Origin of the sequence: Bacillus sp. JHAA (assembly GCF_036961585.1) — a bacterium.
GTDB lineage: Bacteria > Bacillota > Bacilli > Bacillales > Bacillaceae > Bacillus > Bacillus velezensis.
This window is the reverse complement of the sequence record NZ_JBAMDE010000001.1, coordinates 402,038-459,708: the sequence shown is the minus strand read 5'-3', so window position 1 is coordinate 459,708 and position 57,671 is coordinate 402,038. Positions and strand designations below refer to the sequence as shown.

Genomic DNA, 57,671 nt, shown 5'->3' with positions numbered 1-57,671 from the left:
GAAAGTCGAAGTTTCTGTTTTGTACGGCGGCAGCGAGGACAAAGGCCGTCTGACTCCGTTAATGATTTCAACCGCTCACCAGCTGATGCGCTACCGAGACATTTTTGATGTCATGATAATAGATGAAGTAGATGCGTTTCCTTTTTCAGCCGATGAGACATTAAGATTCGCTGTTGATAAAGCGAGGAAGAAAAACAGCGCCCTTGTTTATGTAACGGCAACTCCTTCAGACACATTAAAAAAGAAGGCTGAAGCCGGTTTGCTGAAAAGCGTCCGCATACCGGCCAGATATCATCGGAAACCCCTCCCGGAGCCGCGTTTTTTGTGGTGCGGCAATTGGAAGAAGAAGCTTCAGAAAGGAAAACTGCCGCGCTCTGTAACCGATTGGGTCCGCCAAAAACTTCAATCACAGCTGCCGGTTTTCTTATTCGTTCCGTCTGTACATGTATTGAAAAAGACAACGGATTATTTTCAGAAATTAAATGTAAGGGCAGAAGGCGTTCATGCGGAAGACACATTCAGAAAGGATAAAGTGAAACGGTTCAGAGACGGCCGGCTTGACCTGCTGGTAACGACTACGATTTTAGAAAGAGGGGTTACCGTGCCCAAAGTTCAGACATGTGTCCTCGGCGCAGAAGCACCTATCTTTACTGAGAGCGCGCTCGTACAGATCGCGGGCAGAACAGGAAGGCATTATAAACATTTCAGCGGTGATGTCGTCATGTTTCATTTCGGAATCACAAGCGGAATGAAAAAAGCAAAAAAACATATAGAACATATGAACAAATTGGCACAAAAAAGTAAATTGTTGGACTAGTTAATTTCAGAAAACGTGATACAGTATACTCATACTTTCCTATGAGGAGCTGTCAGCATGCTTGTCAATTCAAAAGAAATCGTATTAAAGGAACTTCTCGACCGCCATATGTCTCAGCTTCATATGAAATGCACATGCCGGGTATGCAAAAATGATGTACTGGCACTTTCATTAAACCGGGCTGAGCCGGCATATGTTACAGATAAAAAGAAAGTTGCTTATGCAAAAGCAGAGATAGTTGATAAACAGAAAAATACGGCACTGCTTGTCATTCTGGCTGAATCAGCGGCGATTGTTTCGGTTAATCCAAGCGAGTTCTGTGAAACTCGGGAAGGAGCGTAATATCTCTGAATTGTTTATTGTGTGACTCACCAATTTCAAGTTCATTGACTTGGAGATCTCTGTTTTCTCTGGCGCCCGAGCAAGAGGTATGCAGCATATGCAGCAGCCAATTCGAAAAAATTGAAGGCCCCGTATGCAGTATATGCGGGAGGCCTCAGGAGTCAAATGAAAAATGCGCTGATTGTGCGGCCCGGGAATCAAAAACGGAAAAGCGCTTTTTGCTGCGGCGAAACCGTTCGGTATATTTGTATAATGATGCGATGAAGGACTCATTGGCCCGTTTTAAATTCAGGGGTGATGCGAAAATCATTCAAGCATTTGAACGTGACTTTGCTGCCGGCTTTAAAGCGGCATATCCATCAAATACACATACTCTCATCCCTATTCCGCTGAGCGGCGAACGGCTGGCGGAACGCGGATTCAATCAATCCGAGCTGCTGGCCTCTCTGCTCGGAATGCCCGTCATTTCCCCCCTCATCCGACTGAACAACGAAAAACAATCCAAAAAGAGCAAAACAGACAGGCTGTCTGCAGAAAAAAAGTTTTCAGCAGCCGAAAACTCCGCCGAAGGTATGAACGTCATTTTAATAGATGATATTTATACGACGGGCGCCACACTTCACCAAGCCGCCGAAGTCCTGCTGACAGTGGGTAAAGCGTCATCGGTCTCCTCTTTTACTTTAATCAGGAGCTAAATCATTTTTTTTTTCTGCCGATATAATTGATAGAAATATAAGGCAGATTAAAGAAGGAATAGGAGTTAATACGATGGGTGAATTGGCGAATTGTCCAAAATGCAATGCTTTATTTTTTAAAACGAACCTGCAGACCGTGTGCCAGGCATGTATTAAAGAAGAAGAAAAAGCATTTGAAACCGTCTATAAATTTTTGAGAAAGCAGATCAACAGACAGTCGACGATGCAGCAGATCACTGAGGAAACAGGTGTGGATGAAGAGCTGATCCTCAAGTTTATCAAACAAAAAAGAATTCAGATCAGCCAGCTTCCGAATTTGGCATATCCTTGCGAAAGGTGCGGAAATCCAATCAGGACGGGGAAATTTTGCAAGTCCTGTCAGACAGATATTGAGTCGCAATTAGACCATATGAACCAAAAAACAGCCGCTGAATTCGAAGATAAAAACAGTACAAAAGACACATACTATGCCTATAATACCAAAAACACCTGATTCCCTAAACTAACTGATAACGCAGTCGATAAAAGAATTAGACTGCGAACAGAAAGCGAGAGGAATCCTATGAAAATCAATCAGTACGGAACACAATCCGTTAATCCATACCAAAAAAATTACGAAAAGCAAGCCGTACAAAAAGAGGCTGCAAAGCCGAAGGACAAAGTGGAAATTTCTTCTCATGCAAAAGAGCTTCAAAATGCGTCAGATGCGGTCACTAAAACACGACAGGAAAAAATCGCTCAGCTTAAAGCGGATATAGAGAGCGGAACATATAAAATAGATTCAAACAGCATCGCTGAAAACATAGTGAATTTCTATAAAAAGCAATAAAAAGGAGAAAGCCAATGTCAGCAAAGCCAATTATTGATCAACTGAAGCGACTTTGCGCACTGCATGAACATCTGCTCACGCTGTCTGAGGAGAAAACGGAAGCGCTGAAAGCAGGTAAAACAAAAGAGCTCTCCAACATATTGACCAAAGAGCAAAAGTATATTCAGGCAATCGGGCAGACTGAGGAAGAACGAATCAGGTTAACTTCTCAGTTTCTCAGCCGCGGTGAGGACAATACAATTGCTGCATGCATCTCCAGAACTTCAGGCAGTGAAAAACAGGAGCTTGAAGGGTTATTTCACTCTTTGTCTGCGCTTCTTGACCGTCTGAAAGAAGTGAATGAGATGAACAAACAGCTCACGATTCAGGCTTTACAATTCATCTCCGGGGCATTCGATATGATCATGCCGGGTGAAAAAGAGAATATGAATTATAAAGAGCCGCAAGCGGCGCGCAAGCCTGTCAGCCGTTTGACATTATTCGATTCAAAAGCTTAGAACGGAGGATTTTCAATGCCATCGACTTTTATGGGGCTGGAAACAGCAAGGCGTGCATTGAGTGCGCAGCAGACTGCATTGAGCACAGTTTCAAATAACGTTGCAAATGCAAATACAGAAGGATATACGAGGCAGCGCGTCACATTACAATCGACAAGCCCTTATCCCGCTGTATCAAAAAACAGTGATCTGACGGCCGGCCAAATCGGAACAGGAGTAAAAGCCGGTTCAGTTGAGCGCGTCAGAGACAGTTTTTTAGACTATCAGTACAGAACTGAAAATACAAAATTAGGGTACTATACAGCCCGTTCCAATTCATTGTCGCAAATGGAAGGCGTCATGAAAGAGCTTGACGATAACGGATTAAACGGATCGCTCAGTTCGTTTTGGAATGCCCTTCAGGATCTGGCGACGAATCCGGAAAATACGGGAGCGCGCTCAGTTTTGCAGGAGCAGGGGAAATCTCTTGCCGAAAGTTTTAACTATATATCTACCTCTTTGACTAACATTCAGGGTGATATTAAAAAGAATCTGGATAACACAGCGGATCAGGTCAATTCCATTCTCAATCAGCTGAATGACCTTAACAATCAAATAGCGGCAGTTGAGCCGAGCGGTATGCTCCCTAATGATTTGTATGACCAAAGAGACAGATTGATTGATCAATTATCTTCTATGGCAAATATTAAAGTTTCATATAATAAGTCGGGCGGACATGCCTTGGCGACTGCTGAGGGCACGGTTAACGTTGAATTGCTGAACGGAAACAACAATTCTCTCGGTACGCTGCTCGACGGTAACACAAAAACAGTTTCAGAAATGAAAATCAACTACGATAAGGACAGCGGCCTCGTGTCGAGTGTGTCAGTCGGCAGCAATACGGTCAATGCGGATGCATTTACCGGAAAAGGCTCACTCTTAGGTCTTATTGAATCATACGGCTATATGTCAAATGGAGAAGAAAAAGGTCTTTATCCTGAAATGCTGACGGCTCTTGACAATATGGCGCTGTCCTTTGCTGACGCGTTTAATGCAGTTCATGAAAAAGGGAAGACCTATACAGGCGAACAGGGTGCAGCATTTTTTGATTTCAGCGGCGGTGAAGCGGTGCCGGCAAAAGGTGCGGCAGCGAAAATAAAAGTCAGTGACAAAATCCTTGCGTCTACTGATAATATCGCAGCGTCGTTAAACGGAGAAAAAAGTGACGGCACCAACGCGACAAATCTTGCAGCCGTACAGAACAGCAAGTTGACTATTAACGGTGAAACCACTACAATTAATGACTTTTATGAATCCCTTATCGGAAAGCTGGGCGTTAATTCACAAAAAGCGGCCAATCTTATGAACAACTCTGAAAGCAACACCCTTTCAGCCGATGAACGGAGACAATCAGTCAGTGCAGTGTCTTTAGATGAAGAAATGACAAATATGATTCAGTTTCAGCACGCTTATAATGCTGCTGCGCGGATCATAACGATGCAAGATGAAATATTCGATAAAATTATTAACGGTATGGGCACCGGAGGAAGATAGGAGATAAGTAAATGAGAGTAACTCAAGGGATGATCGCAAAAAATTCTCTTCGATTTATCGGCTCAAGTTATGACAAGCTCGATCGGCTTCAGCAGCAAGTGTCTACGGGGAAAAAAATCACGAAAGCTTCTGATGATCCGGTCGTTGCAATGAAGGGAATGCAGTACCGTACTCAGCTTGCGCAGGTAAACCAGTATCAGCGGAATGTTTCGCAAGGCTTTACATGGCTGGAAAACTCGGAATCAAGCGTAAACTCGGAAACGGATATTATGGGGAAAATCCGGGACTTGATGGTTCAGGCGAAAAGTGATTCGAACGGTGAAACAGAATTGAAAGCAATCGGTACAGAAATCGGCCAGCTGAAAAAGCAGCTCGTTTCTGTCGCGAATACTCAGGTAAACGGACGTTATCTGTTTAACGGAACAAATTCAGACGTCCCGCCGATCACTGAAAATGCCGACGGCACATATACGTACAACTATGAGAATTATACAGGTGCTTCGGATGTTAACATCAACATCTCGAACGGAGCAGTGCTGAAAGTGAATTCTGATCCAAACTCAGCTTTCGGAGGCGTCGCACAAAATGGAGATAATGTTTTTGAATTTCTTAACTCCTTAGAAGCTTCTTTAAGCAAAGGCACGCTGTCCGAAGCAGATTCAGATCAAATTCTGTCAGATATTGACGGTTTTACTGATAAAATGAATGCTGAAAAATCCAATATCGGCGCACGCACAAACCGGTTGGAACTCATTCAGACAAGATTGGAATCACAAGCGGCAACCGCTGAAAAAGTATTGTCCGATAATGAAGATGTAGAAATGGAAGATGTGATTGTTGATTATTTATCTCAGCAGACGGTCCATAGAGCAGCGCTGTCAGTGAATGCGAATATCATTCAGCCGTCACTGATCGACTTCCTGAAATAATAGAACTGATCGTCTTCAATATATAAAAAAGCGACTCACACCAGGGAGATCGCTTTTTTTACTAAAATACTATAAACAGGAGGGGTCTCTGTGCAGATGCCGAGATTGATTATTGACAGTGTGCCTGCTAAAATCGGTATAACCTTTCAAAAGGAAGAAATCGAGATGGAACAGCCGCCCGCTGACCTGAAAATCGAGCAGCCGCCGGCAGAGCTGAACATTGAAAGTACGCCGGCCAAACTGACGATTGATCAGACGAGGGCTTGGGAGAACTTGAATCTCAAATCATTTGAAAAGCTGAACGCTGAAGCCGCCCAGAAAGGTGCGGAAGCCTGCAGTGAGTTTATTGCAAAAACAGTCAGGGAAGGGAAGGAAATGGCGGCTATCGAAAAGAAAACGGGCAATGTGATGGCCCGGCAGGCAGCAGATGTCAGACCGCCCGATCCATTCGGCGAATTCAGCGACTTTCTGCCTGCGCAGTTTCTCGTCGACATTGACTGTATTCCTTCAAAGCTTACGATTGATATTGAAGCCCGCAAACCTTCAATTGAAGCAGCCGTCAATAAACCTGTATGGAATTATACGCCGGGGAAAGTTCAGATTGATATGATGCAAGATCCTAAGGTGACGATTTCGGTTGACGATGGCAACGCAGAATAAAAGATGAAAGTGGTAAAGGATTGTGAAGCATGATAATTAAAACAAAATATCACGGAGAAATCAGAATAGACGAAGGGCAGATTATCTCATTTGAAAACGGCCTGCCGGGATTTAATGACGAGACTCAATTTGTTGTTCTTCCTTTGTCGGAAGATTCACCGTTTTTGGCGCTGCAGTCTGTCAAACAGGAGCACATCGCTTTTATTGTCGCCAGTCCGTTTATTTTCTTTAAAGGGTACGAATTTGACATTGACCATGCGACGCTTGAACTTTTGCATATTGAAGATATAGAGGACGTCGAAGTGATGGCGATTTTAACGCTGGAAGAGCCTTTTGAAAACACGACCGCCAATTTAAAAGCGCCGATTATCGTCAATAAAAAGGAAATGAAGGCGAAACAAATCATTTTACATGATGCTTCCTATGAAACAAAACATCTGATAGGAGGAGGATCATGCTAGTTCTCTCAAGAAAAGTGAATGAGTCCATTCAGATCGGGCCGGATATTGAAATAAAGGTGATCGCCATCGAAGGAGAACAAGTGAAGCTGGGAATTGAAGCGCCTCAGCACGTAGATATTCACAGGAAAGAAATCTACTTGTCGATCCTGGAAGAGAACAACAGAGCTGTATCTTTTAATACTGATTTATTACTTAACCTATCCTCACAAAAAAAGTGAGGATTTTTTTATTTTCAATATAAACAATAGAAACGGCCATCCGATATATATAGTGTAGCCAATGAGAGGAAAAATTTTCTTCAGAATGACGCTGCGCAAATGCACAAGGACGTGCGAAAAACAATTCAGGGAGGAAATACAAAATGAGAATCAACCACAATATCGCGGCTCTTAACACTAGCCGTCAGCTGAATGCAGGTTCAAGCTCTGCTGCAAAAAACATGGAAAAATTATCTTCAGGTCTTCGCATCAACCGCGCTGGTGATGACGCTGCGGGTCTTGCGATCTCTGAAAAAATGCGTTCTCAAATCCGCGGTTTAGACATGGCGTCTAAAAACGCTCAAGACGGAATCTCTCTTATCCAAACGGCTGAGGGAGCATTAAACGAAACTCACAGCATTCTTCAGCGTATGAGCGAGCTTGCTACACAAGCGGCGAACGACACGAACACTACTTCTGACCGTGACGAGTTACAGAAAGAGATGGATCAGCTTTCTTCTGAAGTGACAAGAATTTCTACAGATACTGAGTTTAACACAAAGAAATTGCTTGATGGCACGGCTGACAAACTGACTTTCCAAATTGGTGCTAACGAAGGTCAAACTATGAGCCTTTCAATTAACAACATGAACGCTGATTCTTTAAAAGTTATTGGCCAAGTTGGCGAGAAGACAGCACTTGATGGAAACTCTGAACTCGAAGTAAGAAACGATCAAGGTCAAGCCGTGAAAATTTCATTCACTGCGGCTGGAAGTGCTGATGTAGATAAAACAACTGCGTCTTATGATGAGACTAGCAAAACAGTAACTGTAACATTAGCGCAAAAAGCTGATGGTACTATTACTGCATCACAAGAAGACGTTCTAAATTCTTTAAATAAAACAGGGGCTGTTAAAGCTACTGCTATTGATGGCGCAGACTTAACTAAAAAAGCTACTGTAGGAGCTGACACTACAACTTCTACTACAGTAAATAAAGACGCTACAAAAGGTATCGACATCTCATCTTCAGCTAAAGCTGCGTCTTCAGCTCTTACAACAATCAAAACAGCTATCGACACAGTATCAAGCGAGCGCGCTAAACTTGGTGCGGTTCAAAACCGTTTAGAGCACACAATCAACAACCTTGGTACTTCTTCTGAGAACCTGACTTCTGCTGAATCACGTATCCGTGACGTAGACATGGCTTCTGAGATGATGGAGTACACGAAAAACAACATCCTTACTCAGGCTTCTCAAGCTATGCTTGCGCAAGCTAACCAACAGCCTCAGCAAGTTCTTCAATTGCTGAAAGGTTAATGACGGAAAGATCCTGGTTCTCCAGGGTCTTTTTTTTATTTCTTCAGCTATCTCCCCCTTCAGCAAGCCAAAGAACCCTATTGACAAAATGAAACATTATATTTTGCAGTTAAATTATTGAAAACCTTTTAATATGACCGATATAAGAATAAGATCATACATTTATGGAGCTGTGATATGATAAACAGTCGGAAACTCACTGTTGTCATAGAGCCGTATACGACTAAACGCCGAAAAGGAGAGGGTACATATGGTCACAAGAATCACAGGCCTTAATTCCGGTCTTGATGTAGATTCTCTGGTGAAAAAAATGATGGATGCCGAAAAGCAGCCGCTTAATAAATTAAACCAGCAAAAGCAGACGCTTGAATGGAAGCGCGATGCTTATCGGGAAGTGAATACCCAGATTGCCGACATGTATTCTACGACATTTAATAATATGCTGATGTCCACAAACTGGAATAAAAAAACAGTAACAAGTTCGGATTCCAGTGTCAGCGCGGTGGCTGTCAGTGCTGAACAGAATATTTCAACGAGCATGTCTGTACAGCAGCTGGCCACACCGACGACTTATAAATCATCAGGGGCCATCAATTTCACTTCGGGTCAGAGCCAAACATTGAAATTCAATGTCACAAATCCGGGTGAAACGAAGCCGACTGAGGTAAACGTCACGATCGCCGCGACCGATACGATTGACGATGTCATTTCCAAACTGAACAGCTCGGGCCTTGGGGTGACGGCTTTAAAAGAGAAAATCTCCAATGGCTCGGATTATGTGGATACGATTGCGTTCACTTCCAATAAAACGGGGGAAGGATTTACCCTTTCAGCAGGTGATGACGCAACCAAAAGCTTTCTGAAAGATCAGCTCGGTTTTGCCGTTGATGATGCAACAAATGAACTGACGGCCAATGCCGAAGGGAAAAACGCGAAGTTTACGTTCAACGGGCTTGAAATGACAAAAACGTCAAATAACTTTACGATCAACGGCATCAAATACACGCTGAACAGCGTGACGGACAGCAATAAAACGGTTACGATTAACAGCACGACTGATACGGACGGCATTTTTAACAACATTAAAGATTTCGTTGATAAATACAATACGTTAATTAAAAGTGTAAACGAGAAGGCGTCGGAATCAAAATACCGTGATTATAAGCCGCTAACCGATGAACAAAGAGAAGCGATGACCGATAAGCAGATTGAGCAGTGGGAGGCAAAGGCCAAAAGCGGGTTATTACGGAGCGACAGCACGCTGCAGAACGGTTTGGCGGAGATGCGGCTTGATCTGTACTCAACGGTTACGATTGACGGGAAAAAATATCAGCTTGCAGATTTCGGAATTGAGACGTCTGATAGTTATACGGATCAAGGAAAGCTTGTCATTAAAGACGAAGCGAAACTGAAACAGAAAATTACCGAGAATCCTGCTCTCGTGGCTAAACTGTTTAATGCAGACAGCCCTGATACAGCGAAAACCAAAAACCCGGAGGAACAGGGGATTGCCCGGAGATTAAAAGACACTTTAAACAAAATGCAGACCCAAATTTCAAAACAGGCGGGTACGGAAAGCTCGGTATCAACCAGCTTTGCCATCGGAAAAAGCCTGGATGAAATAGAAACAAATATTTCCAATATGAAAACGAAGCTGGATGACATCGAAACGAGATATTATAAAAAGTTCAGCGCACTGGATACGGCATTGGAGAAATTGAACAGCCAATCTTCATATCTCACGTCAATGTTAGGATCTTCAACATCATAACCTTGGAGGTTTTATAAAAATGGCAATAAATAATCCTTTTGCTGCTTATCAGCAGACATCCGTCTTTACAGCCGCTCCGGAAGAGCTGACCCTTATGCTTTATAACGGCTGCCTGCGATTCATTAAGCTGGCAAGGCAGGCGATGAAGCAAAACAACCTTGAAGCCAAAAATGAAAATATCGTAAAGGCGCAAAACATCATTCAAGAGCTCAGCATCACGTTAAACCGGGAGATTGAGATATCTGAACAGATGTCATCCATTTATGATTACATCCGCCGCCGACTGATCGATGCGAACGTGCAGAATAACGAAGAGTTTTTAGATGAAGCGGAAAAGCTCGTTACTGAATTTCGCGACACGTGGAAGCAGGCCATGCAGAGTGAACGGAAAAACAGCCACGGCGCGGGCGGCCTTGCCTGATGAACAGCAATGTCTTTTCTTTGTATAACGAAACGAAGAACATGTACGCCGCACTGAAGGACGCCCCGGAAAGCGACGGTCTCATCAGCAGCGTTACGGCATTTACGGAGAAAAGGGAGGAGATGCTTGCGGGCATAAAGCCGCCTTTTTCCGAAGAAGAAAAAACGCTGCTTCAGCAGGTGGCCGCGATGGACCGCCTGATTACCGGCGAAGTAAAACGGATTCAGGATGGTATCCGAAATGAAATAAAAACGCTTAAGAAAAAACGAATCTACCATAATACGTATTTCAATCCGTATCATCAAACGACAAGTGACGGCCGTTTTTACGACAAACGCAAATAGGTGAGTGTTTTGAGAAGTTTGAACGATTACCATTTGGTGTCAGCCTACTACCAGCTTCTTTTTACGATTGATGAGGGGCTTTGCTACCTGTTGGACACGCAGGATGATTTTTTTAAGACGGAGGGCGAGCGGATTTACAACGATTTGATTCAGGCTTTTTTTCATCTCGATTCCTCTCATGCGCTTCTGCTGTCTATCATTGAGTGCCGATGCGTGGAGACGGCGATCCGCTCATTTGACGAGATCTTTCAGGATTTCAGCATGTTAAATGATTATGATTTCCCGTCCGCCCCTTTTCAGGAGTTTTTAAAAACCATCTTTCTGCCGCATTATAAGCTGTGGATGGAGCAGACGCACGACTGCATCAAACCGTATGTTCTTCACTAGACCTGCTGCAAGCGGCAGGTCTTTTGCCTGCGTCCTCCGCATATACTTATAATCCTGGCGGAAGCTGCCGGATAAAACCGACACCATTCGTCATCGTTCACCGAATTTACACATTATTTTAACGTTTCAGCAGGGATCAGAAGGGGTAAAAGAGAAATAGTTACATATCCTTAGATAAAGGGAGGCGTTCTTTGATGAACTACAATATCAGAGGAGAAAACATTGAGGTTACACCTGCGTTAAAGGATCATGTGGAGAGAAAAATCGGCAAGCTGGAGCGATATTTCGAGCAGAGCGTCAATGCCGATGTGAACGTCAACTTAAAATTCTATAATGATAAGGAATCCAAAGTTGAAGTCACCATTCCGATGACTGATCTGGCGCTTCGTTCTGAAGTGCATAACGAGGATATGTACAATGCAATTGATCTCGCAACAAACAAGCTGGAACGTCAAATCCGAAAGCACAAAACAAAAGTCAACCGAAAATTCCGCGAGCAGGGTCTTCCGAAACATTATTTCGAGAACGGCAGCGCTGCTGATACGGGCGTAGCGGTTCAGGACGAAATTGAAGATGACAGCCCGGAAATTGTCCGTCAAAAGCGTTTTAATTTAAAACCGATGGATAATGAAGAAGCGATTCTCCAAATGAATATGCTCGGACATAATTTCTTCGTATTCACCAACGCGGAGACGAATCTCACAAACGTCGTTTACCGCAGAAATGACGGCAAATACGGATTAATTGAACCGACTGAATAAACCCATCCAGCCTTCCGTGAACGCGCGGAAGGTTTTTCTCTATCTTTACCTGCAAATTCTTTGGAAATAGCAAAAGGTATGTTATGATAATGAGAGGTATACATGGACAGAAAATTATCATTTATTCCATGCAAAATCTGCATGTGAACATAGAGGAGCGTTATAGATGCTTGGGATTTTAAATAAAATGTTTGATCCGACCAAACGTGCGCTGAACAAATACGAAAAAATAGCAAATGACATTGATGCCGTAAGAGGAGATTATGAAAATCTCTCTGACGAGGCGCTTAAACATAAAACGGCAGAATTTAAAGAGCGGCTTGAAAAAGGAGAAACGACGGATGACCTTCTTGTCGAAGCGTTTGCCGTCGTTCGTGAAGCTTCCCGCCGCGTAACCGGCATGTTCCCGTTTAAAGTACAGCTGATGGGGGGCATCGCCCTTCATGAAGGGAACATCTCCGAAATGAAAACAGGGGAAGGGAAAACGCTGACGTCCACGCTTCCTGTGTATTTAAATGCGTTGACGGGAAAAGGCGTTCACGTCGTAACGGTCAACGAATATCTGGCGAGCCGTGATGCCCAGCAAATGGGAGAAATTTTTGCGTTTCTCGGGCTTACAGTCGGCCTGAACCTGAATTCGATGTCAAAAGACGAAAAGCGTGAAGCTTACGCAGCCGATATCACGTATTCAACGAACAATGAACTCGGCTTTGATTATTTGCGTGACAACATGGTGCTCTATAAAGAACAAATGGTACAGCGCCCGCTTCATTTTGCCGTTATTGATGAAGTCGATTCAATTTTAGTCGATGAAGCGAGAACGCCATTGATTATTTCCGGACAAGCTCAGAAGTCCACAAAACTTTACGTGCAGGCAAATGCGTTTGTCCGCACACTCAAGAAAGATCAGGATTATACGTATGACGTCAAAACGAAGGGCGTTCAGCTGACGGAAGAAGGAATGACGAAGGCTGAAAAAACGTTCGGCATCGACAACCTGTTTGATGTCAAAAACGTGGCCTTGAACCACCATATCAACCAGGCTTTAAAAGCCCATGCGGCGATGCAGAAAGACGTGGATTATGTTGTTGAGGACGGCCAGGTCGTCATCGTTGATTCCTTCACCGGCCGTCTGATGAAAGGACGCCGCTACAGCGAAGGTCTTCACCAGGCAATTGAGGCGAAAGAAGGCCTGGAGATTCAAAATGAAAGCATGACATTGGCGACGATTACGTTCCAAAACTATTTCCGTATGTACGAAAAGCTGGCCGGTATGACCGGTACCGCAAAAACGGAAGAGGAAGAATTCCGCAATATTTATAACATGCAGGTTGTATCCATCCCGACCAACCAGCCGGTCATCCGTGACGACCGTCCGGATTTGATCTACCGCTCAATGGAAGGAAAATTCAAGGCGGTGGCGGAGGATGTCGCCCAGCGCTACATGACCGGACAGCCGGTTCTTGTCGGTACGGTTGCCGTTGAAACGTCTGAATTGATTTCTAAACTTCTGAAAAACAAAGGGATTCCGCATCAGGTGCTGAATGCCAAAAACCATGAGCGTGAAGCTCAGATTATTGAAGAAGCGGGACAAAAAGGCGCTGTCACGATTGCGACCAACATGGCGGGACGCGGAACCGACATTAAACTCGGCGAAGGCGTAAAAGAGCTTGGCGGCCTTGCAGTCGTCGGTACGGAACGCCACGAATCCCGCCGGATTGACAATCAGCTCCGCGGACGTTCAGGACGTCAGGGAGACCCGGGCATCACACAATTTTATCTTTCAATGGAAGATGAATTGATGCGCCGTTTCGGAGCTGAACGGACGATGGCGATGCTTGACCGGTTCGGTATGGATGACTCCACGCCGATTCAGAGCAAAATGGTGTCACGCGCCGTGGAATCATCTCAAAAACGTGTCGAAGGAAACAACTTTGATTCACGTAAACAGCTTCTTCAATATGACGACGTGCTCCGTCAGCAGCGCGAAGTCATATACAAGCAGCGTTTTGAAGTCATTGACTCTGAAAACCTGCGTGACATTGTGGAAGGCATGATCAAGTCTTCTCTGGAGCGTGCGATTGCCGCTTATACGCCGAAAGAGGAGCTTCCGGAAGAATGGAATCTTGACGGCCTCGTGGAGCTGGTGAATTCAACGTATCTTGATGAAGGCGCACTTGAAAAGAGCGATATCTTCGGAAAAGAACCGGATGAAATGCATGAGATGATCATGGACCGCATCATGACAAAATATAATGAAAAAGAAGAGAATTTCGGCACAGAGCAGATGCGTGAATTTGAAAAAGTCATCGTATTGCGTGCCGTTGATTCAAAATGGATGGATCATATTGATGCGATGGATCAGCTGCGTCAAGGGATTCACCTCCGCGCTTATGCGCAGACAAATCCGCTGCGTGAATATCAAATGGAAGGCTTCGCAATGTTTGAGCACATGATTGAGTCCATTGAGGACGAAGTTGCGAAATTCGTCATGAAGGCCGAGATTGAAAGCAATCTGGAACGCGAAGAAGTTGTTCAGGGCCAAACGACGGCTCATCAGCCGCAGGACGGCGATGAGGCCAAACAAGCGAAAAAAGCGCCGGTGCGCAAAGTTGTGGATATCGGACGCAACGCGCCTTGCCATTGCGGCAGCGGAAAAAAATATAAAAATTGCTGCGGCCGGACAGAATAGTCTCGACTGTATGAAGCGAACATGACCGGGTCTGCGTCTTATGGCGCCCCGGATCTTTTAATGAGGTGAATGGAATGGAATTATCAGAAATCAGGGCAGAGCTCGAAAATATGGCTTCTCGTTTAGCGGACTTCAGGGGGTCTCTTTGACCTCGAAACAAAGGAAGCCCGCATTGCAGAATTAGATGAAAAGATGGCGGAACCGGAATTCTGGAATGACCAGCAGAAGGCCCAAACCGTCATCAATGAAGCGAACGGTCTGAAAGAATACGTGAACTCCTATCATCAGCTGAGCGAGTCTCACGAAGAGCTGCAAATGACACATGATCTTTTAAAAGAAGAACCTGACCAGGACCTTCAGCAAGAGCTTGAGAAAGAGCTGAAGTCATTAACGAAGGAATTGAATGAATTTGAGCTTCAGCTGCTGCTCAGTGAACCATACGACAAAAATAACGCGATTTTAGAACTTCATCCGGGGGCCGGCGGTACGGAATCCCAGGACTGGGGTTCCATGCTGCTCAGAATGTATACCCGCTGGGCGGAAAGACGCGGTTTCAAAGTTGAAACGCTTGATTATCTCCCAGGAGATGAAGCAGGAATTAAGTCAGTCACACTGCTTATTAAAGGCCACAATGCATACGGCTACTTAAAAGCGGAAAAAGGCGTACACCGTCTCGTGCGGATTTCTCCATTTGATTCATCAGGCCGCCGTCACACGTCATTCGTGTCATGTGAAGTCATGCCTGAATTCAATGAAGAAATCGACATTGATATTCGTACCGAAGATATTAAAGTTGATACGTACCGGGCGAGCGGTGCCGGCGGACAGCACGTCAATACGACTGATTCAGCCGTTCGGATCACCCACCTCCCGACAAATGTAGTCGTCACGTGCCAGACGGAACGTTCACAAATCAAAAACCGCGACCGGGCGATGAAAATGCTCAAAGCGAAGCTGTATCAGCGCAGAATTGAAGAACAGCAGGCGGAGCTTGACGAAATCCGCGGCGAACAGAAAGAAATCGGCTGGGGCAGCCAAATCCGCTCGTACGTCTTCCATCCGTACTCCATGGTGAAAGATCACCGCACCAATACGGAAATGGGGAACGTGCAGGCGGTTATGGACGGAGATATCGATATCTTCATTGACGCCTATTTACGTTCTAAACTGTCGTAATCCGGGAACACACCTGCCTTTGGCAAGGTGTGTTTTTTTATCCGTTCTCTTTTTCCATTTTTCACAACAGCGCTTTAGCAAATTAATACGGTATTTGGCTGTTATTTACTTCTAAGCCGGGAAGACTTAAAATGCTATCGAGAGAAAATCGGAGAACGGAGGATTTTGCATGGATGTGAATCACAATAAGCCGCTCCGTCTGATCAAAGATTATATATACATCATGATCGGCGCGGCGATTACGGGGATCGTGTTTAACGTATTTTTGCTGCCGAACCGTATAGCAGCGGGGGGAGTAAGCGGGATCAGCACCATTTTAGAAACGTTTGGTTTTGAACCGGCTTACGTGCAGTGGATTATTAACATCCCTTTGTTTATCGCCGGAGTGATCATTCTCGGCGGGAAGTTCGGAATGAAGACACTGGTCGGTTCCATCGTTCTGCCGCTCGCCGTCTATTTAACAAGAGATCTGCCTGCCGCGACGACCCATGAACTGCTGGCGGCGATTTTCGGAGGCGTCGGGATCGGAACGGGAATCGGCATCGTGTATCTTGGCAAAGGCTCCACGGGGGGAACGGCTCTGGCGGGGCAGATCATTCACAAATACACGGGGCTGTCGCTGGGAACGTGCCTTGCCATCATGGACGGATTAATTGTGCTGAGCGCGATGCTCGTTTTCGGAGTGGAGCAGGGACTGTATGCGATGCTCGGGGTATTTATTTCAAGCAAAACGATTGATGTCGTGCAGGTCGGGTTCAACCGCTCCAAAATGGCTTTAATCATTACGCAGCATGAAGAAGCCGTCAGATCGGCCGTGTTTAAAGAAATCGACAGGGGCGTGACGAAGATTTCCGCAGTCGGCGGGTATACGGAACATGACCGGCCGATCTTAATGTGTGTCGTCGGCCAGACCGAATTCACAAAACTGAAACAAATCGTCAAACAAATTGATGAGTCAGCCTTTGTCATTGTCGCAGACGCAAGCGAGGTGCTCGGCGAGGGTTTCAAACGCGCGTAAACGGGGTTATAATAGCGAAGGGGTGCATCTTACATATGAAATCAAAATGGGCGCTGCTGGCGCTGGTTCTGACCATGTCCGTCCTGCTGGCGGCATGCGGCGGATCCAATGAATCGAAAAAAGAAAGCTCTGACAGCTCAGGCGGATCAAAAGCATCTGCGTCAGCAGGAGAAGAGCTTTATCAGCAAAGCTGTATCGGCTGTCACGGAAAAGACTTAGAAGGCGGCGGAGGCCCGAATTTACAGGAAGTCGGCGGGAAGTATGATGAAGCTAAAATTGAAAGCATCATTAAAAACGGACGCGGCAATATGCCGAGCCATCTTGTAAATGATGAGGAAGCCGCGAAGATCGCAAAATGGCTGTCACAGAAAAAATAACAGAAAAACCTTGCCTGTTATAGGGGCAAGGTTTTTTCACGGTCTGGGAATGAAAAGAAACTGTAATAGTAATATGTCTAAATTTGACGTATAATGAAGTGTACTGAGGAAAAGGAACTTTCAGATTTTTCATCTGTTTCCTGGTAAATCGGCCATAAACCGCAGTATTTTTACGAACTCTATGGCTGCAAGACATAATTAAAAGATTAGGTGATTTCATGATAGAGATGAAAGAAGTATATAAATCCTATCCGAACGGTGTAAAAGCGATTAACGGGCTGTCAGTCATGATTCATCCCGGAGAATTTGTATATGTCGTAGGACCGAGCGGAGCCGGTAAATCTACTTTTATTAAAATGATTTACAGAGAAGAAAAACCGACAAAAGGGCAAATATTGATTAATCATAAAGATCTCGCGTCTGTAAAAGAAAAAGAGATTCCTTTCGTGCGGCGCAAAATAGGCGTTGTTTTCCAGGATTTCAAACTTCTTCCGAAACTGACGGTATTTGAAAACGTCGCGTTCGCGCTTGAGGTGATCGGAGAGCAGCAGTCAGTCATTAAAAAACGCGTGCTCGAAGTGCTCGATCTTGTGCAGCTGAAGCATAAAGCGCGGCAGTTTCCCGACCAGCTTTCCGGAGGAGAACAGCAGCGTGTTTCCATCGCAAGATCCATCGTTAACAATCCTGACGTCGTGATAGCTGACGAACCGACGGGCAACCTTGATCCGGTAACATCATGGGAAGTCATGAAGACGCTGGAAGATATTAACAACCGCGGAACGACCGTCGTGATGGCGACACACAATAAAGAAATAGTAAACACCATGAAGAAACGGGTCATCGCGATCGAAGACGGAATTATTGTGCGTGATGAGTCAAGAGGGGAGTATGGTTCTTATGATTAAAATTCTCGGGCGCCATTTGCGTGAGAGTTTTAAATCTCTCGGAAGAAACACATGGATGACATTTGCATCCATCAGCGCCGTTACCGTTACATTGATTTTGGTCGGCGTGTTTTTAGTCATTATGCTGAATTTAAACAACATGGCTAAAAATGCTGAAAAAGAAGTGGAAATTAAAGTATTAATCGATCTGACGTCTAATAAGAAAACGCAGGATACGCTGCAGAATGAGATTAAAGACATCTCGGGAATCCAAAGCGTAGAGTTTTCATCTAAAGATAAAGAGCTTGATCAATTGGTCAAAAGCTTCGGCGACAGCGGAAAGGCCATGAAAATGCAAGATCAGGAAAACCCGCTGAACAACGCGTTTATCGTCAAAACGACAGATCCGCATGATACGCCGAAAGTCGCGAAAAAAATTGAGAAGCTTGATCATGTGTATAAAGTGACATACGGGAAAGAAGAAGTCAGCCGTCTGTTTAAGATCGTCGGGGTGTCACGCAACATCGGGATTGCGTTAATCATCGGCCTTCTGTTCACGGCGATGTTCTTAATTTCAAATACGATTAAAATCACGATTTTCGCCAGAAGAAAAGAGATTGAAATCATGAAGCTTGTCGGCGCGACAAACTGGTTTATCCGCTGGCCGTTCTTCCTGGAAGGGCTGCTGCTGGGGGTATTCGGTTCTATCATACCGATCGCTCTCGTGCTGAGTACGTACCAATCGATGGTCGCTTGGGTGGCCCCGAAAGTTCAGGGCTCATTTGTTTCACTTCTGCCGTACAGTCCGTTTGTGTTCCAAGTATCACTTGTGCTCATTCTGATCGGCGCAGTTATCGGAGTATGGGGAAGTCTGACTTCCATCCGGAAATTCCTTCGTGTATAAATACAAAAGCCAGTCTGATATAGACTGGCTTTTTTTAATGGTTTCGTTACTGAATGACGGGAAGGGCCGGTGATCCGGGCTTTAATGTAAAGTCATAAGACGATTCGTCACGGTACAGCGGGTCCGCATAAATGGAATCCGAATCGTTTGCCGTTCCTTTTTGGTACGCTGTGAATGAATCATATTCTCTGTTCTTCCAATTCCAAATGCCGTCTTTTCCCGCTTCTTTGTGATAGACGTTATGATTAACGGTATTGCCTTCGTTTTTCGTATAATCATTTGCGATAAAAATCCGTGAACCGCTTGCCGTCATGATGTTTTTTTCGATCGTGTTCCCTTTTGTGCCGTACTGCAGCAGCAGCTGGCCGCCGTCAAGGTCCTTCGTGTCATTTCGATACATAATGTTATGAGCGATCACCGAATTGATGGTGCCGCCGCGTTTCGTGTCATAGCCTCCGATTGAAATACCGGTGTAAGCATTGCCGTACACCTTGTTATCCGTAATCCGGATATCTCGTGCGTATTTCCCTTTATGCTCAGAGGTGGCTTCAATCCCAAGATCATTGTTGTAAACGGTGTTCTTCTTAATGTCCACATGTTCTGCGCCGTCAACGTAAATACCGCCCGCTGAATATTCATCTCCGTAAGCGGGATTTCCGTAAGAAGAGTTATGGCTCACCGTATTGTTTTCAATGACGCCGTTTCGCGCATAGTCGTTTTGCTTGGACGTTCCTTCGTATCCGATCACGTCAATCCCGATATTGTTATTGTCCCGGATGGTATTGCCGGCAATCTTAAATCCGTCAACATTCCCGTTCAGCACGACCGCTTCGCTTGCGCCGAGCGTCAGTTTTTCAACCGTATTATTTGTGATGCTGACATCCTTCATGGCGCCTGTGCCGTAAAACGCGATACCGTGTGCATTTCCCTCATCAGCCGTGGTTTTAATGTTTCGGATATGGTTGCCGTCAATGTTGATATGACTGCTTGATCCGGTGACGCAGATCCCCATGGCCGTCGCATCTTCTGATGATACGGAGAGATTCTCAAGCGTAACGCCGTGAATGGTAATGTACTGTTTATTGCGGATTTGAATTAACGGAGTTTCAGAATCGCTTTTTGGCGCAGATTTGCCGCTGATTGAGACATGCTCATTCTGATAGTTCCGAAATGTAATCGGCTTTTCGGCCGTGCCGCTATGCTTTACTTCAAACGTTTCATCGTACGTCCCTTCCCGAATCAATACGGTTGTTCCGGCCTCTGCCTTTTCAGCCGCATGTTTTAATGTGCGGAACGGCTTTTCTTTCGTTCCTTCATTTTGGTCGCTGCCTGCGGGAGAAACATACAGGGCGTCCGTCTGCATTTTTTCATTGGCCTCTGTTCTTTGCCAGACAAAGGCGGTAATGCCTGCGGCCAGAACCGCCGCGGATAAAATCGATAATTTTATTTTCATATCGCATTCTCCTGTATATTTAATGAATTGCATACAAAATATTATACGTTACCCATATATATGTAACAATCTCGCGTTTTCATTTTTTTGTTGCCGTTACATGAATTCTTTGCAATTTACACATACTATCTCCAGGTTTTCGTAAAAGGACTAAGAGGAGGTAAACGATGAAGCAGAAAATGATCGCAGTGATAGCAGCCGTCAGCATCATGTGCGGCGGAGCTCATATTGCCGGGGCAGTACAGCCGAATTCATCAGACGCAGAAAGAAGCCGGGCAATGGAAAAAATCGAAAAAGCATATGAGCTGATCTCGAACGAATACGTGGAAAATGTAGATAAAGAAAAGCTTCTTGAAGGAGCGATTCAGGGGATGCTGTCTACATTAAACGACCCTTATTCCGTTTATATGGACAAGCAGACTGCTAAGCAGTTTTCCGATTCTCTTGATTCTTCTTTCGAAGGGATCGGCGCTGAAGTCGGTATGGAGGACAATAAAATCATTATCGTATCACCGTTTAAGCAATCTCCGGCGGAAAAAGCGGGACTCAAGCCGAATGATGAAATCATCAGCATAAACGGCGAGTCAATGAACGGGAAAGGTTTAAACGAAGCCGTGCTGAAAATCAGAGGAAAAAAAGGATCGAAGGTTTCTATTAAAATACAGCGTCCGGGTACTGATAAACAGCTGTCATTCCGGATTAAAAGAGCGGAAATCCCGCTTGAAACCGTATTTGCTTCCCGCAAAGAATCAGGCGGTCATCATGTCGGCTACATCGGAATATCGACATTTTCCGAGCATACCGCCCAGGACTTCGCCGCGGCGCTGAAAAAGCTTGAAAAACAAGGGATTGACGGTCTCGTCCTTGATGTAAGAGGGAATCCCGGCGGCTACCTTCAAAGCGTTGAACAAATTTTAAAGCATTTCATCACAAAAGACATGCCGTATATCCAAATTGCGGAGCGTAACGGCGATAAAAAACAATATTTCTCAACCTTAAAACATAAGAAGCCGTATCCCGTCAATGTCATCACGGATAAAGGAAGCGCCTCCGCTTCAGAAATTCTTGCGGGTGCGTTAAAAGAAGCGGGACATTATGACGTTGTCGGTGACACTTCTTTCGGTAAAGGAACGGTTCAGCAGGCCGTGCCTATGGGAGACGGGAGCAACATTAAATTGACGCTTTACAAATGGCTGACACCGAAAGGCAATTGGATCCACAAAAAAGGCATTGCTCCGACAATCGCTGTGAGCCAGCCGGATTATTTTGCGGCGGGACCGCTTCAGCTGAAACAGCCGCTTCAGCCTGATATGAACAGCGCGGATGTCAAACACGCCCAAATCCTGCTGAAAGGCCTAGGCTTCGACCCGGGCAGAGCAGACGGCTATTTCAGCAAAACAATGAAAAAAGCCGTTCTGGCGTTTCAAGACCGGTACAAACTTGATAAAACAGCGGTCATTGATAAAAAGACAGCGGAAAAAATGAATCAGCTGATGAATGAACAGAAATCTGACGAAAAAAATGATTTACAGCTGCAAATGGCGTTAAAATCATTATTTGTAAAATAAATGAAAAGGAGGCGTTTTTTACGTCTCCTGTTTCTTTTGTCACACTCTAAAAATGAACTAAAAGACATATAATTATGTCGGTTTTGACAAGATATTAAAAAAATTTTCACATTTAAACATTTATAAAGGACAAACATTACCCGATATTTATAGAGAAGAGAGACTTTATGCCGAGTTAATATGTATTCAAAATGAAACTTTTGAAAGTTGCCTCAGTCAGTTTTAGTTCTTACAATAAAAGAAGGTTCTAATAGAGAACAGTTTTAGTTTGGCAGCTGCATTTCAGTATCGAAAGCAGAAGTGTTTGCGGCGCTTCAGCACGGCAGCTGTAATCACCCGTGCTTATCTGGATAAAAAAATGGGGGTTCACAATTGAAGAGGGCAAGTATTGTGCGTGAAAAAAAATATTATGAATTAGTGGAACAACTAAAAGACCGAACAAAAGACGTTACATTTTCATCAACAAAAGCACTAAGTCTTCTTATGCTGTTCAGCAGATACCTGGTCAATTACACAAATGTTGAATGTGTTCACGATATCAATGAGGAGTGTGCAAAGCATTATTTCACCTACTTAATGAAAAACCATAAACGTTTAGGAATCAATCTGACGGATATTAAACGGTCCATGCTTTTGATCAGCGGTGTAATCGAGGTGGAAGTCGACCACTATCTGAAAGATTTCTCTCTCTCGAATGTGACGTTGTGGATGACGGAAGAGAGATAGACGTTTGAGATATTCAAGCCAATGATTATTTGGTAGAATAGAATTAAAATGTTTGGCTTGAGGCGGTGAAAGCAATGTCTGTTCAATGGGGAATTGAACTTCTGAAAAGTATCGGTCTGTTTTTTTTGCACCCGATGTTTTGGTTTTTTATCATCATAAGTCTCGCCTGCGGATATTTGCGGATTAAACGTGAACGCCATACGTTTCATACAAAAATCGCAGATATGTATGACGAGCTTATCTTTACATACATAAAAGGACTTATACCGGGTATTCTTCTCTCCATATTATTTTTTGGACTGGGAATTTCGATTCCATTCGGTCTTCTCGGCATAATCGCGGCCGTGACGGCTTTAGCTTCGCTGACGTTCCGTATGAATTGGCTGTCCTCAGCTTATATTGTCAGCGCCGGCATGTTCATTGCGTTTCTCCTTCAGTATACCCACACAGTGCCGTTTGCGGATCGGTTTCCGCAGGCATTCGGCGTGAATTGGGCATCGGCGGCCGTGTTTATGGGCCTTTTGATTATCACGGAGGGAGCGGCTGCCTGCCGTTCAGCGCATCTGAAAACATCTCCGGCGCTTGTCGTCAGCAGCAGAGGCCTGCCCATCGGCCGTCAATTGGCGAATCGCGCATGGCTGCTTCCGCTTTTCTTATTGGTGCCGGGCAGCGGGCTTGAGTCACACCTTTCTTGGTGGCCTGTCTTTACCGTGCCGGGCGGCTCTTTCCATTTGATCTGGATTCCTTATATCGCCGGCTTCGGACAGCGTGTGCAGGGGTCACTTCCGGAAGTCAGCATAAGGATAACGGCGAAACGTGTCATGATTCTCGGGGTTATCGTGACCGCATTCGGGGCAGCGGCCCTTTGGTGGACTCCGCTTGCCGGAGCTGCCGCTTGTATTGCGGTGCTCGGACGCCTGTTTTTATCATTAAGACAGCGGCTGAACGATAACGCGGCTCCGTTTTATTTCTCTAAGCGGGATCAGGGCTTAATGGTGCTCGGCATCATTCCGAATACACCCGCGGACGATCTTGAGCTGAAGATCGGTGAGATTATTACGAAAGTAAACGGCATCCCCGTGAAGCATGTGTCGGATTTTTATGAAGCACTTCAAAAAAACCGCGCATTTGTAAAAATGGAGATCATCGGCCTGAACGGTGAGATCCGGTTTGATCAGCGCGCGTCCTATGAAGGCGAACATCATGAATTAGGTATTTTATTCGTGCAGGATGAACACGAGCACGAAGAAATGACAGCATTATAATGTGATTTTTCATAATTATTCGGAATAGTTTCAAGAACTCCTAAACTAGATTTCAAAATAAAACAGCTAAGAAAATTATATTTTCTTAGCTGTTTTATTTTGAAATAATAAAAAAATAAATGAAGGAGAGGTATGGCTTATTGGAAAGGTTATTGCTAACTCCAAAACCTTTAGAAGATGAATCTTTAGCAGGATATATATTAAGAATAACTGATTATAATGGTTATGTTGGATAGGGGGAGTACATTATAAAAAAGCTTTTACTTAAGAGATTACCGTTGATCTCACTTGGAGTTATAGCTTATATACTGACAAAATACGCGCAGAACCATCAGGATTGGGCGGAGAAATACAGTAGGTCTGTATATCCGTTATTGTCAAAAACAGTAGGACTTGTACCTTCTTGGGTCACATTTTCTGTTAGTGAATGGCTCGTCGTGTTGGTTGTGTTACTATTTCTATTTTATATCGTTTATTATGTGCGCAAGGTCATCATGAGTAAAGGTGCACGTAGGATGGTAGTTTATCGTGGTGCTCTAGGAATCGTTACGATCTGTAGCGTGATATATTTTTGTTATACTATTTTGGGTGGAATAAACTATCACAGATATTCTTTTTTGTCTCATACCGAATATAAAGAAGAGAACTACAGCAAGGAAGAACTGGTTAAATTGAGTAAGTCACTTGCCGTTGAAATGGAATTGGCAAGGGAAAAGTTAGCGGATACTGATCTTTTGGCTCATGTACCAGAGGTTTTTGATTATTATGCACAACACGCAGTGTTCTCGATGCAAATGTTATCAAAGAAATATCCTGTTTTGGAGCATTCATATTCAACACCAAAACCAGTGGTGATGTCAAAACTAATGTCGCATGCAGGGATACATGGTATTTTTGTCCCTTTTACTTATGAATCCAATATCAATGTTAATGTGCCAGTTTTTTTGGTGCCTGCTACTATGGCGCATGAATTGGCACATCAGAGTGGTTTCATGCATGAGGATGAGGCTAATTTTATAGCTTATCTGGCATGTAAGCAGCAGGATGATCCAATGATACTATACAGTGGTTTATTTCTGGCATTTGATTATTCTATATCTGAGCTAAAGAAAGTGGATCCAGATAAGGCGTCTGATATAATGTCCAGTCTGTCCAAAGCGGTGCGGCATGATATAGAACAAAATGAGCAGTACCGGGATAAGTATGAGGGTGTTATTTCAAGTATTTCAAGAAATGCAAATGACGTATATCTGAAGGCAAATAATCAGACAGACGGTTTGAATAGCTATAGTGATATGGTGAATTTGTTGCTGGCAGAGCAGCGAGAGATAGAGAAGTACAATTAAATGTATCTTGAATACTTATAGGTTTATATAGTAATGATAGTGGGCTCAAGTTGAACATAGGAGTGAGTGAAATAAATAAAATAAAAGTATTTCCTATTCCATATGCTGGAGCGTCGGTAAATGCATATTATGAATGGAAAAAACTACTGCCGGATAGATATGAATTGTGTATATGTGAATTGGCTGGAAGAGGAACTCGATTCACAGAGCCTTGTTACCAGTCTGTTGGTGAAGCAAGTGAAGATATCGCCAAAAGAATAAGTGAACAATTAGAATATGACGATGAATATGTTATATTTGGACACAGCATGGGAGCCTTATTGACTTATGAGATATATTATAAACTTAAGCAAATGGGAACTAAGGAACCAAGGCATCTGTTTTTTTCTGGGCGAGATGCTCCACATATTTTTGAAAAGAGAGAAGACATTGAAAATATGACTAATGAAACTTTCTTGACAAAGGTGGAACAATATGGGGGAATACCAGAGGAGTTTTATACAAAAGAGATTATGGATATGTTTCTTCCGATTTTGCGAGCAGATTTTATAATTTTGGACAATTATAAGTTTCAGCCCAAAGCAGAAAAAATAAGTTGTGGAGTAAGCGTTTTTTATGCGGATAGCGATTTTTCGACTCATATCAATGAAATGCATAAATGGAGTGAAGTTGTTGAAGGAAACGTGAAATTTCATAAGTTTAAAGGAGAACATTTTTTTTTGAATCGGTATCCTAATGATATTGTAAATACTATTGTTAAAGATACAGAGACTCAAAATATTTACCAGGCCACCCACCTGGATCGCCTGGAAATACGGGGGTAATCTCCCCCATTAATTCTATTTTGAATTAATTCAAATGAGAGAAACGTTAAAGTCTCAAGTAGTGGTGTAAAAAAGAACTGTGCCTTTTGACAAGGGAAGCCACGGTATGATTCTACTAAAGTGACGCGACTCAACTTTAGAAGGAGGATCAATGTGTTTTGAAATATTATATTTAAAATAAATTTTATCAGTCTGAGAATCCTTCAATGATTGTTACTTAATTTTGCTTAATTATAAAAGTAATATTCAATAATTGTTTTAGGTAGGTTTTAGTAAGGAGAATTATGAAAAAAATTAAGAAAAAACATTGGAAATAATAAGCTTTCAGTTTTATTAATTATGAAAAATCACATATAAAAAGCCTGGTGCCGCTAACAACACGGCGGCCGGGCTTTTTTTACGGCCGGATTACGGCGCAAGCGGCCGAACTTGATCTGAGCTCTCAGCCATTTACATTCACCTTTTCTCTTGTAAATCAAAAGATTCTCATAGAGCAAACGGCATTGCGGTGACACTTTGAGAGAGAAAATGAAGAAGGAAAACTAGAAAAGGTTCCGGAAAGCAGATGCTTACGGAACCTTTTTCGTTATGCCGAATGGCTTTTTTTCGTCTGAACGGTTTCCCCGGACTTGATACCAAGCGATACGAACAAGCCGATCACAGAAACTCCGATCAATATGATAAACAGAATATGAAACCCGGAGATTAAACCGATCAGCGCTGAAGAAATAATGCTTCCGAAATAACGGAAGGTGGAGAAAATCCCGGATGCGATGCCGGACATGCCCGGTTCTACCGTCGCAAGGGAAGATACCTGCATGCTCGTCAGCCCCGCACCTGACGCGATGCCTCCGACTATAAGCGATGCCATAAGAAACGGAACGGAATGGGAATAAACCAAAAGCAAAAATAAGAGATTGGCTACGGCCATCAGCCCGAAGGACAGAAAAATCATTCTTCGCGCGCCCCATTTCTGATGCAGCTGAGCTCCGCCCCAGTTGCTGGCGGACATGAAAACAGAAAAGACTGACAGCGCCATGCCGCTGTGCGACGTGTTCATGCTGAAGTGGCCGGTCATAAAGAGCGGCATAATCAATAACAGGGCGTACATCATTAAATTGCTTAACAGAACCGACAGATTGGCGCTCGTAAAGGTCGTGTTTTTAAACAGGTCAAAATCAATAATCGGATGTTTCGTGCGCAGCTCCCGCCTGAAAAATAGCGGAACAAATACGAGAATGAGCAGTGCGTACACCCAATAGCCCAAAGAGCTTTCATTTTTCGTCAGAAGAATAATAGATACAATGCTTCCGGCAAGCAAAACGGACCCGATGATATCAAGCGGAGCGTCAGACGTTTCTTCTTTATATTTAGGAAACATCACTAATGCCGTCACAAGTGCGATTGCAAGAAACGGAATGTTGACCCAAAAGATCGAATGCCAGCTGAAGCTCTCAATTAAAAGAGAGCCGATAAACGGACCGAGAGCCGCACCCAGCCCGGCACCGAGGCCGAAAAAGCCGAATACTTTCGGAAGCCGTTTTTCAGACACGACATGGCGGATGATGGCGATGCTGTTTGGCGTAAGCAAAGCGCCGCCGGCAGCCTGAAGCGCCCGGAAGAAAATCAATAAGAAAAGACTTGGCGAGAGGGCGCACCCCAATGATGCGATGAGAAAAAGGCCGACGCCCCATAAATACATTTTTTTGTTTCCGTACATATCACCGAGTTTGCCGGCAATGGGCTGTGTCACGGCCATCACGATTAAATACACGGTCACTACCCATGTGATGCTGGCAATTGATTCGCTGAATGAGCGGGAAATGGATGAAAGGGCGACTGCGATCATCGTAGAATTGATGGGAACGAGTATGGCTCCCAGCAAAAGCGAAACGATCAGCGCCCATTCTTTCTTTGAACCCATCCTTCATCCTCCTTGGAGCCGGAAAATGACCGGCCGGTAATGCCTTTCATGAAAATCTCAGTGCTGTGTTTCAGCATCGTTTCCTCAGAGAGAGTGATGACTCTTTTCCCCAGCTGCAGCCGGTGTATAAAATAACCGAAAATCATCGTCATAAAGACGTCTGCATTAGCTTCTTCGCTGCCGGGGCTTATCATATTTTTCTTTGTCAGCTCCTTAAAGTAAACGATTAAATGCTTTTTCACGGATTGCGGATATACGACAATATCCTGCAGGACGTCTTCGAACAGTTCCGGTTCGCGCAGGCAGATGCGGAACACTTCTTTTTTTTGTTCCAATTGCTGAAGAAGGGTCTCCGCGAAATGAAGAAGATCCTCATACAGATCGCCTTCCGCCTTAGTGATCATGCTTTCCGGAACCGGCGTCTGCTGTTCAATCATGGCTTTCATTAATCCTTGTTTGTTTTTAAAATTACGGAAAATCGTTGCTTCGCTTACTTTTGCTTTTTCTGCGATTTCTTTTGTTGTCGCTGCGCGGTATCCTTTTTGGATGATCAGATTCATCGCGGCGTCAATAATTCTCTTGTTCGTCGTTCTCAACATGTTTCACCTCGCGTAAATACTGGCAGGACAAGTATACACCCGCCCTGCCCGTCAATAAAGAGGGAAACCTAGCATGAAGCGCGTTTGACAATCGTAATCTTGCCGTTTGTCCCGTCCACCGTGACGATATCTCCGTCGTTGAGCCTGTCAGTCGCGGCACGTGTGCCGAGAACGGCCGGAAGCCCGTATTCCCTCGCGATGATCGCCGCATGTGACAGGATGCCGCCCGTGTCCGTAATGACGGCCTTTGCATCCTGGAACAGACTGGTCCACAGCGGTGTCGTCATTTTGCAGACAAGCACGTCTCCTGTTGAAAAACGGGAAAATTCACTTGCGTCACGAATGACTTTCACCGGGCCGCTTGCGATTCCGCTTGACGCCGCAAGTCCGTAAATTTGATGTTCAGTGTTTTTTTCATCTTCTGTGATGGAGCCGGTAATCTGTTCAGCCGTTTTCAGCTGTTCCGAAGTCGGAGTCCCGAGATAAGCGGGGGCTTCAAGCAATTGATATTGCTGGAAGAGCTGTTTTCGTTCAGCGGCTTTTTCCTGCATCGGAACCGGCGACACGAGCGCTTTCTCGACTTCATCGCTGTACAAGTACCACATATCCTCCCGATCATCGATTACGCCTTGTTTTTGAAGCAGCTCGCCGATTTTCAGAAGGCAAAGGCGCGCTTTGGCGTCCAGCATCGCATCAATATAAAAATGGTGATCATCTTTGATGACGGATGAAGACAATGTCCACTGATAATAGCGGTCAAACGTCTCCCGGAAGCCGTCATCTTCAATTCTATCCATAAAGTCGGCGTAGAGCTGTTTTCGTTTTTCTATCGTTTTATGAAACTCACTGTCAAAATCGTATCCGTTCCGGACATAGTTCTGAATGTTGGCCAAAGCGAAATAAGGGTTTTCCGCCCAAGTTTCTTCAATGAGATCATGACTTTTCACAGATCTCCAGCCGTATTCCTGTAAAAATTCACCGACTTGTTCGAGAAAGCGTTTTCCCTCATTTGATTGCAGAAGCGTCTGATGCAGCTCATCGGCATGAGAAACCGTAAAGACGCGCCGCAGCTCAGGGCTGTCTTTTACTTGTCCGGAAAGCAGCCAGAGCTGTCTGTCGGTCTCCAATGACTTATTCATGACGCCAGCCAGCATTTCGTACAGAAGGGATGTGTTTTCTTTCTCAACCTGTCCGTACATGGATTCCAGTATCATGTTTAACGCAACCTGCGGAAAGACAATATTGAAATGTTCTGCGTATCCTTTTAAATAGAAGTCTTGCAGGTTTCGGAACGCATCAAGGGCAGTCTCCGGCGTATGGTCTGTATGCGCCAGTTCGTCCAGCTTTTGATAAAAAGGCAGAAAGGTTTCCTGAATAATATCGTACATGCGGTCAGTCAAGACGGGGAAAAGCGCTTCTAACTGTTCTGCAGGCAGCTTGTCGTCCGTCTTATGCTGTCTGGAAAAAACACGGCCCTGATGAAGTTTGACACGCTCGATTTCGATGCCCATTACAGGGAATGCCTTCGTGCTCTCTTTGAGGCCGTATTCCAAAGCCGGCACAATGAGTGAGGCGAATAACGGGCTGACGGGGCCTTCTATATTGGCCTCCATATTGAGCCAAAAATCTTTCTGATCCCGGGGCGTCATGATAAATTCCCGTTCTTCGTCTGCCGCTTTCTGATCCTGCACGATCGTTGTAATCGGCCTGGCCTGAAGCAGATACAGCTTATTTTCGGCAAATCCGAATTCAAGATCCACGGGATAACCGTACAGTTCTTCCGTCTTTATCGTCAGCATGGCAAGCTCTTTGATGCTCTCGTCATCAAGGCAGAAGCGGCTTCTCATGTCAGCGGTCGTCTCTTTTTCCGTCACGCCTTCGTCTTTAGAAACGATATACATTTCTTTTAAGCCGATTTCTTTTTCAATCTGAAATGTATCTTTATTGACGATAAATGTGTCGGGCGTCACGCTGCCGGAGACGATTGCTTCTCCGAGACCGTAGCTCGCGCTGATCATCAGTTCTCCGTCATCGTGTGTGACGGGGTTGCGGCTGAAAATGACTCCTGAAACCTCGGAATTGATCAGCCCTTGCACGACAACGCCCATTAACGGTTCTGCGGTGTCATTGTTCATTTTCTCTTTATAGCCGCTGACCCGCGCCGAGAAGAAGGAAGCCCAGCATTCTTTCACTTTTCCGAGAAACTCTTCTTCTGTTTTGATATTTAAATAGGTTTCGTACTGGCCTGCGAAAGAAGCCCCTTCAAGATCTTCGGACGCGGAGGAGGAACGTACGGCGACAGAGGCGTATGATTCTCTCAATTCATAAAACGACGCGGTCAGTTCCTCCCGAAGCTCTTTTGAAAACGTGCCGTTCATAATGGCGCGCTCCATCTGTTCCTGATCTGCTTGAAGCCCGTTGTCTTCCATAAAACGTGTCAGGGCATTCGTCTGAATGATAAAACCGCCGGGAACGGGCAGCCCGTTTTTCGTCAGTTTAATCAGGTTCATTCCTTTTGCTCCTGCAGAGCGGCTCGATTCTTCCGCTTTTTGAAATCGCACTGAATACATGCGGTATGACCCCCTTTTTTTCTTCATCCAAGAAAATGATAGTAAACACTATCATTACATTGTAAAGAGGGAGGAAGAAACTGTCAAAGATACAAAGACCTAAACCTTCTCATCCTTTCGGCTGAAGAAAGGTAATTCGATTCATCTGGTTAATGGTTCAATGGATTTATATTCACAATTTTTTTGACAGATGATTGAAGACTGCTGAAAAAGGGTATTGTGATAGCAGGGGAACGATTGTCCGATTCTTCATTTTTTACTATAATCAGATGAGATGAAGAATTCCCGAGGAGGGTTTTTGTGATTACAAAAGCCGTTTTTGCATTATGTTTCCCTTTTATGCTGGTCGTCCTTTTTACGCGCGTCACGTTTAACCACTATGTGGCGATCGCTCTCACAGCCGCACTGCTTTTCGCATCCTATTTAAAGGGTTACACCGAAACGTATTTTATCGTTGGATTGGATGTCGTATCGCTGGTGGCCGGAGGGCTGTACATGGCCAAAAAAGAAGCAGACAAAAAGAAAGACAATGCCTGACATGGTGAATATGAAATAGAATGCCTGCTTTTACGCCATAAAAGCAGGTTTTTTATACAAAAATTGACTTGGTAAAAATAAACCATCGAACTTTAGTTCGTATTTTTAGTGATTTTGCCCGTCATTGTGTTACTATATCAATAGGAAGATTTCGTAAAGAAACGGAGGCTTTTTTGTGAAAGATCGTTTTGAGTTAGTCTCGAAATATCAGCCCCAGGGAGATCAGCCGCAAGCGATTGAGAAGCTTGTCAAAGGAATACAGGAAGGCAGAAAACACCAGACTCTCCTGGGTGCGACAGGGACGGGCAAAACCTTTACCGTGTCCAATCTGATTAAAGAAGTGAATAAACCGACACTGGTCATTGCCCATAACAAAACCCTTGCCGGACAGCTGTACAGCGAGTTTAAGGAGTTTTTCCCGAACAACGCTGTCGAATATTTTGTCAGCTATTACGATTACTATCAGCCGGAGGCGTACGTGCCTCAAACGGATACTTTTATAGAGAAAGACGCAAGCATTAATGATGAAATTGATAAACTGAGACACTCCGCGACATCCTCTCTGTTTGAACGGAGAGATGTCATTATTATCGCGAGTGTGTCATGCATATACGGTCTCGGTTCGCCTGAAGAATACCGGGAGATGGTTGTGTCGCTCAGACCGGAAATGGAAATTGAGCGGAACGAGCTGCTGAGAAAGCTTGTGGATATCCAGTATGCCCGCAATGATATCGACTTTCAGCGCGGGACGTTCCGCGTGCGCGGAGACGTTGTGGAAATCTTCCCGGCTTCCCGTGACGAACATTGTATCAGAGTGGAATTTTTCGGAGATGAAATTGAGCGGATCAGAGAGGTCGACGCTTTGACAGGAGAAATTCTCGGCGACCGTGACCATGTCGCGATTTTCCCGGCTTCCCACTTCGTCACCCGGGCGGAAAAGATGGAAAAAGCGATTCTGAATATTGAACAGGAGCTTGAGGAGCGCTTGAAAGTGATGCACGAAAACGGCAAGCTCCTTGAAGCGCAGCGGCTTGAGCAGCGGACGAGATATGATCTTGAAATGATGCGGGAAATGGGTTTTTGCTCAGGGATCGAGAACTATTCAAGACATTTGACACTCCGTCCGCCGGGCTCTACGCCATATACGCTGCTTGATTATTTTCCGGACGATTTTATGATTGTCGTTGATGAATCACATGTGACGATTCCGCAGGTGCGCGGCATGTTCAACGGTGACCAGGCGAGAAAACAGGTGCTTGTCGATCACGGGTTCCGCCTGCCGTCAGCGCTTGACAACCGTCCGCTCCGATTCGAGGAATTTGAGAAACACATGCACAATATCGTGTACGTGTCGGCGACTCCGGGACCGTATGAAATTGAGCATACGCCGGAAATGATCGAGCAGATCATCAGACCGACGGGACTCCTCGATCCCCTCATTGACGTCCGTCCGATCGAAGGACAGATTGACGATCTGATCGGCGAGATACAGGCGAGGATTGAACGGAATGAACGCGTTCTCGTGACGACTTTAACGAAAAAAATGTCAGAGGATCTGACCGATTATCTCAAGGAAATCGGTATCAAGGTCAATTATCTGCATTCCGAGATTAAGACGCTTGAACGGATTGAAATCATCCGTGACCTCCGCCTCGGAAAACATGATGTGTTAATCGGCATCAACCTGCTGAGGGAAGGGCTTGATATTCCGGAAGTGTCACTTGTCGCCATTCTCGATGCGGATAAAGAAGGCTTCCTCCGTTCTGAACGTTCGCTGATTCAGACGATCGGACGGGCGGCACGAAACGCGGAAGGCCGCGTCATCATGTATGCCGATAAAATCACGAATTCGATGGAGATCGCGATTAATGAAACGAAGCGCCGCCGGGAACAGCAGGAACGCTTTAACGAAATTCACGGCATTACGCCGCAAACGATCAATAAGGAAATCCGCGATGTGATCCGCGCGACGCAGGCCGCTGAGGATAAAGAAGAATATAAAACAAAAGCCGCGCCTAAACTGGCGAAGATGACGAAGAAAGAACGCCAGAAAGTCGTTGAGCAAATGGAGCACGAAATGAAAGAAGCGGCCAGAGCGCTTGATTTCGAGCGGGCGGCAGAGCTTCGTGATTTACTGTTAGAGCTTAAAGCGGAAGGATGATGAACACATGGCAATTGACCGGATCGAGGTGAAAGGCGCAAGGGCGCACAATTTAAAAAACATTGATGTAACGATTCCGCGGGATCAGCTCGTCGTCGTGACGGGGCTGTCCGGATCGGGAAAATCATCCCTTGCCTTTGACACCATTTACGCGGAAGGACAGAGGCGGTATGTTGAATCGCTTTCTGCCTATGCGCGCCAATTTTTAGGGCAGATGGATAAGCCGGACGTTGATGCGATCGAAGGGCTTTCTCCGGCGATCAGCATTGACCAGAAAACGACAAGCCGCAATCCGCGGTCAACCGTCGGAACGGTAACGGAGATTTATGATTATCTCCGGCTGCTGTACGCGAGAGTCGGGAAACCGCACTGCCCGGAGCACGGCATTGAAATTACGTCGCAAACGATTGAACAGATGGTTGACCGGATTCTTGAATATCCTGAGCGGACGAAGCTTCAAGTGCTTGCGCCGATCATCTCAGGCAGAAAAGGCGCCCATGTCAAAGTGCTTGACCAAATCAGAAAGCAAGGTTACGTAAGGGTGCGGATTGACGGAGAAATGGCCGAGCTTTCCGACGATATTGAACTTGAAAAAAACAAAAAGCATTCCATTGAAGTCGTCATTGACCGGATCGTTGTCAAGGAAGGGGTTGCCGCCCGGCTTTCCGACTCGCTGGAAACCGCGCTCCGCTTAGGGGAAGGCCGTGTCATGATAGATGTCATCGGTCAGGAGGAGCTGATGTTCAGCGAGCATCACGCCTGTCCGCTGTGCGGTTTTTCTATCGGAGAGCTTGAACCCCGGCTGTTTTCGTTTAACAGCCCGTTCGGCGCCTGTCCGACTTGCGACGGTCTCGGTTTGAAGCTGGAAGTGGACCCTGAGCTCGTCATCCCCAATCCCGAGCTGTCATTAAAGGAACACGCCATCGCGCCGTGGACGCCGATCAGTTCACAATATTATCCGCAGCTGCTTCAGGCGGTCTGCCGCCATTACGGCATTGATATGGAGACTCCGGTCAAAGACCTGCCGAAGCATCAGCTTGATAAAGTGCTGTACGGCAGCGGCAATGAACGGATTTACTTTAAATACGAGAATGATTTCGGACAAGTGCGCGAAAATGAAATTGAATTTGAAGGTGTGCTGCGTAATATTGAGAGACGGTATAAAGAGACAAGCTCCGATTATATCCGTGAACAGATGGAGCAGTACATGTCACAGAAATCGTGCCCGACGTGCAAAGGCTACCGGCTGAAGAAAGAAGCGCTTGCCGTTCTGGTCAACGGGCGTCATATCGGGACCATTACGGAGCTTTCCGTCGGCGATGCGCTGGAATTTTTCAAAAACCTGACGCTGTCTGAGAAAGATATGCAGATTGCCGATTTAATTTTAAGAGAGATTGTGGAACGGCTCAGCTTCTTAGATAAAGTCGGTCTTGATTACCTGACGCTGAGCCGGGCGGCGGGAACGCTGTCAGGCGGAGAAGCCCAGCGCATCAGGCTTGCGACGCAGATCGGCTCCCGTTTGTCAGGCGTCCTGTATATTCTTGATGAGCCGTCCATCGGCCTTCACCAGCGTGACAATGACCGTCTGATCAGCGCGCTGAAAAACATGAGGGATCTCGGCAACACACTGATTGTCGTGGAGCATGATGAGGATACGATGATGGCTGCCGATTATTTGATAGATATCGGTCCGGGCGCCGGCATTCACGGCGGCCGCGTCATATCGGCGGGGACGCCTGAAGAAGTGATGAATGATGCGGACTCTCTGACCGGACGCTATTTGTCAGGGGCTCAATTCATCCCGATGCCTCCGGAGAGAAGAAAGCCTGACGGCCGGTTCATTGAAATCAAAGGCGCTTCAGAAAACAACCTGAAAAAAGCGAACGCCAAATTCCCGCTCGGCACTTTTACGGCGGTGACAGGTGTGTCCGGTTCCGGAAAAAGCACGCTTGTGAATGAAATTCTGCATAAGGCGCTTGCGCAAAAGCTTCATAAAGCCAAAGCGAAACCGGGAAGCCATAAAGAAATCAAAGGCCTTGACCACCTTGATAAGGTGATCGACATCGACCAGGCGCCGATCGGCCGGACACCGAGATCAAATCCGGCAACTTATACGGGCGTGTTTGATGATATCCGCGATGTATTCGCGCAGACAAATGAAGCAAAGGTGCGCGGCTATAAAAAAGGCCGGTTCAGTTTTAATGTAAAAGGCGGGCGCTGTGAGGCCTGCCGCGGCGACGGCATCATCAAAATTGAGATGCACTTCCTTCCTGACGTGTACGTTCCGTGTGAAGTGTGCCACGGCAAACGTTACAACCGGGAGACGCTGGAGGTCACATACAAAGGAAAAAGCATTTCTGACGTTCTGGATATGACGGTGGAAGATGCTCTGTCTTTCTTTGAAAATATCCCGAAAATCAAACGCAAGCTTCAAACGCTTGCCGATGTCGGACTCGGGTATGTGACGCTCGGTCAGCCGGCAACGACGCTGTCAGGCGGAGAAGCGCAGCGCGTCAAGCTTGCTTCCGAATTGCATAAGCGTTCCACAGGCCGGACGCTGTATATTCTGGACGAACCGACGACAGGCCTCCACGTTGATGATATCGCAAGGCTATTGGTTGTGCTTCAAAGACTCGTCGATAACGGTGATACCGTTTTGGTCATTGAACACAATCTCGACATCATTAAAACGGCGGACTACATCGTAGACCTGGGACCTGAAGGCGGAGCGGGCGGCGGCACGATCGTAGCCTCCGGGACGCCTGAAGAAGTTGTCGAAGTGAAAGAATCATATACGGGCCGCTATCTGAAACCGGTAATGGAACGTGATAAAAAACGGATGAAAACATTGCTGGCTGAAAAAGAAACGGCAGCCACATAATAGATCAATAAAAACAGCCCAAAACTCACCGGTTTTGGGCTGTTGTGTTACAGGCTTTTTTCTGTTGGGGAAGCTGTTTGCTTAAATGCATTAAGTCCTGCAGAATATGGGTGCTGCTGCTGTCCAGCAGCACTTTTATATATTGGATATCATGGGAAATGGGAAGAGGGGCTGCTTTGATCTGTTCCAATTCAGCCAGCATTTCGCTGTTCATTCTTTTCTGTTCGCGAATTAAATTTCGCAGACTCTCTTCCATTACTTGGGCGTTTTCGGGATCTTTCTCCATTTGTATGTCCTCCTTGCATACGGTCAGGCTTTGTTACATATTGTAATCGGTTCGGGGAAAAGATTCTATAGTGAAATCTCTGAAATCAAAAATTACGTATAACGAAGCATGTCCTTAGCATGAAAATGAAACCCGCCCATTCGTCATACGTATGTATAAGGAAGGGTTTTTACATCAAGGCACAGGGAGTGTTTTTATTGAACCGAAATCAAGCGATTATCGCATCAATCTGTTATTTCAGCGTGTTTCTCGCGCCGCTCATTCTTCCGATTGTGGCTTACTTTGTCGTCGATGAAAAAGAGACGAAGCGGCATGCCATGCGCGCTCTGATTTCCCATATCATTCCGTTTGCGGGATTGCTGATTGTGACCGCGGGTGTTGTCGGCGGATTGATTACGGCTCAGGGGGAGAGTATGGTGCCCGTTTTTGTTATGATAACAGGAGCAGCTGTTTATTTTCTGATCCTCATCGGAATGGTCATTTGGAATATCGTGCAGGGGATTAAGGTGTTACGCCAGGTGTAAGAAAAGTCGGGGGAGGAGTTTTGTATGAAACAGGAGAAAGAACGGATTTTAAAGCTTGTGGAAGACGGCATGCTGACGGCGCAGGAAGCACTGACGCTCATTGAAAAACTGGATCATGAATATAAAGAAAAAGAAGAGCAGATCACCGCATTATCTGCGGAGGTCCAGGAACCTGCGGAAGATTTCGAAAGCGGGGCAAAAGGAAGCCAAAAGCCGTCGCTCGGGGCGAAGCTGTTCGACTGGATTGATTCTGCAGTCAAAAAAGTGAAGGAAGCGGATCTTGATCTGAATTTCGGCCACGCACACGAAGTGCAGCATATTTTTCAATTTAAAGACAGTGAATTCTCGGCCATTGATATGCAGATCGCAAACGGCAGCGTCAATATCGTGCCGTGGGCGGATGAAGATATCAGAGCGGAGTGCCAGGCGAAAGTGTACCGGGCGGACAGTCAGGAGGCGGCGCGCACCGCATTTCTTCAGCACATTGAGTGTGAAGTGAAGGGCAATAAGTTTTTTGTCCGCACGGAAAAGAAAACGATGAAAACCAATGTCACGCTTTATGTTCCCCAGAAAGAGTACGATAAGATAAGAGTGAAGCTGTTTAACGGACCGATCAGAGGGGAACATTTACATGTAAAAGAATTCTCGGCGAAAACGACAAACGGCGTTCTGTCATTCTCTCATTTGACGGCTGATAAAGCGTCGGCGGAAACGGCTAACGGACAAATCAAGCTGGCCGGACATCAATGCGGCGCGATTGAAGCGGAAACGATCAACGGCTTGATTGATTTGCGCGGATCGAGTGAATCCATTGACGTTCAAAGCTTTAACGGCAATATCATGCTTACCGTGACAGCGCCGCACTGCCGCTCCATCTACACGAAAACGACGACCGGAAACGTGGATATCGCTCTGCCTGATGATTCGGCGGTGAAAGCGGAGCTGAAAAGCAATCTCGGCTCTCTCAGCCATGAGCTGATTGATGCGGAAATTTTAAAGGAAAAGAATGATACCATTCAAAAAGAACTGATGCTGGCATCAAATCAAGGCCATGATCAGCATCTCTCGATTTTCTCAGAATCGTTAACAGGAGCCATCAAGCTCAAGCATACTCAGAGGTGATTGGATGAAAAGACTTTATCGTTCAGAAAAAAACCGTAAAATCGCCGGCGTCGTCGGCGGTTTGGCGGAGTACGTCAATATGGATGCGTCGCTTTTACGCATTATCACCGTTGTATTAGCGCTTGTCACGAGCGGAATCGTGCCTATTGTATATATTATCTGGTGTTTTGTTGTACCTTTAGAAGGAGATTTGAAATAAATGATCAAATGGGCAGTCAGCATTTTAGTAAATGCTTTATTATTAATCGTTATCGCGGGATATTTTGATTCCGTCCATATCAGCAGTATCGGAGCGGCTGTCATCGCCAGTGTGATTCTTTCTGTGTTAAATGTACTGATCAAGCCGATCATCGTCATATTGACATTGCCCGTCACGGTTGTGACCCTCGGCCTCTTTCTGTTTGTCATCAACGCCATTACGTTAATGATGACCGCAGCCTTGATGGGAGACAGCTTTCAGATTGATGGGTTCGGCACCGCCATTTGGGCATCCGTCGTGCTGTCCGTTTTCCACTTGCTGATCCAAAAAGGCATATTGGAGCCGCTTAGAAAAAGGTAAAAAACGAGCTGTCCCGAGAGGGCAGCTTTTTTATGTGTGATTTACATAAGCGGCAGCCTCCTGACGCAACATAATGTATAGGGAGGTAATGAGATGAAACTTGTGATGACGCTCTTTTTTCTGATTGGTTTGCTTTGTGTGAGTCCTTCTGCGGATGCGGCGCGCAAAGAATCGGCAATCCCCGTGAATCAGCAGGAATTCGGACAGCCGCCTCATTACATACCGCTTCTGGAGAATCCTCCCCAAATCGAAGTAAAGGCGGAAATGAAAAGAAACCTGTTCATACAGGCTCATGTACGGAATGCTGACTATCAAGCGTTTTCGGCGTTTCTTTTTTATAAACAAAGCAATGAGCTGGGGTTTAAAATGGTGCCGATGGAGCCCGCGCCAGGCGCAATCCGGCTGTTTACGGCCCAGGTTTCAAAACGGGATATCTGGAATGGAGAATTGGAATATTACCTCGTTTTCACCAACGGCAGACAGCGGGCGGAATCGGAGAAAAAGCGGCTGAAGCTGGACGGCTATCAAGCCGATTTGAATCATATTCCCGAGCTGATGATTACGGAGCTTGCGGTTGATACGAAAAATGAAGACGGCGCTGATGCCTATGAATTTATCGAGGTGTATAACACGACGGACAGGCCCATTCATTTTAAAGACTATCACATCCGCTACCGCTATCCGAAGGAAGGGCCGGAATCAGACATGATATGGAGGCCGAAAGAAGATACCGTCATTCCGTCAGGCGGGACTTACGTGTTTTGGCTGAGGCGCGCCGCATCAGAACTGACGATAGATGATTTCAACCGCTATTACGGGACACGCCTGAAGGAGGGAAAACATCTCGCCGTCATCGAAGGGACGGACGGAATGTCCAACGGCCGCCCGCGTACGGTGGTGCTGTCGGCAAATACCGGAAAGGGTATCGCCTCAGCGCATTACCGGAAGCACGCTTTCCGCCGGCTGACTTCTTTGCTGTACAAATATCCGCTGAACGGAACGGGAGAATTGCTGAAGATCTCCACGAGCGAGCATAAGCCGTCACCGGGCTCTGTTTTTCAGGCGCAGATCCCGCAGCAGAAAAGGGTGATAAAACCCGACAAGGAAAAACCGGTCATCGAAGACCTTACAGACAGAAAGCCCGTCCGGCCCGCTGAAAGCATTGAATTAAAGGCTGACATAAAAGACAAAAACCTTGTCAAAACAGCCGCGTTTTATTACCGGACCAATGAGAAAAAACCATTCAAACGAATTCTGGCCGAAAAAGACCGCAACGACAGCTTATACCATCACATTCTTTATTCCCCGGAACTGCTCGGCCAGGATCAGCTTGAGTATTATATCGCAGCCAGTGATGGAGAAAATGAAGCAAAAACGCCCGTCAAGATGATTGACATTGAACAGACGAGCAAATCACACGGACTCAGAATGAATGTTGAACCCGAAGATACGATATCCGGCACCTATCTGCTCAAAGCGACTTCCGACGTCAGCGCCGATAAGATCAAGCTGTGGATTGACGGCAAGCGGCAGGAGACCCGGCCGGCGCTGGAAAAAGAGGTCTATTTCGCCTTCGATGCCCGGAAAACGAATCTTTATTTTCAAAACACCGTCATAATGGAAAATGAGGTGCTGCACATTTTTGACGATCCGTCTCACCGCTACAGAACGCACTCGGTTCTCCTTCCGGAACGTCTGCTGCAAAAAGGGGGCAAAACGCAGAAAGTATCCATCCGTTCGGGCTCAAAGGTTTCTCCGTATGACACAGGAGAGAATCGGGATGATTTTGTCGTGAAACATGCCCGTCTGGTGCTTTCGGACGGAACGGTGATCAAAGACGGGAAGACGGATCCGGCTGAGCAGCTGTTTATCGGTGACGGCAGGCGGGCGAATCAGCAGAAGACCTTCTCATTCAGCCTGCCGGATCATTTGTTTACGTCACGGCTGCTGCCGTGGAACACGGCGAAGCTTTCTGAAGGCTATCACCATATTTTTGTTAGCGACGGTGAGGAGCAGCTGAGCCAATCTGTGCGGGTGGACAATACGGGGCCGAAGATTGTCCCGGGTATCAAAGAAGGCGCGGCGCTGAAAGGTAATGTTGAGCTGAATGCGGACATCCGTGACAAATGGAGCAAAGTGGAAGAGGTCAAAGCGTTTTTGGACGGAGAAAGCATTACGCTCCCGCATCACACGTCATCAGCCGATCTCAAGCCCGGAAAACATACCCTTACCATTATTGCGGCAGACCTTGCCGGAAATGAAACAAGGTCCGTCCGCACCTTCCATATCAAACGGGAGGAGCCGAACCAGCCGGAGCTTGCCGATCAAAAAATCGGCGCCCACAAAGCAAAGCTGTCCGTCCGGGTAAAAGACCCGACGAAGGATGACATGAATGTATCATTTTATCGCGGCTTCCGTTATACCGCGCGGAATCCGGGCAGCGTGAAAGTGTATAAACACGCCTCATTAACGGAACCGCCGAGGGGCATAAAAGAAAATGAAATGCCGTTTACCCTGCCGGAAATGAACCGCATCTCGGCAAATGACGGAAAAACCGTTTCGGCGGAAAGTATGGAGCGTTTTCCTTATCACCGGTTCGAAGTCTCCGTTGACCCGTCTATCGACGAAACGGATCTGGCCGAGGCGGTCTGGAAAGGAAGCTCTCTGCCCGGCCGAAAGGTAACCATGTATATTTGGAATTACCGGACAAGCCGCTGGCAGGAGGCGGACAGCGTTCTTGCCAAAGATAAAAAGCCGTTTACATTAAAAGCAGCCGTTTCCGCAGTGGATGTGGTGAAGAACTCAAAAATGAATGTCATCGTGCAGGATCAAATACCGGCGAAAGGCAATTACACGTTTGTCTGGATGTCGGATACACAGTATTACGCACAAGGGCACCCGCACATTTTTGACAAAATGACGGAGTGGATCAAAGAAAATAAGGAAAAGCACAATATTAAATATGTCTTTCATACCGGTGATATCGTCGATGATTCAATGGTGATGAAACAGTGGAAAAACGCCGATCACTCCATGCGGACGCTTGACAAGGCGGGAATTCCGTACGGAGTGCTTGCAGGCAATCACGACGTCGGCCATAAAGACGGCACATACCGAACATTCGGGGATTTCTTCGGGAGCCGCCGGTTTGAACAGAACATGCATTACGGCGGATCATACAAAAATAACCGCGGGCATTATGATCTGCTGTCGGCAAGCGGGAACGATTTTATTATGATTTATATGGGCTGGGGCATTGCGGAACAAGAGATTGACTGGATCAATCAAGTGCTGAAGAGGTATCCGGACCGAACCGCCATCTTATGCTTTCATGAGTACTTGCTTGTGAGCGGAAATCGAAGCCCGATCGGGGAGACGATCTATCGAAAAGTCGTCAAGCCGAATCGCAATGTGGCGATGGTATTAAGCGGCCATTACCATAACGCCATGAAAAAAACCGATGCGCTTGACGATGACAGGGACGGAAAACCGGACCGCCTCGTCCACCAGATTCTGACCGACTACCAGGACGGTCCGGAAGGGGGGCAGGGCTTTATGCGCATGATGCAATTCGATCAGGCCGCCAATCAGGTTCACATGTTCTCCTACTCGCCGTACACGGATGACATCAATTACTATGACACCGATCTGTTCGCTGATAAAGACGAATTCTCAGCAGAAATGGATTTACAGCCGAAGAGGAAAAGGGTAGCGACCGATTATTTTGAATGCAACGTCTATACGAACGAACTGCTCGGTCATAAAAAACACGTAAAAAGCGGAAAAACCGCAAATTGGGTCTGGGACGGCCTGCAGCCTGATTCCGTTTATTACTGGTACACCGTTGTTAAGGACCCTTACAACGGCAAAACAATATCACCGCTGTGGATGTTCAGAACGGGAAATACGCCGTATCGCCCGGCTCCGGATCAGTTTGATTTCAGGCATGCCTCAAACCCATAACGAAAACATACAGCCTGCTGATCGCTCAGAAGAAAATCTGACGGTCAGCAGGATTTTTTCTGTGCGTAAATGGCGGCGCCCTGCTGTGATAAGTGCTTTTGACTTTTTTATGTCCCTTTTCTATACTAAAATCGATTGGTTTTCGTAATATGCAGGAGGAAACATAATGAACAGTAAAACCGGGACAAAAGAAAGAATTATTCAAACCTCTGCATATCTTTTTCAGATTCAGGGATACCATGCGACTGGTTTGAATCAAATTATAAAAGAGAGCGGAGCACCCAGGGGGTCTGTGTATCATCACTTTCCAAACGGAAAAGCAGAACTCGCCATTGCGGCGATCAAATATACGGGAAGATGCGTTGAAAAGCAAATACAGAATAGTATGTCTCAATTCGCGGACCCTGTAGAAGCGATTCAGCACTTTATTCATGTAACGGCTGAACAGTTTAATGATCCGCAGAATATTGAGGGCGTGCCGGTTGGATTGCTGGCGGGTGAGACCGCTCTGATCAATGAAACGTTAAGATGCACATGTGTTGAGGTGTTCAAGAAGTGGACGGATGTGTTTGCGGCAAAATTTCTTGAGCATGGGTTTGAACAAGAGGAAGCGGAGAAGCTCGGGGTGACAATCAACTCGATGATTGAAGGCGCAATCATGTTTTCACTGGCTCATAAAAACAAAGAACCGCTGCTGCTGATTTCAAAGCAGGTTCCGTATATTGTCCAAAACAGAGGGTAGCATTTTATTACTCTTTTCTTTATAAAAATAGATACCAGAACCCCAGCCTCTCCGTTTTGACAGAGTCATAGAGAATATTCCCCGGCTTGATTTGAAAATGGCAGATCAAAAAAACATCTCCAACCCGTAACGGTTGGAGATGTTTCATTTCACCCTGTCCATATAGTGCACGAATGTGTAGCGGTCGCCTCTGTAGGCGGATTTGACGTGCTCAAAGGCAGTGCCGTCCTGCAGATAAGTGGTCCGCTTGATATAGAGGACGGGGGCGCCGGGCTGGATACCGAGCAGCTCAGCTTCTTCCTCGGAAGCGGCTCCCGGTTCAAGCTCTTGTTTTGCCCGTGAGATCGGCATCTGATTGTACGCTTCAATATGCTCATACATGGATGATTGAAAATGGGAGGCGTCCAGTTTTCCCGCCTTGTCAAACGGGATGTACGAGGCCTCAATCGCCATCGGGATATCATTTGCCAGCCGGACGCGGATGATTTTATGAAGCGTTGCCGGATAGCCGCATCCCAGGATAGAAGATAATTCTTCCGTCGCCTGAATCAGCTGGTATTCGGCAAGTCTGCTCCCCGGCTTCATGCCCCGGCTTCTCATATCTTCCGTAAAGCTTGTCAGCCCTTGAAGCGGCTGTTCCATCTTCAGTTTGCTGACGAACGTTCCCCGGCCTTTCTGCCTGTATAAAAATCCTTCATTCACCAGATTGGAAAGCGCCTGGCGGACCGTCATTCGGCTGATGCCGAATTGTTCGGCGTATTCCCGCTCCGACGGAAGCAGCGCATCCGCTTTCAGCTCGCCGTTTTTGATTTGTGTTTTTAATTGTTCCATAATCTGAAAGTAAATCGGAATCGGAGATTGTTTATCAATCTGCATAGGTCAAATCCTTTCAATCGCCGCCCGCAGCCTTTTCATCAATCAAGACCGTCACATCCGGATGCGCGTGCAGGGCGGAGGCGGGGAATGCTTCGCTGATGCGCCCGTCCAGAAGCTGCTTCACCGCTTGGGCCTTGCTTTTTCCGGATGCCATGATCAAAATCCGTTTGCCGGACAAAATCGTCCCGATCCCCATTGTCAGGGCTTTTACAGGGACTTGATCAATTGACGGAAAGTACCGCGCATTCGCCTGTCTTGTCTCTTCATTCAGCTCAACGACATGGGTTCGGGATTCAAATGGCGTCCCGGGTTCATTAAAGCCGATATGGCCGTTGTGTCCGATGCCTAAAAGCTGTATATCCGCTCCGCCGAGTGTTTGAATCAATCGGTCATATCGTCCGCATTCGGCATCAAGATCGTCTGCCCGTCCGTCAGGGAGAAAGTGGCGGTCCTTTCGGCTGTCGATATGTGCAAAAAAATGTGTATTCATATAATAATGATAGCTGTTTTTGTCCTCAGGAGAAAGCCCGGCGTATTCATCAAGGTTGATCGTCGTGACATTTCGGAATGACAAGCCTTCTGAGCGGTGCATCCGCACAAGTTCTTTATATACGCCTTCAGGAGTGCCTCCCGTCGCAAGGCCGAGAACGGCATCCGGCTTTTGTTTCACTGTTTCAGCGATAATCGATGCGGCTTTTTCACTTAATTCTTCATAATGTCTGCATGTGATAACGTTCATGTCCAATCAGCCTCCCTTGAGATATATGCGGTGTTTCCGCGGCAAATCGTGGCCAGCACGCCGCACTGTCCGTCCGTCAGAACAACGTCGGCGTCTTTTCCTTCGGCGATGCTTCCTTTACGGTCGAATATTCCGAGGCGGCGGGCCGCATTTGCCGATGTCATATTTGCTATATCCAGCCATGAGCAGTTTGTAAACCTGCGCATGAGCGCCGCGCCTTCATTCATTTTTAAAATGGAACCGGCCAGCGTCCCGTCAGAGAGAAGCGCCGTGTCCCCGCGAACGGTGACTTTTTGTCCGCCGAATTCGTATTCTCCGTCCTTAAGCCCTTTTGCCCGCATGGAGTCTGTAATCATGATCAGGTTTTTGCTTCCTTTCGCCAAATAGGCAAGCTTTACAGCCAAAGGATGGGAATGAATGCCGTCGGTGATCAGCTCCGCCGTGATGCGGCCGCAGGCGAGAGCCGTACCGATGCCCCCCGGCTCACGATGATGAAAGGAGCTCATGGCGTTGAAGAGGTGCGTCATATGCACCGCCCCGGCATCCGCCGCTTTTTGTAAAAGCTCGGCTCCCGCGTCTGTGTGTCCCATTGAAGGGATGATGTTTTGGTCTTTTAAATAACGGATCAGGCTGAAATCAGGATCTTCTTCCGGCGCAAGCGTCACGATTTTGATCAGCCCTCCCGAGAGCCGCTCCCATTTCTGAAAGAGCCCGGCATCAGCAGGAGTAATCCATTGTTTCGGCTGTGCTCCCGCCTTTTTCGGAGAGACAAACGGTCCTTCTAAATGAATGCCGATCAACTCAGCGCCTTTTTGGGCCTGCGGTGAGGAAGACGTCCATTCTTTGGCGTTGACGAGCGCTTTTTCAATGTTTTCGTGCCGTTGTGTGATCGTTGTCGCTAGAAAAGAGGTTGTTCCTTCTTCGGGCAGCCGGGCGGACATTGTATCAAGAGCTGCAACATCAGCATCCATCGTATCCGCGCCGTATCCGCCGTGAATATGAATATCAATCATTCCGGGAAGCGCATATGAACCCTCGGGCGCCTTCCATTCCTTCTCATACGTTTCTTGCGGTCTTGTTTTCCCCGCGTAAGAAATGATGCCGTTCTTTATACCAAGAAATCCGTTTCGGATGATTTCTTCTTCTGTTACGATGTCCGCACCGCTGATTAACAAGCTTTCAGCCACTTTAAAACACGCCTTTCTGGTTAGTTGTTAGTTTTATTTTACTCTTTTTCAGACTAGTTATCTAGACCAGTTATGCCGGAATTGTATAAATCTGTTTTGGTTCAGACGGTAAAGTGATAAAATATAACTGTTCAAAGCTCGGAACATCCCAGAACAGGAGGAACATATCTTGGCAAAGGTTCGGACCAAAGACGTAATGGAGCAGTTCCATTTAGAATTGATCAGCGGAGAAGAAGGGATTAACCGCCCGATTACGATGAGTGATTTATCACGGCCCGGTATTGAAATCGCCGGTTATTTTACATATTACCCGAGAGAACGGGTGCAGCTTTTAGGAAAAACGGAGCTGTCATTTTTCGATCAGCTTCCCGAGGAAGATAAGAAACAGCGGATGAAATCGCTGTGCACCGATGTGACGCCGGCTATCATACTTTCCAGAGATATGCCGATCCCGCCGGAGCTTGTAGAAGCTTCCGAGCAAAACGGCGTGCCTGTGCTCAGATCCCCTCTGAAAACAACCAGGCTGTCAAGCAGGCTGACGAATTTTCTTGAGAGCCGTCTCGCGCCGACAACGGCCATTCACGGCGTGCTTGTGGATATATACGGCGTCGGCGTGCTCATTACGGGAAAAAGCGGCGTCGGTAAAAGTGAAACGGCGCTGGAGCTTGTCAAACGAGGCCATCGTCTTGTCGCGGATGACTGCGTTGAAATCCGGCAGGAGGATCAGGATACCCTTGTCGGGAACGCGCCTGATCTGATTGAGCATCTGCTCGAAATCAGGGGGCTCGGCATTATAAATGTCATGACGCTGTTCGGAGCGGGCGCCGTCAGAAGCAATAAAAGAATTACAATCGTCATGGACCTTGAGCTTTGGGAGCAAGGGAAACAATACGACCGTCTCGGACTTGAAGAAGAAAAAATGAAAATCATTGATACGGAAATTACAAAACTGACCATTCCTGTCCGCCCGGGGCGGAATCTCGCCGTTATTATCGAAGTTGCGGCGATGAACTTCAGATTGAAGCGGATGGGCTTAAATGCTGCCGAGCAATTTACGAATAAGCTGGCGGATGTCATTGAGGACGGCGAACAAGACGAATAGGAGTTGGCAATGATATGAACGAAGCAGGAACACCAATCAATCCGATTGCCTTTCAGCTCGGGCCATTATCCGTGCACTGGTACGGAATCATTATCGGCGCGGGCGCGTTATTAGGGCTTTGGATGGCCATGAGGGAGAGTGAAAAGCGGGGGCTGAAAAAGGACATTTTTATTGATCTTGTTCTTTTCGCCATCCCGATCGCAATCATTTGCGCAAGGGCATATTATGTGCTTTTCGAGTGGAGCTATTACTCGGAACACCCCGGGGAAATCATTAAAATTTGGAAAGGCGGCATCGCGATTCACGGCGGATTAATCGGCGCGATCGCGACGGGAATCGTCTTTTCAAAAGTAAGAGGCATCTCATTCTGGAAGCTGGCGGATATTGCCGCGCCGAGTATTCTGCTCGGCCAGGCCATCGGGCGCTGGGGAAACTTTATCAACCAAGAGGCTCACGGTGAAGCGGTCAGCCGGTCATTTTTGGAAAGTCTGCATCTTCCGGATTTCATCATTAATCAGATGTACATAGACGGACAATATTATCACCCGACGTTTTTGTATGAATCGCTGTGGAGTTTTGCGGGCGTCGTGATTCTGCTTCTGCTCCGCCGCGTGAACCTGCGCAGGGGCAATCTATTTTTGACGTATGTGATCTGGTATTCGATCGGCAGATACTTTATTGAGGGAATGCGGACGGACAGCCTGATGCTTACGAGCCAGCTTCGGATCGCGCAGGTCATTTCCATTGTGCTGATTGTACTTGCGATTATTTTAATGATTTTCAGACGCATGAAGGGGTATGCCGATAAGCGGTATGCCGACACGGACTGACGCCTGAAATCGGAAAGGACATAAGATGACTGATAAACGTGTAACCGCCATTTTATTTGATCTCGACGGCACGCTGATTGACACGAATGAACTGATTATCGCTTCTTATCTTCATACGCTTGATCATTATTGCCCGGGGCAGTTCAAAAGGGAAGATGTGCTTCCGTTTATCGGCCCGCCTCTGTATGAAACGTTTTCAGGCATTAATGCTGAAAAGTGCGATGAGATGATCAGCATGTACAGAGCATTCAACCATGAAAAGCACGATGAGCTCGTCACGGAGTACGAAACGGTTTATGAAACGCTGGATGAATTGAAAAAAGCGGGATATCAGCTCGGGATTGTCACCACGAAGCTGAGGGATACAGTCAATATGGGATTGAAGCTGACAGGCATCGGGGCGTTTTTCGATACTGTCGTCACGCTTGATGATGTAAAGCATCCGAAGCCTGACCCCGAGCCTGTGCGGCTTGCTCTCAGCCGGCTTGGGTGCGATCCGTCGGAAGCCATAATGGTCGGTGACAATTATCACGATGTCATGGCGGGAAAAAACGCCGGCACGAAAACAGCCGGCGTCGCGTGGACGATTAAAGGCGCACAGACGCTTTCCGCCTATGAACCCGATTATATGCTCGAGAAAATGAGTGATTTATTGCACATCACCGGAGTGAAGTAATCCGTGAGAAAAACAGACCGCCATCCGGTTTCAGGTGCAAATTCATTGTGGCATGTTTATCAGACGGTTCCCTTTCTGAAGGTGATGAAAAATTTCATCATCATTCAGATCGCAAGGTATACGCCGTTTTTAAGCGTGAAAAACTGGCTGTACCGAACCTTTTTGAAAATGAATGTCGGAAAACAGACGTCATTCGCGCTGATGGTGATGCCGGATATCATGTTTCCCGAAAAAATCACTGTCGGAAAAAACAGTATCATCGGCTACAATACGACGATTTTGGCTCATGAATATTTAATACATGAGTACCGGACCGGTTTTGTCACAATCGGTGACGAGGTAATGATCGGGGCAAACACAACGATTCTGCCCGGCGTCACCATCGGGAGCGGAGCCGTTGTATCAGCCGGCACGCTGGTGCACAAAGATGTCCCGGCCGGGGCGTTTGTCGGAGGAAATCCGATGCAGGTGATCTATACGGACGAAGAAATGAAAGAACGAATGGGAAAACCCCGCTGATTAACGTCAGCGGGGTTTTTTTATGACTTGATCACAATGGCCTGGCTGCCCATCTGCTTCCAGGCTTTTTCAAAGTCAGACCGATCTGTTTTTCTGTTTTTATAGCCGTAAGGATCATTGACGTATACATAATCGTGATCATAACCGGTGACGGCTACGCTATGCATGCTGAACGTAACGTCGATCTTTCCGTTCGGCGTATTCCAAGTCTGCATATTATCAACCGGCTTAAAGGATGTGGTGGTAATCACCCAGACCGGCCGCCCTTTTTCAAGCTGGCGGTACACTGAAGAAATGTCTTTTCCCGTCAGATCGTATACTTTGTTTCCCGCATATTCTTTGGCAAGTTTATCAATCGGCTCATGATAAACGCCTAAACCCGGGCCGTTTTCCATATCTCCGGCAAATCCTTCATTCGGATCTCCCTTCAGCCCGCTGCTGTATGTGAGCGGAACTTTATTGATTTTATCCGCCAATGTATTTTTTGACACATGATATCCGGCATTGTTCAAAATCATGGCAAGGCTTGTCACCTCACAGCCATTGTACAGTCTGGGAGAATCCATCTGTCTGTACAGAACGACATTCAGCGGTGACGCGCTCCCTTTTAACGGTGTTTTCTCATCAGGCTCGTCGGACTGCTGATTGAAAAAATTCAAATGAATATCGTTTGTATAGATGTTATATCCCAGATAGACAAGGACGGCTGTCAGAATCAGCACACATAATGTTCCAAGCGTCTTCATTATCAATTCTTCTCCCTTGTTTCTGTTGAAGCTATTCTATGTATTATAGCACTTCTGCTCAATATGATTCGATCGTTCCGATATGTTTACAGGTTTGTTCATTCTTTAGCCATGTTTATGGAAAAGAATAGGCGGACATTGGGCGTTGCAATTCATTCTTTTATCTGCTAACATATTATCATATTAGCGAACTAAAGGATTTGGAATTTTCCTTCAGACAAAGCGGAGGTGTAAAAGGCAAATGTTTATGTTTGAGAAACCGCATGGCATGAGAGATACGCTGCCCGGTTTATACGAAGCCAAGAAAAAAGTCCGTTCCACACTGACGGATTTAATTGATAAATGGGGTTATCAGTTTATGGAGACGCCGACCCTTGAATTTTATGAAACAGTAGGCGTCCAGTCAGCCATTGAAGAACAGCAGCTGTTTAAGCTTCTCGATCAGGACGGGAAAACGCTTGTGCTTCGGCCTGATATGACCGGACCGATTGCCAGGGTGGCGGCGTCTAAGCTGCACAAACACAATCATCCGCTCAGAGCGGGGTACGCGGCAAGCGTCTACCGCGCTCAGGAGCGGGAAGGCGGACGTCCGGCAGAATTCGAACAGGTAGGCGCGGAGCTGATCGGCGACGGATCAACAAGCGCGGACGCCGAGGTGATTGCGCTGGCGGCCGGCGCTTTGAAAAACGCGGGATTGCACCGGTTTAAAATCGCGATCGGCCATGCCGGACTCGCTGATGAGCTGTTTGTCGAGGTTCTGGGCAATGCTGAGCGGGCGGATGTTCTGCGGCGCTTTCTCTTTGAGAAGAATTACGTGGGATACAGGGAACATGTCAAATCGCTTCCGCTTTCTTCAATAGACAAAAGCCGGCTGCTCGCACTTCTGGAATTGCGAGGCGGGAAAGAGATATGCGCCAAAGCGGAGGAGATCATCGGCATCTCCGGACAAAGCTTGATTCAGGAGCTGGAAGACCTGTGGGACATTCTTGAGGATTACGGATGTGCCGAGCATATTCGCCTTGATCTGAATATGGTAAGCCATATGAGTTATTACACGGGAATTTTATTCGAAGTGTATGCGGCAAATGTCGGTTTTGTCATCGGAAGCGGCGGACGCTATAACAATCTTCTCGGCCATTTCGGCAGTCCCGCTCCCGCCACGGGTTTCGGGCTCCGTATCGACAGGCTGATTGAAGCGCTCGGCATCCAGGAAGAAACTAGTGAAGCGGATGCCGTGATTTTCAGCAAGGAGCAACGGGCGCAGGCCATTTTATTCGCGGAGGAAGAAAGGGCGAGAGGCAGAAAAGTCGTCCTGCAGGATCTGGCGGGCATTGAAAATATCGATCATATGACAAAATCATTCGCAAACGTCACATACTTTATCGGTGCCAGAAAGGAAGAGCAGAATGGGTAAGGTACTCACAATGGCAATGCCAAAAGGACGGATATTCGAAGAAGCGGCCGGGTTGCTGCGGCAGGCCGGGTACAGGCTGCCCGAGGAGTTTGAAGAATCGAGAAAGCTGATCATTGACGTTCCTGAAGAAAATCTCCGCTTTATTCTGGCAAAGCCGATGGATGTCACGACTTATGTCGAGCATGGCGTCGCTGATGCCGGTATTGCCGGAAAGGATGTCATGCTTGAGGAAGAGCGTGACGTGTATGAGGTGCTCGATCTGAAAATCAGCAAATGCCATCTCGCCGTTGCGGGGCTTCCCGGAGCGGATTGGAACGGAGTCGCCCCGAGGATTGCGACGAAATATCCGAATGTTGCGTCAAGTTATTTCAGAGAGCAGGGCGAGCAGGTGGAAATCATTAAGCTGAACGGTTCGATTGAATTGGCGCCTTTAATCGGGCTTGCTGACAGAATCGTAGATATCGTATCAACCGGGCGGACATTAAAAGAAAACGGTCTCGTTGAATCAGAACATATTTGTGACATCACATCGCGTTTTATCGTCAATCCGGTCAGCTACCGTATGAAGGATGATGTAATCGACGAAATGGCGGCCAGGTTGGCCAGGGTTGTGGAAGGAGAAACGGCACAATGAAAATAACCGCAGTAAAAAGAAGCGAGCGGTTCTCACTGAAGCGTTCCATCGACAGCGGAACCGAAGAGCAGCGGAAAACCGTCAGGGGGATTATTGAAGACGTCAGACAAAACGGTGACAAAGCCGTTTTGGCCTATACAAAAACATTTGACGGCATCAGCCTGAACCAAATGGCCGTGAGTGCAGAGGAAGTCACCGAGGCGTACCGTCTGCTTGATGATCAGCTGCTGGAAGTGATCAGACAGGCGATTGCCAATATTAAAGAATATCACGAACGCCAGCTGCAATCCTCGTGGTTTTACCATCGCAAAGACGGCTCGATGCTCGGGCAGAAAATAACGGCGCTCGATTCCGCGGGCGTATACGTGCCGGGCGGGACGGCCGCTTATCCGTCTTCCGTTTTAATGAATGTCATCCCCGCTCTCGCTGCGGGAGTGGAACGGATCGTTCTCGTCAGTCCTCCGGGAAAAGACGGCCGCCTTTCGCCGGGCGTTCTGGCGGCGGCGTCTGAGCTCGGCATAAAGGAAATTTACAAAGCGGGAGGCGCGCAGGCGATTGCCGCGCTCGCTTACGGAACCGAAACGATACAGCCTGTTGATAAGATCACGGGTCCCGGCAATATATTTGTAGCACTCGCGAAGCGCGAAGTCTTCGGCGTTGTGGATATTGACATGATTGCCGGGCCCAGTGAAATCGTGGTCCTTGCAGACGATACGGCGGTGCCCAAAGAAGTCGCCGCTGACCTGCTTTCACAGGCCGAACACGATACGCTCAGCTCAAGCGTGCTTGTCACCGACTCACGGAAGCTTGCCGAAGCCGTATCAGATGAGGTGGATAAACAGCTTCAGACCCTGCCGCGCAAAGAAATCGCCGAAGCGTCGATCAAGGATCACGGCCGCATTTATATCGCGGAATCGATGGAAGATGCAGTGGACACGGTGAATGCGCTGGCGCCCGAGCATTTAGAAATCATGACGCATTCGCCGGAGGCTTTGCTTGGAAGCATCAGACACGCGGGGGCGATTTTCTTAGGGCGATACAGCGCTGAACCGGTCGGCGATTATTTTGCCGGATCGAATCACGTTTTGCCGACAAACGGAACGGCGCGGTTTTCAAGCCCGTTGAATGTAACAGATTTTCAAAAGAAATCGAGCATCATCTCATACAGCCGGAAGGCATTTGAAACGCACGCGGACAGCATTTCCGCCTTCGCGAGACTGGAAGGGCTTGAAGCGCACGCAAGATCGATTGAAGCGAGAAACGGAGGAATGACCGATGAGAAAAGCGGAACGCGCCAGAACAACAAATGAGACCGATATTAAGCTGGCTTTCGAAATAGACGGAGAAGGAAAAGCCGACATCAGCACGGATGTGCCGTTTATGACTCATATGCTTGATTTGTTCACAAAGCACGGGCAATTCAATTTAACTGTTGACGCAAAAGGCGATACGGAGATAGATGATCACCACACGACTGAAGACATCGGCATCTGCTTAGGGCAGGCTTTTTTGGAGGCGCTCGGTGATAAAAAAGGGATCAAACGGTACGGATCAGCGCTAGTACCGATGGACGAAGCGCTCGCCCAAGTCGCCGTAGACCTGAGCAACCGGCCGCACCTTGAGATGCGCGGTGCATTTCCGCAAGCGAAAGTCGGAACGTTTGATACCGAGCTGGTACATGAATTCCTATGGAAACTGGCGCTGGAAGCGAGAATGAATCTGCACGTCATCGTTCATTACGGCACGAATACGCATCATATGATAGAAGCCGTGTTTAAGGCGCTTGGCAGAGCGCTTGATGAAGCGTCATCCATTGATCCGCGCGTCAAGGGTGTGCCGTCTACGAAAGGAATGCTGTAAATGATCGGTGTAATTGATTACGGTATGGGCAATTTATTCAGCGTGTCGAAGGCGCTGGAACGCGTCGGTGTCCCGTATGTCGTATCAGACCGGCCGGAAGAGCTTGAAAAAGCGGATGCTTTTATTCTCCCCGGTGTCGGATCATTCAGTGACGCCATGGACAATTTACGCAGCGCAAAGCTTGATCAATTCATACACCGTATGGTTGACGAGGGTAAGCTGCTCCTCGGCATCTGCCTCGGCATGCAGCTCATTTTCGAAGAAAGCACCGAAAACGGCTCTGCAAAAGGACTCGGTTTATTAGCCGGAAAAGCTGTGAGACTCAAAGACAGAGATGCCGAAGGAAACAAGCTGAAGGTGCCGCATATGGGCTGGAACCGGCTGACGTTTCACCAAACGTCTCCTTTGCTTTCGGAAGCGGAAGAAGGCTTCGTTTACTTTGTCCATTCCTATTATATAGACGGGATGGAAGACGGCGATCTTCTGGCAAGCGCTGAGCACGGCGTTCGTGTTCCGGCCGTCGTCGGGAAACGCAATGTCTTCGGTGCACAGTTCCACCCGGAAAAAAGCGGTACGGCCGGAATGGCGATCTTAACGCAATTTACAAAAATGGCAGCGGAACAGAAGGTGAAGAAATGAACGCTTTTACATTATATCCGGCAATCGATATGAGAAACGGCAAATGCGTCCGCCTCATCCAAGGCGATTACGGCAAGGAAACGATATACGGTGACTCTCCTTTAGACATGGCGGCGCAATTTGCAAACGAAGGTGCCGAATGGATTCATCTCGTGGACCTTGACGGCGCGAAAGCAGGCAGGAAAGTAAACGACAGGCATGTTCTTGACATTGCGCGGCAGCTTGATGCCAAAGTCGAGATCGGCGGCGGGATCCGTTCTGAAGCGGATGTGTACGGTTATTTATCACAAGGTGTTGATCGCGTTATTCTCGGCAGCTCGGCCGTTTCCGATCCGGCATTTGTGAAGAGCATGCTGAAACAATACGGCGGCAAAATCGCGATCGGTCTTGATGCAAGGAACGGATATGTCTCGACGGAAGGCTGGCTGGAAACATCCTCGGTAAGAGCGGCCGATCTGGGCCGTGAATTGGCGGCCGAAGGAGCGGAAACCTTCATTTTCACGGATATTGCAACTGACGGCATGCTGTCAGGACCGAACATCGAAAGCACCGTTCAGCTCGCAAAAGCAACGGGAAAAACCGTCATCGCTTCAGGCGGAGTCAGCTCAGTCGCCGACCTCAAAGCACTGGCCCGCTTCAAAGACGCCGGCGTATCGGGAGCGATTATCGGAAAAGCGCTGTATACAAAACAATTTACATTGGCTGAAGCGCTCAGCGGGGTGAAGGACGCATGATCACGAAACGAATCATTCCGTGTCTCGATGTGAAAGAAGGCCGCGTCGTCAAAGGCATTCAATTTCTCGGGCTGAAAGATGCGGGCGATCCTGTCGAGCTGGCCGAAGCTTACGACAGGGAGGGCGCTGACGAACTTGTTTTTCTCGACATTTCCGCCTCTCACGAAGGCCGCAAGACGATGACAGACGTCGTAGAACAGGTTGCGGCAAAACTGGCGATTCCGTTTACGGTCGGCGGCGGAATTAATCAATTAAGCGATATGAAACGAATGCTTCGCGCCGGCGCTGATAAAGTATCCGTTAATACAGCGGCCGTTCTCCGCCCCGAGCTGATTACGGAAGGAGCGGATTTTTTCGGCTCGCAATGCATCGTAGCGGCGATTGACGCAAAGTATGACGAAGATTCGAATTGCTATAAAGTGTACACACACGGCGGCAGACAGAAAACCGAGTGGGAAGTCACGGCCTGGGCAAAAGAAGCCGTCAGCCGGGGAGCGGGTGAAATCCTGCTGACAAGCATGGACGCAGACGGTGAGAAAACAGGCTTTAATCATACGCTCACACAGCTTGTCACACGTGCCGTCCCGGTGCCCGTCATTGCGTCAGGGGGAGCCGGAAGCGCGCGCCATATGCTTGAAGCCTTCACGATCGGTGAAGCGGACGCCGCGCTTGCAGCTTCCATTTTCCATTACAAAGAGACATCTATAAAAGAAGTGAAAGATTATATGAAGAAACACGGGGTGAATGTGAGATGAAACGGGCAGATGAACTGCGGTTTGACGAGGCCGGACTGATTCCCGCCATCGTGCAGGATGCGGCAAGCAAAGAAGTACTGACACTGGCTTATATGAATCGTGAATCCTACGAAAAAACGATAGAAACGAAAGAAACCTGGTTTTACAGCCGTTCACGCGGGGAGCTGTGGCATAAAGGAGCGACATCGGGGAATACCCAAAAGGTGAAAGCCATCCGCTATGATTGCGATCAAGATGCCCTCATCGTGCTTGCGGAGCCCTCAGGACCCGCATGCCATAAGGGAAGCTACAGCTGCTTTTCTCCGGAAAAAGCGGATGCGCAGGATCGTTTCGGCATCTTAAATGAACTGGAAAGCGTAATCGCCAAACGGCAGGCGGAGATGCCTGACGGAGCCTACACAACGTATCTGTTTCGGGAAGGCGTCGATAAAATCCTCAAAAAAGTCGGCGAAGAAGCCGCAGAGGTTATTATCGCCGCGAAAAACCGCGACCAAGAAGAATTAAAATGGGAAGCGGCGGATTTGCTGTATCATTTGCTCGTTCTTCTGCGTGAGCAGTCGCTTCCTTTGGACGACGTGCTTGACGTCCTTGCGAAACGCCATTCAGCATCTGAGTAAAACAAACCTCACGGAGAGATCCGTGAGGTTTTTAATCTGTCAAACTTAAACATTCAATTAAATATTCCTTATTTCCGCAACCGGAGGCAGATGAATTTGATAATATTGACTAATAGAGTTTATTTTGGTTTTTATCAAAAATATACGTTTTGTTCATATTCCGTTCATGCACATCCGTTATAGTATAAACAGTGATATAGGAGGAAAACATATGCCGAATAAACAACCAAAACCTAAAGGGAAATTCAGCTCATTCTTTTCATTAGTCAAAAAAACAAA

The 57,671-nt window shown here is 46.8% G+C and carries 59 protein-coding genes (2 of these 59 running past the window's edge); 50 read left to right on the top strand and 9 right to left on the bottom strand.

Annotated features, from left to right (window positions below):
- From V7728_RS02350 to ftsX, 23 genes are all read left to right on the top strand, one after another.
- Window positions 1-817 carry the 3' portion of a DEAD/DEAH box helicase gene (locus V7728_RS02350; RefSeq protein WP_094032535.1) on the top strand. 569 nt of this gene lie to the left of the window's left edge, so only the last 817 of its 1,386 coding nucleotides appear in the window; the start codon falls outside the window, past its left edge; the stop codon is at window positions 815-817.
- 57 nt (window positions 818-874) lie between these two features.
- Window positions 875-1,159: a late competence development ComFB family protein gene (locus V7728_RS02345; protein ID WP_007407481.1), complete on the top strand. Its 285-nt coding sequence runs from the start codon at window positions 875-877 to the stop codon at window positions 1,157-1,159.
- Window positions 1,160-1,164: 5 nt separating this feature from the next.
- Entirely contained in the window at window positions 1,165-1,854 is a 690-nt protein-coding gene (locus V7728_RS02340) for a phosphoribosyltransferase family protein (protein ID WP_217898730.1), read from the top strand.
- A 73-nt stretch (window positions 1,855-1,927) separates the two neighbouring features.
- Window positions 1,928-2,347, top strand: coding sequence for a TIGR03826 family flagellar region protein (locus tag V7728_RS02335; RefSeq protein ID WP_025285352.1), 420 nt, complete (start codon window positions 1,928-1,930; stop codon window positions 2,345-2,347).
- A gap of 69 nt (window positions 2,348-2,416) precedes the next feature.
- A complete protein-coding gene (gene flgM, locus V7728_RS02330; RefSeq protein ID WP_003151393.1) occupies window positions 2,417-2,683 on the top strand; it encodes a flagellar biosynthesis anti-sigma factor FlgM in 267 nt (88 codons plus the stop codon).
- A gap of 14 nt (window positions 2,684-2,697) precedes the next feature.
- Entirely contained in the window at window positions 2,698-3,180 is a 483-nt protein-coding gene (locus V7728_RS02325; RefSeq protein ID WP_003151394.1) for a flagellar protein FlgN, read from the top strand.
- 15 nt (window positions 3,181-3,195) lie between these two features.
- Window positions 3,196-4,713, top strand: coding sequence for a flagellar hook-associated protein FlgK (gene flgK, locus V7728_RS02320; protein WP_032869556.1), 1,518 nt, complete (start codon window positions 3,196-3,198; stop codon window positions 4,711-4,713).
- 11 nt (window positions 4,714-4,724) lie between these two features.
- Window positions 4,725-5,642, top strand: a complete 918-nt coding sequence (gene flgL / locus V7728_RS02315; RefSeq protein ID WP_007407477.1) for a flagellar hook-associated protein FlgL — start codon at window positions 4,725-4,727, stop codon at window positions 5,640-5,642.
- 90 nt (window positions 5,643-5,732) lie between these two features.
- Complete coding sequence (locus V7728_RS02310; protein WP_043020595.1) at window positions 5,733-6,302, top strand: DUF6470 family protein; 570 nt, start codon at window positions 5,733-5,735, stop codon at window positions 6,300-6,302.
- 29 nt (window positions 6,303-6,331) lie between these two features.
- Window positions 6,332-6,763 (top strand): flagellar assembly protein FliW, encoded by a 432-nt coding sequence (gene fliW, locus V7728_RS02305; RefSeq protein WP_007407475.1) that lies wholly within the window; start codon window positions 6,332-6,334, stop codon window positions 6,761-6,763.
- On the top strand, window positions 6,757-6,981 hold the full coding sequence (gene csrA, locus V7728_RS02300) for a carbon storage regulator CsrA (RefSeq protein WP_003151402.1): 225 nt from the start codon (window positions 6,757-6,759) through the stop codon (window positions 6,979-6,981). Before fliW ends, csrA begins: the two co-directional genes overlap by 7 nt.
- A gap of 143 nt (window positions 6,982-7,124) precedes the next feature.
- Window positions 7,125-8,279, top strand: coding sequence for a flagellin N-terminal helical domain-containing protein (locus tag V7728_RS02295; RefSeq protein ID WP_059367709.1), 1,155 nt, complete (start codon window positions 7,125-7,127; stop codon window positions 8,277-8,279).
- A gap of 250 nt (window positions 8,280-8,529) precedes the next feature.
- On the top strand, window positions 8,530-10,050 hold the full coding sequence (locus V7728_RS02290) for a flagellar hook-associated protein 2 (RefSeq protein WP_099567127.1): 1,521 nt from the start codon (window positions 8,530-8,532) through the stop codon (window positions 10,048-10,050).
- Between the two features lie 19 nt (window positions 10,051-10,069).
- Window positions 10,070-10,471, top strand: a complete 402-nt coding sequence (gene fliS, locus V7728_RS02285; RefSeq protein ID WP_032869562.1) for a flagellar export chaperone FliS — start codon at window positions 10,070-10,072, stop codon at window positions 10,469-10,471.
- Window positions 10,471-10,815 (top strand): flagella biosynthesis regulatory protein FliT, encoded by a 345-nt coding sequence (fliT, locus tag V7728_RS02280; protein WP_007614086.1) that lies wholly within the window; start codon window positions 10,471-10,473, stop codon window positions 10,813-10,815. The genes fliS and fliT overlap by 1 nt, the downstream gene beginning before the upstream one ends.
- 9 nt (window positions 10,816-10,824) lie before the next feature.
- Window positions 10,825-11,202, top strand: a complete 378-nt coding sequence (locus V7728_RS02275; RefSeq protein ID WP_003151412.1) for a hypothetical protein — start codon at window positions 10,825-10,827, stop codon at window positions 11,200-11,202.
- 194 nt (window positions 11,203-11,396) lie between these two features.
- Window positions 11,397-11,963 carry a ribosome hibernation-promoting factor, HPF/YfiA family gene (gene hpf, locus V7728_RS02270; RefSeq protein WP_003151413.1) on the top strand — a complete coding sequence of 189 codons (567 nt, stop codon included), beginning with the start codon at window positions 11,397-11,399 and terminating at the stop codon, window positions 11,961-11,963.
- Window positions 11,964-12,129: 166 nt separating this feature from the next.
- The gene (gene secA, locus V7728_RS02265) at window positions 12,130-14,655 is read left to right on the top strand and encodes a preprotein translocase subunit SecA (protein WP_007407469.1); all 2,526 of its coding nucleotides are present in this window, start codon (window positions 12,130-12,132) and stop codon (window positions 14,653-14,655) included.
- Window positions 14,656-14,729: 74 nt separating this feature from the next.
- A protein-coding gene (gene prfB, locus V7728_RS02260; RefSeq protein ID WP_099567126.1) for a peptide chain release factor 2 occupies window positions 14,730-15,831 on the top strand; the annotation gives its coding sequence in 2 pieces (ribosomal slippage) (window positions 14,730-14,801 and window positions 14,803-15,831; 1,101 coding nt in all).
- Window positions 15,832-16,000: 169 nt separating this feature from the next.
- Complete coding sequence (locus V7728_RS02255) at window positions 16,001-16,849, top strand: YitT family protein (protein WP_012118565.1); 849 nt, start codon at window positions 16,001-16,003, stop codon at window positions 16,847-16,849.
- A gap of 35 nt (window positions 16,850-16,884) precedes the next feature.
- Window positions 16,885-17,226 (top strand): cytochrome c551, encoded by a 342-nt coding sequence (gene cccB, locus V7728_RS02250; RefSeq protein ID WP_003151417.1) that lies wholly within the window; start codon window positions 16,885-16,887, stop codon window positions 17,224-17,226.
- A gap of 218 nt (window positions 17,227-17,444) precedes the next feature.
- On the top strand, window positions 17,445-18,131 hold the full coding sequence (gene ftsE / locus V7728_RS02245; RefSeq protein ID WP_099567125.1) for a cell division ATP-binding protein FtsE: 687 nt from the start codon (window positions 17,445-17,447) through the stop codon (window positions 18,129-18,131).
- Window positions 18,124-19,014: a permease-like cell division protein FtsX gene (ftsX, locus tag V7728_RS02240; protein ID WP_007407464.1), complete on the top strand. Its 891-nt coding sequence runs from the start codon at window positions 18,124-18,126 to the stop codon at window positions 19,012-19,014. Before ftsE ends, ftsX begins: the two co-directional genes overlap by 8 nt.
- 46 nt (window positions 19,015-19,060) lie before the next feature.
- Here ftsX and V7728_RS02235 read toward each other — a convergent pair whose 3' ends face one another.
- Window positions 19,061-20,467, bottom strand: a complete 1,407-nt coding sequence (locus tag V7728_RS02235; protein ID WP_099567124.1) for a right-handed parallel beta-helix repeat-containing protein — start codon at window positions 20,465-20,467, stop codon at window positions 19,061-19,063.
- Window positions 20,468-20,676: 209 nt separating this feature from the next.
- Here V7728_RS02235 and ctpB point away from each other — a divergent pair, with 209 nt between their 5' ends.
- The 5 genes from ctpB to V7728_RS02210 all read left to right on the top strand — a co-directional run bounded on the left by ctpB (window position 20,677) and on the right by V7728_RS02210 (window position 26,196).
- On the top strand, window positions 20,677-22,035 hold the full coding sequence (gene ctpB, locus V7728_RS02230; protein WP_371833989.1) for a carboxy-terminal processing protease CtpB: 1,359 nt from the start codon (window positions 20,677-20,679) through the stop codon (window positions 22,033-22,035).
- Window positions 22,036-22,407: 372 nt separating this feature from the next.
- Window positions 22,408-22,761: a swarming motility protein SwrAA gene (gene swrA / locus V7728_RS02225; RefSeq protein WP_012118562.1), complete on the top strand. Its 354-nt coding sequence runs from the start codon at window positions 22,408-22,410 to the stop codon at window positions 22,759-22,761.
- Between the two features lie 74 nt (window positions 22,762-22,835).
- Window positions 22,836-24,026, top strand: a complete 1,191-nt coding sequence (locus V7728_RS02220; RefSeq protein WP_007407459.1) for a S1C family serine protease — start codon at window positions 22,836-22,838, stop codon at window positions 24,024-24,026.
- 278 nt (window positions 24,027-24,304) lie between these two features.
- Window positions 24,305-25,372: a DUF3810 domain-containing protein gene (locus tag V7728_RS02215; RefSeq protein ID WP_082998325.1), complete on the top strand. Its 1,068-nt coding sequence runs from the start codon at window positions 24,305-24,307 to the stop codon at window positions 25,370-25,372.
- A 50-nt stretch (window positions 25,373-25,422) separates the two neighbouring features.
- Window positions 25,423-26,196: a thioesterase II family protein gene (locus V7728_RS02210; RefSeq protein WP_042635520.1), complete on the top strand. Its 774-nt coding sequence runs from the start codon at window positions 25,423-25,425 to the stop codon at window positions 26,194-26,196.
- A 586-nt stretch (window positions 26,197-26,782) separates the two neighbouring features.
- On the opposite strand, the gene V7728_RS02205 is transcribed toward V7728_RS02210, so the two are convergent.
- From V7728_RS02205 to V7728_RS02195, 3 genes are all read right to left on the bottom strand, one after another.
- Window positions 26,783-28,120: an MFS transporter gene (locus tag V7728_RS02205; protein WP_099567123.1), complete on the bottom strand. Its 1,338-nt coding sequence runs from the start codon at window positions 28,118-28,120 to the stop codon at window positions 26,783-26,785.
- Window positions 28,093-28,716: a TetR/AcrR family transcriptional regulator gene (locus tag V7728_RS02200; protein ID WP_189318603.1), complete on the bottom strand. Its 624-nt coding sequence runs from the start codon at window positions 28,714-28,716 to the stop codon at window positions 28,093-28,095. The genes V7728_RS02205 and V7728_RS02200 overlap by 28 nt, the downstream gene beginning before the upstream one ends.
- A gap of 71 nt (window positions 28,717-28,787) precedes the next feature.
- Window positions 28,788-31,289 carry a PEP/pyruvate-binding domain-containing protein gene (locus V7728_RS02195; protein ID WP_099567121.1) on the bottom strand — a complete coding sequence of 834 codons (2,502 nt, stop codon included), beginning with the start codon at window positions 31,287-31,289 and terminating at the stop codon, window positions 28,788-28,790.
- 300 nt (window positions 31,290-31,589) lie between these two features.
- Between V7728_RS02195 and V7728_RS02190 the strand changes: the two genes are divergently transcribed.
- The 3 genes from V7728_RS02190 (at window position 31,590) to uvrA (ending at window position 36,868) form a co-directional block, all read left to right on the top strand.
- Window positions 31,590-31,826 (top strand): CsbA family protein, encoded by a 237-nt coding sequence (locus tag V7728_RS02190; protein ID WP_003151438.1) that lies wholly within the window; start codon window positions 31,590-31,592, stop codon window positions 31,824-31,826.
- A 175-nt stretch (window positions 31,827-32,001) separates the two neighbouring features.
- Complete coding sequence (gene uvrB, locus V7728_RS02185) at window positions 32,002-33,987, top strand: excinuclease ABC subunit UvrB (protein ID WP_003151439.1); 1,986 nt, start codon at window positions 32,002-32,004, stop codon at window positions 33,985-33,987.
- 7 nt (window positions 33,988-33,994) lie between these two features.
- The gene (gene uvrA, locus V7728_RS02180; protein WP_020954334.1) at window positions 33,995-36,868 is read left to right on the top strand and encodes an excinuclease ABC subunit UvrA; all 2,874 of its coding nucleotides are present in this window, start codon (window positions 33,995-33,997) and stop codon (window positions 36,866-36,868) included.
- A gap of 25 nt (window positions 36,869-36,893) precedes the next feature.
- On the opposite strand, the gene V7728_RS02175 is transcribed toward uvrA, so the two are convergent.
- The gene (locus V7728_RS02175; RefSeq protein ID WP_099567120.1) at window positions 36,894-37,154 is read right to left on the bottom strand and encodes a hypothetical protein; all 261 of its coding nucleotides are present in this window, start codon (window positions 37,152-37,154) and stop codon (window positions 36,894-36,896) included.
- Between the two features lie 197 nt (window positions 37,155-37,351).
- On the opposite strand from V7728_RS02175, the gene V7728_RS02170 reads away from it, so the two are divergent.
- From V7728_RS02170 to V7728_RS02145, 6 genes are all read left to right on the top strand, one after another.
- Window positions 37,352-37,678 (top strand): hypothetical protein, encoded by a 327-nt coding sequence (locus V7728_RS02170; protein ID WP_003151444.1) that lies wholly within the window; start codon window positions 37,352-37,354, stop codon window positions 37,676-37,678.
- A 24-nt stretch (window positions 37,679-37,702) separates the two neighbouring features.
- Complete coding sequence (locus V7728_RS02165; RefSeq protein WP_007614045.1) at window positions 37,703-38,800, top strand: DUF4097 family beta strand repeat-containing protein; 1,098 nt, start codon at window positions 37,703-37,705, stop codon at window positions 38,798-38,800.
- A gap of 4 nt (window positions 38,801-38,804) precedes the next feature.
- Window positions 38,805-38,999, top strand: a complete 195-nt coding sequence (locus V7728_RS02160; RefSeq protein ID WP_007407447.1) for a PspC domain-containing protein — start codon at window positions 38,805-38,807, stop codon at window positions 38,997-38,999.
- Entirely contained in the window at window positions 39,000-39,359 is a 360-nt protein-coding gene (locus V7728_RS02155; protein ID WP_007407446.1) for a phage holin family protein, read from the top strand.
- A gap of 93 nt (window positions 39,360-39,452) precedes the next feature.
- Window positions 39,453-43,322, top strand: a complete 3,870-nt coding sequence (locus tag V7728_RS02150) for a metallophosphoesterase (protein WP_082998329.1) — start codon at window positions 39,453-39,455, stop codon at window positions 43,320-43,322.
- A 166-nt stretch (window positions 43,323-43,488) separates the two neighbouring features.
- Window positions 43,489-44,064, top strand: a complete 576-nt coding sequence (locus V7728_RS02145) for a TetR/AcrR family transcriptional regulator (RefSeq protein ID WP_029973519.1) — start codon at window positions 43,489-43,491, stop codon at window positions 44,062-44,064.
- A gap of 144 nt (window positions 44,065-44,208) precedes the next feature.
- Here V7728_RS02145 and V7728_RS02140 read toward each other — a convergent pair whose 3' ends face one another.
- The 3 genes from V7728_RS02140 to nagA are packed head-to-tail and all read right to left on the bottom strand — an operon-like array spanning window position 44,209 to window position 46,866.
- Complete coding sequence (locus V7728_RS02140) at window positions 44,209-44,940, bottom strand: GntR family transcriptional regulator (RefSeq protein ID WP_012118554.1); 732 nt, start codon at window positions 44,938-44,940, stop codon at window positions 44,209-44,211.
- Window positions 44,941-44,953: 13 nt separating this feature from the next.
- Window positions 44,954-45,679 carry a glucosamine-6-phosphate deaminase gene (gene nagB, locus V7728_RS02135; protein WP_012118553.1) on the bottom strand — a complete coding sequence of 242 codons (726 nt, stop codon included), beginning with the start codon at window positions 45,677-45,679 and terminating at the stop codon, window positions 44,954-44,956.
- Entirely contained in the window at window positions 45,676-46,866 is a 1,191-nt protein-coding gene (gene nagA / locus V7728_RS02130; protein WP_082998330.1) for an N-acetylglucosamine-6-phosphate deacetylase, read from the bottom strand. The genes nagB and nagA overlap by 4 nt, the downstream gene beginning before the upstream one ends.
- 169 nt (window positions 46,867-47,035) lie before the next feature.
- On the opposite strand from nagA, the gene hprK reads away from it, so the two are divergent.
- Genes hprK through V7728_RS02110 form a run of 4 tightly spaced genes read left to right on the top strand, consistent with a single transcriptional unit; the run spans window position 47,036 to window position 49,993 of the window.
- Window positions 47,036-47,968, top strand: a complete 933-nt coding sequence (gene hprK / locus V7728_RS02125; protein WP_003151456.1) for an HPr(Ser) kinase/phosphatase — start codon at window positions 47,036-47,038, stop codon at window positions 47,966-47,968.
- 14 nt (window positions 47,969-47,982) lie between these two features.
- Complete coding sequence (lgt, locus tag V7728_RS02120; protein ID WP_012118551.1) at window positions 47,983-48,798, top strand: prolipoprotein diacylglyceryl transferase; 816 nt, start codon at window positions 47,983-47,985, stop codon at window positions 48,796-48,798.
- Window positions 48,799-48,823: 25 nt separating this feature from the next.
- Window positions 48,824-49,474 carry a pyrophosphatase PpaX gene (gene ppaX / locus V7728_RS02115; protein WP_012118550.1) on the top strand — a complete coding sequence of 217 codons (651 nt, stop codon included), beginning with the start codon at window positions 48,824-48,826 and terminating at the stop codon, window positions 49,472-49,474.
- Between the two features lie 3 nt (window positions 49,475-49,477).
- Window positions 49,478-49,993, top strand: coding sequence for an acyltransferase (locus V7728_RS02110; RefSeq protein WP_012118549.1), 516 nt, complete (start codon window positions 49,478-49,480; stop codon window positions 49,991-49,993).
- 20 nt (window positions 49,994-50,013) lie between these two features.
- Here V7728_RS02110 and V7728_RS02105 read toward each other — a convergent pair whose 3' ends face one another.
- Window positions 50,014-50,739, bottom strand: a complete 726-nt coding sequence (locus V7728_RS02105) for a C39 family peptidase (protein ID WP_012118548.1) — start codon at window positions 50,737-50,739, stop codon at window positions 50,014-50,016.
- Between the two features lie 241 nt (window positions 50,740-50,980).
- On the opposite strand from V7728_RS02105, the gene V7728_RS02100 reads away from it, so the two are divergent.
- From V7728_RS02100 to V7728_RS02060, 9 genes are all read left to right on the top strand, one after another.
- A complete protein-coding gene (locus V7728_RS02100; RefSeq protein WP_007407436.1) occupies window positions 50,981-52,153 on the top strand; it encodes an ATP phosphoribosyltransferase regulatory subunit in 1,173 nt (390 codons plus the stop codon).
- On the top strand, window positions 52,146-52,787 hold the full coding sequence (gene hisG / locus V7728_RS02095) for an ATP phosphoribosyltransferase (protein ID WP_012118547.1): 642 nt from the start codon (window positions 52,146-52,148) through the stop codon (window positions 52,785-52,787). The genes V7728_RS02100 and hisG overlap by 8 nt, the downstream gene beginning before the upstream one ends.
- Entirely contained in the window at window positions 52,784-54,097 is a 1,314-nt protein-coding gene (gene hisD, locus V7728_RS02090) for a histidinol dehydrogenase (protein WP_099567119.1), read from the top strand. Before hisG ends, hisD begins: the two co-directional genes overlap by 4 nt.
- Window positions 54,063-54,647 carry an imidazoleglycerol-phosphate dehydratase HisB gene (gene hisB / locus V7728_RS02085; protein WP_015240671.1) on the top strand — a complete coding sequence of 195 codons (585 nt, stop codon included), beginning with the start codon at window positions 54,063-54,065 and terminating at the stop codon, window positions 54,645-54,647. The genes hisD and hisB overlap by 35 nt, the downstream gene beginning before the upstream one ends.
- Window positions 54,648-55,286 carry an imidazole glycerol phosphate synthase subunit HisH gene (gene hisH / locus V7728_RS02080; protein WP_099567118.1) on the top strand — a complete coding sequence of 213 codons (639 nt, stop codon included), beginning with the start codon at window positions 54,648-54,650 and terminating at the stop codon, window positions 55,284-55,286. It abuts the gene before it with no gap.
- Window positions 55,283-56,020, top strand: a complete 738-nt coding sequence (gene hisA, locus V7728_RS02075) for a 1-(5-phosphoribosyl)-5-[(5-phosphoribosylamino)methylideneamino]imidazole-4-carboxamide isomerase (RefSeq protein WP_020956401.1) — start codon at window positions 55,283-55,285, stop codon at window positions 56,018-56,020. Before hisH ends, hisA begins: the two co-directional genes overlap by 4 nt.
- A complete protein-coding gene (hisF, locus tag V7728_RS02070) occupies window positions 56,017-56,775 on the top strand; it encodes an imidazole glycerol phosphate synthase subunit HisF (protein ID WP_099567117.1) in 759 nt (252 codons plus the stop codon). Before hisA ends, hisF begins: the two co-directional genes overlap by 4 nt.
- On the top strand, window positions 56,772-57,392 hold the full coding sequence (hisIE, locus tag V7728_RS02065) for a bifunctional phosphoribosyl-AMP cyclohydrolase/phosphoribosyl-ATP diphosphatase HisIE (RefSeq protein WP_025285339.1): 621 nt from the start codon (window positions 56,772-56,774) through the stop codon (window positions 57,390-57,392). The genes hisF and hisIE overlap by 4 nt, the downstream gene beginning before the upstream one ends.
- Window positions 57,393-57,603: 211 nt before the next feature.
- Window positions 57,604-57,671, top strand: partial view of an ABC transporter ATP-binding protein gene (locus V7728_RS02060; RefSeq protein ID WP_015240668.1) — the 5' portion only. Its footprint extends 1,702 nt past the window's final position; 68 of the gene's 1,770 nt are visible here — the first part of the coding sequence; it begins with the start codon at window positions 57,604-57,606; the stop codon falls past the right edge of the window.

Coding starts and splice junctions, on each gene's coding strand:
- V7728_RS02345 (WP_007407481.1), top strand. CDS start 875: ATGCTTGTCAATTCAAAAGAAATCGTATTAAAGGAACTTCTCGACCGC.
- V7728_RS02335 (WP_025285352.1), top strand. CDS start 1,928: ATGGGTGAATTGGCGAATTGTCCAAAATGCAATGCTTTATTTTTTAAA.
- flgM (WP_003151393.1), top strand. CDS start 2,417: ATGAAAATCAATCAGTACGGAACACAATCCGTTAATCCATACCAAAAA.
- V7728_RS02325 (WP_003151394.1), top strand. CDS start 2,698: ATGTCAGCAAAGCCAATTATTGATCAACTGAAGCGACTTTGCGCACTG.
- flgK (WP_032869556.1), top strand. CDS start 3,196: ATGCCATCGACTTTTATGGGGCTGGAAACAGCAAGGCGTGCATTGAGT.
- flgL (WP_007407477.1), top strand. CDS start 4,725: ATGAGAGTAACTCAAGGGATGATCGCAAAAAATTCTCTTCGATTTATC.
- fliW (WP_007407475.1), top strand. CDS start 6,332: ATGATAATTAAAACAAAATATCACGGAGAAATCAGAATAGACGAAGGG.
- csrA (WP_003151402.1), top strand. CDS start 6,757: ATGCTAGTTCTCTCAAGAAAAGTGAATGAGTCCATTCAGATCGGGCCG.
- V7728_RS02295 (WP_059367709.1), top strand. CDS start 7,125: ATGAGAATCAACCACAATATCGCGGCTCTTAACACTAGCCGTCAGCTG.
- V7728_RS02290 (WP_099567127.1), top strand. CDS start 8,530: ATGGTCACAAGAATCACAGGCCTTAATTCCGGTCTTGATGTAGATTCT.
- fliS (WP_032869562.1), top strand. CDS start 10,070: ATGGCAATAAATAATCCTTTTGCTGCTTATCAGCAGACATCCGTCTTT.
- fliT (WP_007614086.1), top strand. CDS start 10,471: ATGAACAGCAATGTCTTTTCTTTGTATAACGAAACGAAGAACATGTAC.
- hpf (WP_003151413.1), top strand. CDS start 11,397: ATGAACTACAATATCAGAGGAGAAAACATTGAGGTTACACCTGCGTTA.
- secA (WP_007407469.1), top strand. CDS start 12,130: ATGCTTGGGATTTTAAATAAAATGTTTGATCCGACCAAACGTGCGCTG.
- V7728_RS02255 (WP_012118565.1), top strand. CDS start 16,001: ATGGATGTGAATCACAATAAGCCGCTCCGTCTGATCAAAGATTATATA.
- cccB (WP_003151417.1), top strand. CDS start 16,885: ATGAAATCAAAATGGGCGCTGCTGGCGCTGGTTCTGACCATGTCCGTC.
- ftsE (WP_099567125.1), top strand. CDS start 17,445: ATGATAGAGATGAAAGAAGTATATAAATCCTATCCGAACGGTGTAAAA.
- ftsX (WP_007407464.1), top strand. CDS start 18,124: ATGATTAAAATTCTCGGGCGCCATTTGCGTGAGAGTTTTAAATCTCTC.
- V7728_RS02235 (WP_099567124.1), bottom strand. CDS start 20,467: ATGAAAATAAAATTATCGATTTTATCCGCGGCGGTTCTGGCCGCAGGC.
- ctpB (WP_371833989.1), top strand. CDS start 20,677: ATGTGCGGCGGAGCTCATATTGCCGGGGCAGTACAGCCGAATTCATCA.
- V7728_RS02220 (WP_007407459.1), top strand. CDS start 22,836: ATGTCTGTTCAATGGGGAATTGAACTTCTGAAAAGTATCGGTCTGTTT.
- V7728_RS02205 (WP_099567123.1), bottom strand. CDS start 28,120: ATGGGTTCAAAGAAAGAATGGGCGCTGATCGTTTCGCTTTTGCTGGGA.
- V7728_RS02195 (WP_099567121.1), bottom strand. CDS start 31,289: ATGTATTCAGTGCGATTTCAAAAAGCGGAAGAATCGAGCCGCTCTGCA.
- uvrA (WP_020954334.1), top strand. CDS start 33,995: ATGGCAATTGACCGGATCGAGGTGAAAGGCGCAAGGGCGCACAATTTA.
- V7728_RS02175 (WP_099567120.1), bottom strand. CDS start 37,154: ATGGAGAAAGATCCCGAAAACGCCCAAGTAATGGAAGAGAGTCTGCGA.
- V7728_RS02165 (WP_007614045.1), top strand. CDS start 37,703: ATGAAACAGGAGAAAGAACGGATTTTAAAGCTTGTGGAAGACGGCATG.
- V7728_RS02160 (WP_007407447.1), top strand. CDS start 38,805: ATGAAAAGACTTTATCGTTCAGAAAAAAACCGTAAAATCGCCGGCGTC.
- V7728_RS02155 (WP_007407446.1), top strand. CDS start 39,000: ATGATCAAATGGGCAGTCAGCATTTTAGTAAATGCTTTATTATTAATC.
- V7728_RS02150 (WP_082998329.1), top strand. CDS start 39,453: ATGAAACTTGTGATGACGCTCTTTTTTCTGATTGGTTTGCTTTGTGTG.
- V7728_RS02145 (WP_029973519.1), top strand. CDS start 43,489: ATGAACAGTAAAACCGGGACAAAAGAAAGAATTATTCAAACCTCTGCA.
- V7728_RS02140 (WP_012118554.1), bottom strand. CDS start 44,940: ATGCAGATTGATAAACAATCTCCGATTCCGATTTACTTTCAGATTATG.
- nagB (WP_012118553.1), bottom strand. CDS start 45,679: ATGAACGTTATCACATGCAGACATTATGAAGAATTAAGTGAAAAAGCC.
- lgt (WP_012118551.1), top strand. CDS start 47,983: ATGAACGAAGCAGGAACACCAATCAATCCGATTGCCTTTCAGCTCGGG.
- ppaX (WP_012118550.1), top strand. CDS start 48,824: ATGACTGATAAACGTGTAACCGCCATTTTATTTGATCTCGACGGCACG.
- V7728_RS02105 (WP_012118548.1), bottom strand. CDS start 50,739: ATGAAGACGCTTGGAACATTATGTGTGCTGATTCTGACAGCCGTCCTT.
- V7728_RS02100 (WP_007407436.1), top strand. CDS start 50,981: ATGTTTATGTTTGAGAAACCGCATGGCATGAGAGATACGCTGCCCGGT.
- hisG (WP_012118547.1), top strand. CDS start 52,146: ATGGGTAAGGTACTCACAATGGCAATGCCAAAAGGACGGATATTCGAA.
- hisD (WP_099567119.1), top strand. CDS start 52,784: ATGAAAATAACCGCAGTAAAAAGAAGCGAGCGGTTCTCACTGAAGCGT.
- hisB (WP_015240671.1), top strand. CDS start 54,063: ATGAGAAAAGCGGAACGCGCCAGAACAACAAATGAGACCGATATTAAG.
- hisH (WP_099567118.1), top strand. CDS start 54,648: ATGATCGGTGTAATTGATTACGGTATGGGCAATTTATTCAGCGTGTCG.
- hisA (WP_020956401.1), top strand. CDS start 55,283: ATGAACGCTTTTACATTATATCCGGCAATCGATATGAGAAACGGCAAA.
- hisF (WP_099567117.1), top strand. CDS start 56,017: ATGATCACGAAACGAATCATTCCGTGTCTCGATGTGAAAGAAGGCCGC.
- hisIE (WP_025285339.1), top strand. CDS start 56,772: ATGAAACGGGCAGATGAACTGCGGTTTGACGAGGCCGGACTGATTCCC.